Genomic DNA, 57,671 nt, shown 5'->3' on the forward strand with positions numbered 1-57,671 from the left:
CCATGGGATTGCCGGCGGGCTCGACAGCGGCCACGTCTGCATCCGTCATCTCCGAGCCATCCGACTCTGCATCATCGCCGGACTCATCCATGGGAACACGAGCCTCGGCGGCACGGTCTTCCGTCTCGGCATGGAGTGCCGCGGCGATTGACGAGTAGCTATACGAGTCACGCATCGGATACGGACAGATGCCCATGCGTACGCCCACTGCCTGGGGATACACAAGCTCAAACGAATCGGGCTTGGGGTCAGCAGGACCGGGCACAGTTGAGTGCGCAGCATTATCGGCGGCATCGGCATCGCCACGAACGAGCCTGCCCTCGGCATCCAGCGAAGCGTTAGCCTCAAACGCCTGCTCGCCAAACGTAAAGTCTGCTAGCGACATGAGCTCGTAGTCGCCCGGTTGGGAGTTGTCGAACACCAGGCGGTCGGCATCGAGCTGCGGCATGTCCAGAGCGTCGGTCGGCAAAATACGGCGCAGCACGTCGTAGGTCAGATCGGTCTCGACGTCGAAGGTCGGCGCACACAGCTTGCCACGGCTCACGCCGGCATCCATCGCCAGAATGACCAGCTCACGCGCTCGCGTCATGGCAACATAGAGCAAGCGGGCCCGCTCCTCGAGCGAAAGCTGCAGGTCGTCGTTACGCAGGCGGGCAAATGCCTCGGCGGGAGAGCCCGTCGCGCAGACGTCCTCCATGAGCTCTGGCGGCAACCACAGCGACGCACCTTTGCCCTTAAACGCATGATCAAACTGCTTTTTGACGTCATCGCCTTTCACAAAGGTCCCATCGGCAAGCTTAACGCCATCAAAACGAGCTGGCAGTGCCACGACCTGCGCTCCGCCCTCGACACGCCCCATCTGTGCCGCACCCGAGGACTTACGCACGCCAAAGCACTCGGCGACCGCCACGACCGGATATTCCAGACCCTTGGAGGCGTGCACCGTCATGATGCGTACCGCGCCGTCGCCCTCCTCGTTGAGGGCACCCGGAGCTTCCTTGCCCGCCAAGAAGCGGTCGAAGGCGAGCGCGATGGAGCGCGGAGAATTTCCGAGCTCGGCCTCTGCCTCGGCCACGGCGTCGAGCGCCTTGAGCACGTTGGCGGCGATGGCCTTGCCCTCGGGGCCGCGCTGCGCCAGGCGCACGAACCAGCCGGAGGCATTGACCGCGTCGCGCGCGATGGCGGCGAACGAATCGCGCCCCACGCGACGAAGCGCATACCGCAGCACCTCGCGGGCGCGCGTCACAAGCGGCAAGTCTTGCAAACCCGGCACGTCGAAATCGCTCATGATGCCCATGTCGATATTCCGGCGCGAGGTCTCCCCTGTCTCGCTATCGAGTTTGGTCGCCAGCGCCAGGAACTCCTGGGCGCCGAGTGCAAACATCGGCGAGGCCAGCAGTGGCATAAGACCCTGCGCCGTATCGGCCGGATTGGCGAGTGCACAAACCAGGGCGCGCACCGTCTGCACCTCGGCAGCTTGGGCAAAGACCGAGCCGCCCGCGATGACGCAGTCGAGCCCCTGGTCGCGGAAGGCCTGCGCATAGACATCGGCGTTGGTCATGCGGCCCAGCAGCAGGACCATGCTGCCCTGGGGCTGTTTTTTATCGGCAAGCGCGCGGAAACGCTCGGCAATCGCACGAGCTTTCGTCTGCGTTCGCTCCTGCGTACTGCCGCCGGCAACAAAGAGCGCCTGACGACGCGAGGCGTGCGCCACCAGCGTGTCCTTGCGGCCGTCGCTCGCCTCAAGATCCAAAAAGCCCTGCATCAGGCCGCCGTCATCGCCGTCGAAGACGCGTGCCACGTAACGCAGCACCTCGTCGTGGCTGCGGAAGTTGCGCACGAGCTTGACGAGCTCGCCGGCGGGGACATCCGGCGTGGCGACCGTCTCGGGCGCCGCCGTCGATCCCACTTTGCGCTCCTGGCGGCGGAAGACCTCGACCTCGGCGCCGCGGAAGCGATAGATCGACTGCTGTGCATCGCCCACGGTGCACAGCGCGCGCTCCCCCGCACCCGTCAGGTAACGGATCAGATCGACCTGCATCTGGTCGGTATCCTGGAACTCATCGATCATGACCATCTTAAAGCGGCCCTCGTACGCAGCACGGATGGCAGGGTAATCGCGCAACGCCTCGTAAGCCATACGCAGCAGGTCGTTATTATCGAGGGCGGACTGGGCAGCCTTCAGCGCGCGATACTCAGCCTCTACAGAGCGGGCCAGGCCCACCAGCGCATCGAGCGCCGGGCCACCGCAGGCAAGCACGATATTGATAAACGCATCGGCGGCCTCGGCCTTGAGCAGCTCGACCTGCTCCTTAGGGAATGCCTTGCTCGCGCGCGGCATGGTGCATGACATCATGAGTCGCGCCGCATCGACCATGGTCTTGCCGCTCGCCTCGAACGCGTCGATGGCATCGAGCGCCGTCTGCGCCTTCTCGGTCGCGGCCTTGCTTGCGCCCAGCGCCGCGCGATAGGCATCGGCGAGTGCCGAGGTATCGGCCTGGCCGCGCGCCATGCGCACGTCGTCCATACCGCCCGGCAACTGGCTCGACAGCTCCAGCAGGTCGCGCACCAGACCCCTGATGGTCGTACCGCCGCCAAAGGAACCGCCCTCGCCCGCCATGGGATACCAGGCATAGAGGGCCTTGAGCGATGCCGCGAGCTCGGGGGCGGCATCGGGTGCCGTCGCGCGACCCAGCACATGCTCAACAGCCTGATCCATGAGCTCGTCGGTATCGGTGAGCACCGTGAACTCGGGGTCGATGCCCAACTCCAGCGCGTGCGCGCGCAGGATACGCGAGCACATGCCGTGAATGGTCGAAATCCACGCGTCGTCGACGGCCAGCGCTTCCTCGTCCATGCCCTCGTCGATAAGCGCACGGCGCACGCGGTCGCGAATCTCGGCCGCGGCATCTTTGGTAAAGGTAATGGCGAGCACCTGGTCCAGATGCTCAACGAACGGACCGGATTCGGGCGAGAGCGCGTAGACGATGCGGCGCGTGAGGGTAAAGGTCTTGCCCGAACCGGCGCCCGCCGAGACAAACAGCGGACGGTCGAGCGTTTTGACAATCTGCAGCTGTTGCGGCATCAAAGTCGAAAGATCCATGGTCTACACGTCCCTCCTTACAAACGTTCCTTCGTGGTTATACGAGCAGCGCGCATGCGCGGCCTGAGCCGACGTCGGGTCGACGGCGGCAACGTTGCCTGCCTCGAGCTCGCGCAGGCGCTCGGCGATGCCGGCCTCAACGCGATCGAGCAGGGCGTCGAAGTCCATGCTGCCACCCTCGCCGGGGAAACCTTTCTTAAGGCCCGGGATGCGACCGTCGCCGCGCTCTTCCTCGAGCAGCTCGGCGCTCGCAGCACCGCGCAACGCCGGCTTGCCGCCCTTGGTCGAAAAGTAGAGCGCCGCGCGGGTGTCCAAATCCAGCGCCCGGCGCATGGCCTGGGCGTAGATGAGCGTTTGGGTATGTGGTGGCAACCAGCGCGGATCGTCGATGGGCGCCGTGCCCGATTCCTCGTCGCGCACCGTAGGGTCGGCGAGCTTAAACTCCTCAACGCCCGTGCGATGCTTGTAGTCGATCACCACGGCATGATTCTCGGCGTCCACGTCCACGCGATCGATGCGCCCGCCAAGCGGCCAACCGGCATACTCGACCTTGAGCTCGTTGAAGGCGAACTCCAGGTAGCGCGGGGCAAAGGGGGCAAGTGCCTCGGACTCGTAGGCAAGCACACCCTCCAGCTGCGGCAAGATCTCGGCCACCTGGCGCTCCTCCACCGCAGAGAGCGGCACCAGCGGGCCCTCCGTGCCGCGCTTGCCGGCGTGCTCGGCCAACGTCTCGCCAAAGACCTCGTGCAGCAGCTCCTGTGCACGCGGCAGATTCTCGGGCGTCACGCGCTCCATGCCCTCTTGGGACAGACGGGCATGTAGATGCTCCAACACGTCGTGGACAAAGTTGCCCTTCTCCATGTTGCCAAAGCCCGCGTCGATAGACTGGGGCTTAACGCGATACGACACGAACCAGCACAGTGGGCAGGTAGAATAGGCCTCGATTTGCGAGGCGGACGTCAGACGCGGCACGAGCGGCGCGTCCTCGCCCTCGCCATCGCGACGGCGCAGGACCAGATACGGAATGGCTTCATCGCTCAGATGCTGAGGAGCTTCGCAGGTCACGCGCTCGCGCCTAAGACCTTCGCCTGCAGCGGGATCAAAGTCGGCGATGATATCGCCCTCGCCCACGCGCGTGGGCTTGGCAGCGCCAGCGGCCTCGGCATGTGCCCGCAGCTCGGTCCATACGGCTGCCGGGTAGCACTCGCGCGCCTGGCGATCGTGTGTCACGCGGGCAAGCGCGACCGGACCGCTCGTCGCCTGCATTGCACGGCCAAAGCGCACGCGCAGCAGGGCAGCGGGCTCCAAAGACACGCCGTCGCGGCGCAGCTCGGCCGTCAACGTGGCAAGCGGGCCCTCTTCATGCGAAAGCGGGTAGCTGTCCAGGTCGACATCGGCAAACAGCACGGCATCGTAGCTGCCAGGGCGCAGAACCGACGCATCGGCAAGCGACACGAAGCGCACTTGCGCCCGTGGCGTGCGATCGACCTCGTAGGTCGCGTAATCGTAAGCGGTACTGCGCTTGTCCACCTTGGTTCGAACGCCGCCGAGAACCGGCACGGTCGCGGCCTGCGACACGTCGAGCGCGCGAGCATCGTTCATAAGGATGTCGATGGCATGGCGCAGCAAAGCCGTCTCTGCCTGGCGACGGGCCTGGCCGTCAAGGCCGCCCAGAGCGCGATCGGGCAGCGCCTCTGCAACGGCGAGCATGGCCTTGAGCACCGTCACGGGTTTGTCGCGCCACAGCGCCTGAAACACGTCCGAGGCCACGCACGGCACATTCTTAAACCAGTTATCTTCGCTGGCAGCCTTGCGGGCGCCCCTCACCTGGCCCTGCACGCTCTGCAGCAGGCTCTTGACGCCCGCAGCGGTCTTGCTGCGCGACAAGCGCATGTTCTTGTCGAAGCCGCGGGCGCTCGCGGCGTCGGCACCCGAAAGCGGACTGTAGATCCAGTCGGTAAGCTCCGGCGCGGGCCACCACTCGGTCTTTGACGCCATGCCCTCATCGGCGGCCTTCATGCGCTCGATCAGGCCGGCAAGCGCCGCAAACTGCCTGCCCGCAATGGATTGGGAAAACGCCGTGAACTCAGTTGTCTCGGCAGCGATATGACGAGCCGCCAGACGAGAGGCGAGCTCACCGAACAGCTGGGATGCCCGGGCAGAAACGGCAAGCACACGCACAGGGTCGGCAGAGGCGGCGGCGACCTCGGAACCCCGGCACGTTTTTACCAGATCATCAATTGCGTCCGCATAAGCATGAGCACGGGCATGGGGGCCAGCGACCTCAATAAAGGCAGGCTGAGCGGCGGTCCCGTAAGCGGCATCAGACGCGCCGACACCCTCCCCTAGCGGCGCGATCTCAAACAACACATCGCGGGCATCAAATGCCGCGGCAAGCTCCTCGCGCATCGCCGCCTGCTCGTGGGCAAGCAGCACGACGACCTCTCCCCCATTGTTCGCCACGGCAGTCAGCAGCTCGAGCAGACCGTGCGTAAACGACGTGATACCGCGCACGCATACGGCGCGAGTGCACGCCGGCAGGCTATCGGCCAGGGCACCGGCCATAATGTCAGCTGCCTCGCAGGACTCGACCATATCTCGACGGTCCAAACCGCTCGCATAGGCGCGCAAAAGCTCGAACACACGAGCCTCGGCATCGCTTTTTGGCTCAGGCTGGCAGTTGTCGCCACGGCATCGTTCGGCACCCGTCCCCGCAACGCCCGGCAACACGTCGCGGGCCATGCGCGCGAGCATGCGCACTGTGCCCTGGCTGCGCGAAAGCGGCTGCAGGTCGGCATCGTCGAGACGCGTGACCATGTCCGAGAACAGCATCTGGCGCTGCAGGTTGTCGACGAAACCGCGCCCGTCGCCCATAAGCTCCCAAAGCGAGCGAAGCCACGATGTAGGCGTCTTGTAGTCAATGCCCAGCGAAATCCCGGCTTCCGCCGCATCATGACGGCACAGGTCGAGCTCGGCAAACGTAGGTGCCAGCAGAACGGCACGTCCGTGGCAGTCAACAAGGTCGGCAAGCAGCGCCGACTCGGCATCACTCAAATCCGTGCCGGCATTGGTGGTATAGATTCGAACAGGCATGGTCCTCCGCTCAAACTGTTCGCAATAATCAATGCATCCATCCTACCCGCCCAAGCGGACACATTGCCACCGCAGCTCCATCTTTTGGTACAAAGCAACCTGACCCCAACGCACCAGCCGATTGCGGGCATATAAAAACCGCCCCCGGAGGAGCGGTTTTGTACAATTCGTTTTTGGCGCAGCTTATTCGCCATCCTCCAGTTTAATGAGGATCTTGCGGTAGCCACCGTACTCGCCGTTGAGCGCCTTTGAAACGCGGCTCACCGTAGTGGACGAAGCACCGGTGCGGGCCTGAACCTCAACATAAGGCTCGCCCTCGTCCAGGTAACGCGCGACCTGCAGACGCTGCGATAGATCGCAAATCTCGCGCGGCGTGCAGATATCGGTCAAAAACGCTTGGATATCTTTCTCGTCATCCAAAAGACTAAATGCGTGGACCAGCTGCTTGACATCAGGCTTGTCAAACATGTTCTCGATATTCATCGATCACCGCCAAACCCGCCAAAAGGCATCGAAGTTGATACTGACATCGGGCATCGTTCGCCCGTTCTATGCAATAGGGCAACGCCTGTGGCTTTTGCCCGTAGCAGTGTAGCACACCACCAAACTAAAGCGACAAGACTCTCTGCCAGCGGCGCGTTTTTCAGGACGAACGCCGTTTAGAAACCGAATGCGCACGTAAGCTCCACGAATATTTGAGACAATGGGCGCCCAAACACCGCGGCGCGCCCGCGCAACCATCCAGGTCGCCGCCGTAAGCCGCTTCACGCGACGCCAGCAACCCCGGCGCAAGAAAGGATTCACGCCATGCGCTTTATGCTTAACTGGCTCTTTACTTCGATCGCCATCGCGATCGCCACGTTCCTCGTCCCCGGCATCCAACCCTTCGGTTTCGCCGAGGCCTGGGTCTGTTTCGCCTTTGTGGGACTGTTCCTCAACATCGTCGACTCGCTCGTCAAGCCGTTCCTCACGGTTATCTCGCTACCGCTCACGATCATTACGCTGGGCATTTTCCAGCTTGTCGTCAACAGCTTTATGCTCGAGCTGGCCAGCTACCTGTCGGTCAATCTGCTGGGCGCTGGTATCTCCATCGCCGGCTTTGGATCGGCCTTTATGGGCAGCATCCTGGTATCCATCATGCGCAGCATTCTGGACAGCATCGCCGAGGGCTAAAACGGCCATTCCGGCCGTGCCCGTCTCAACAGCCTAAAACGAAGGCCGCCCATCGCAAAAATGGGCGGCCTTCTTATTTGTCAAGTCTCAAAGGACGAGAGAATCTACCATTTCTACCCCGTCCCCAAATGCAGGTGTGGGTTAGATGACGTAGTCGTAGCCATGGTTGGGAGCGACAAGTTGATCGAGCGTCACACCGTCGAGGTAGTCGTTGATGAGCTTGTCCAGGTTCTTCCACACGTCGAGCGTGGGGCACTCGTCCGAACGCGAACAGCCCTTGCAGTCGCCGTCCAGGCATGCGACCGGTGCTAGGCTGCCCTCGGTCAGACGCAAGATCTCGCCCACCGTGTACTGCTCGGGCGGGCGCGTGAGCACATAGCCGCCGCCCTTGCCACGCATACCCGAGAGCATGTTGGCACGTACGAGCGTAGCCAAGATGTTCTCGAGATATTTCTCGGAAATCCCCTGTCGCGCCGCGATCTCTTTGAGCGGGATGCGACCGGCCGCCTGGTGCTCGGCCAGATCGACCATAACGCGCAGGGCATATCTGCCCTTAGTAGAAACCAACATGTATAGTGCTGCCTTTCGGTCATTTTGTCCGTAGAAATTCTAGCCGAAAAATTGGTTTTGAAAATACCCATTCCCGTCAAGATGGTTAATCGACTCGTAATAATCTTCTATTTCCTATTGCGTTACTAGGCTTTAGTGTCTACTATGCTTGCCAACAGCAAAACGAACAACCTATACGGTTTGTGGGTTTCGCTGCTACACACACCGTAAAACCACACGGTATCCAGTCATTTGAACACTTTGGAGGTTCATCATGAGCAAGGTTTACACGTCCATCGATCAGCTTATCGGCCACACTCCGCTTCTGGAGCTCACTCACTTTGAGGCCGATGAGGACCTCAAGGCCCGCGTGCTCGTCAAGCTGGAATACTTCAACCCCGCCGGCTCCGTCAAAGACCGCGTCGCCAAGAACATGATCGACGAGGCCGAGAAGGCCGGCAAGCTCGTGCGCGGCGGCGACTACACCATCATCGAGCCCACGAGCGGCAACACCGGCGTCGGCATCGCCTCGGTGGCGGCTGCCCGCGGCTACAAGGTGATCATCACCATGCCCGAGACCATGTCCGTCGAGCGCCGTAAGCTTATGCAGGCATACGGCGCACAGCTCGTGCTCACCGACGGCTCCAAGGGCATGAAGGGCGCCATCGCCAAGGCCGAGGAGCTGCAGAAGGAGACCCCCAACAGCATTATCGCCGGCCAGTTTGTGAACCCCGCCAACCCCGCCATCCACAAGGCCACGACCGGCCCCGAGATCTGGGATGACACCGACGGCAAGGTCGACATCTTCGTCGCCGGCGTCGGCACCGGTGGTACCGTGACCGGCGTGGGCGAGTTCCTCAAGGAGCAGAACCCCGAGATTCAGGTTGTCGCCGTCGAGCCCGCCACTTCCCCGGTGCTCTCTAAGGGTCAGGCCGGCCCGCACAAGATCCAGGGTATCGGCGCCGGTTTTGTGCCCGACGTCCTCGACACCCAGGTCTATGACGAGATCATCCCCGTCGAGAACGACGACGCCTTTGCCACCGGCCGCGCCGTGGGCCACAAGGAGGGCGTGCTCGTGGGCATTTCGTCCGGCGCCGCCGTGTGGGCCGCACTGCAGCTGGCCAAGCGCCCCGAGAACGAGGGTAAGACCATCGTGGCGCTGCTCGCCGACACCGGCGAGCGCTACCTGTCCACGGCGCTCTTCCAGGACTAGAGCTTCTCGTTCTTAGAACGAGTCCAAGGCACGCCGGCCTCCCCTCTCTTCTGGCAGCCTGGGCTCATCCCAACAGGGTGTCCCACGAGACGTCCGAACTTGCTACAATGTCTGCGGCGCGGAACCAGCCTCCCGCGCCGCTTTTCTTTTTTGGCCACATGCCACCAAGGAGAACCTCCCCATGCACAACAAGCGCGTGCTCGTCGCCATGAGCGGCGGCGTCGATTCCAGCGTGACCGCGTATCTGCTCAAAAGTCAGGGTTACGAATGTGTCGGTGCCACCATGCGCCTCACCTGTCCCGCACCCGATCCCGTCACGGACATGAGTAAGGTCGACCGTGACATCGCCGATGCAAAGGCCGTCGCCGATCGCCTGGGGATACCTCACCATGTGCTCGACCTGCAGCAGGCCTTCGACCGCAACGTGATCGAGCGCTTCGTGACTGCCTATCAGGAGGGGCTGACGCCCAACCCGTGCATCATCTGCAACCGCCATATTAAGTTTGGCGCGTTGCTCGATGCAGCGCTCGATATGGGCTGCGACTACATCGCCACAGGTCACTACGCCAAAACGAGCCAAACGTCCGACGGCACCTGGCAGCTGTACCGTGGCGAGGACCCAAAGAAGGACCAAAGCTACTTTTTGTATTCGCTTACGCAGGAGCGCTTGGCACGCACAATCTTTCCGCTGGCAGGCCTGGACAAGGAGCACGACGTGCGCCGCATCGCCGCCGAACAGGGCTTCATCAACGCCAAGAAAGCCGAAAGCGAGGATATCTGCTTTATTCCAGACGGTGACTACGCGGGCTATATCGAGCGCCGCTGCGGACATCCCGCTGCACCGGGCGACATCGTATGGCGCGACGGCAGCGTGGTAGGGCGCCACAACGGCGCGCTGCGCTATACCATCGGCCAGCGCAAGGGCTTGGGCGTAGCGATGGCGCATCCCGTATACGTGACAGGCGTCGACGCCGTCAACAACACCGTGCGTCTGGGCGAGGCCGAGGACCTAACCGCCGCTGCCCTCACGGCCGATGAGTGGATCTGGAGCGCGCCGGACACGCGCATGGAGGCCGAGCTGGATGCCGGCGGCATTCGCGTGGGCGCCAAGTACCGCTACCGTCAGAAAGACCAGGCAGCGACCCTTACGCGCGGCGAAGACGGGCAAATGCTGCTGACTTTTGACGAGCCGCAGCGAGCCATCGCCCCCGGCCAAGCCGTTGTAGTCTACCGCGGCGACATCGTCCTCGGCGGCGGTACCGTCACGGCAGCCATCAAGTAGCCCCATCCCCTTCATAAGTTGCGGTGAAATAGGGACTGTTTAAGCGTTTAAAACCGCCAAACAGTCCCTATTTCACCGCAACGCACAAGAGCGCCCCTGCCGGCAACGTTATACCGGCTAGGACGCTCTTAACTTGCCACGCGCTATAAATGCGTCTAGCGCTGAACGTAGGCGCGAACCAGCTCGTAGGTGTTGCGCACGCCGTCGATGTGGCTGCGCTCGTAGTTGTGGCTCGCGTACACGCCGGGGCCGATCAGGCCGTGACGGATGTCGTAGCCGGCAGAAAGCGTGGCCTCAACGTCTGAGCCGTAGTGCGGATACACGTCGATGGCGTAATCGAGCTCCAGCTCGCGCGCGATGTTGGACAGCGTGGTTACCAGGTCGTAGTTGTACGGACCGCCCGAATCCTTGGCGCAGATTGAAACCATGCGCTCGGTGCAGCCCAGGTCGTCACCCACGCAGCCCATGTCCACGCTAATCATCTCGCGCGTGTCGGCCGGCACAAAGGCACCGCCGTGGCCGACCTCCTCGTACACCGTAAAGAGCAGCGATACCTTGCGCGAAAGCGTCACCTCGCCAGCGGCGACGGCACGCGCCAAGCCCAGCAGAATCGACGCGGACAGCTTGTCGTCAAGGAAGCGACTCTTGATGTAGCCGCTCTCCGTCACCGTGGTACGCGGGTCCATAGCGATGATGTCGCCGGTCTGAATACCCAGCTCGAGCACATCGTCCTTGCTGTCAACGTTCTCGTCGAGCAGGATTTCCATGTTCTTCTCGATGGTCTTGACCGGCTCATCGGCCACATGCGCCGAAGGCTCAGTATTGAGGACCACGCCCGTGTAGACATTGCCGTCACGCGTGTAGACGGTGCAGTTCTCGCCATCGGCCGTGGACCACTGGTGCCCACCGAGGGTCGTGGGGCGCAGGCGACCATTGTCCTTAATGGAGCGCACCATGGCGCCCAGGGTATCGACATGGCTCGCCAACACGAGCGGCTCGCCCTCGCCGCCAAGTTCAACCAGCACGTTGCCCTTATTGGAGCGCTCGGGGCCAAATCCCATATCGCGCAGGGTCTCCATTAGATAATCAGTAGCCGCACGGGTATAGCCGGTAGGCGAAGCAATAGAAGTCAGCGTCTTAAGCTGTCCTGCGATATAGGAGAGCGTCTCCCCTAGAGAAGCATCAATATTAGAAGTCATATGCATCCTTCCAAGTAAAACTAAGACCGAGTCCCGATTTTAACCGTTCTGCACGTGCAATGCCCCAGGAGCCGAGCCGCCTCCAGACGTCCCCGCACCGGTTTTGTGCACGTGCACGGTTTACAATCCCAATCTTGCATAAATCCTATCGGTATTTGCATAGAAATGAGACATCTTTTTGCTTCGTCTCAGGGTGCCCCACCTTGGACCGTGCAAAAAACGGAGTATTCAGCACCTTGGGCCCCAACGGCCCCATCACGAACGACAAAATGACGCGGTTACAACAGTGTTGCAGGTTGTCGCAGAGCAGAAACTCAGTAACAACCCCCTCCACTCATCGATAGCCCGCCCACAATGGCTGTCGATGGGCGCCTGCGGGCCACTCGGCCCATTCACAACGTTATGCATTTTTAAGAGCTTGCTGAATACTCCCAAAAATGCACGCTGGAAAGTGCACCACCTATCCGTAGCGGGCAGTACGCCTTGGTTTTGCCCGTCTCAGAACATTGACGCAGCACAAAAAGCCCCGCCGTGCGTAGCACGGCGGGGCCAGCGGCAAGTCAAAAGACCATACGCCTACGGGCGAAGGACCACCAAACTGGGTTAGGCAGCCGGGCAAATCTTCTTGAAGAGCTCGATGACGTCGTCGAGCGTTGCCTCGCGCGGGTTACCCGGGAAGCAGGCGTCGGCCATGGCGTCCTTGGCCAGGACCTCGATCTCGTCGGCCTTCATGGCCTCGCAGACGTGCGGAATGTTCACGTCGGCGGAAAGCTGCTTGACGGCGGCGATAGCGGCGTCGGCGGCCTCGTCGGTGCTCATACCCGTGGTGTCAACACCCATGGCGACGGCAACCTTGGCCAGGCGCTCAGCGCAAACCGGCTTGTTGAACTCCATGGCGATCGGCAGCAGCATGGCGCAAGCGACGCCGTGCGGGGTGTCGTAGTGAGCAGACAGGGTGTGAGCCATGGCGTGGTCGATGCCCAGGCCAACGTTGGAGAAGCCCATGCCGGCGACATACTGGCCAAGGGCCATGCCCTCGCGGCCGGAGCCGGGCTGACCGGACTTGGCCTCGGCGACGGAGTCACGCAGGTTCTCGCTGATCAGCTTAATAGCCTCAAAGTGGAACATGTCAGAGAGCTCCCAAGCACCCTTGGTGGTGTAGCCCTCGATGGCGTGGGTCAGAGCGTCCATACCAGTGGAAGCGGTCAGGCCGGCGGGCATGGAAGCCATCATGTCGGGGTCGACGACGGCGACCTCGGGAGCGTCGTTGGTGTCGACGCACACGAACTTGCGGACCTTCTCGGGGTCGGTGATGACGTAGTTGATGGTCACCTCAGCGGCGGTACCGGCGGTCGTCGGCACAGCGATGGTGAACACGGCGTGGTTCTTAGTGGAAGCAACGCCCTCGAGGCTGCGGACATCGGCGAACTCAGGGTTGTTGATGATGATGCCGATAGCCTTGGCGGTGTCCATGGAGGAGCCACCACCAATGGTCACGATAGCGTCAGCCTCGGCGGCCTTGAAGGCCTCGACGCCGTCCTTGACGTTCTGGATGGTGGGGTTGGGCTTAATCTCGGAGTAGAGGCTCCAAGCGATGCCGGCGGCGTCGAGCTCGTCGGTCACCTTAGCGGTAACGCCGAACTTGACCAGATCGGGGTCGGAGCAGACGAAGATCTTCTTGTAGCCACGACGCTGGAGCTCGCCGGGGATCTCCTTGATGGCGCCGGAACCATGGTAAGAAATGGTGTTGAGAACGAAACGATTAGCCATTGATAGCCTCCTATCGTGCGCGGGGCACCCGTTACGCCCCGCACTATAAGTCCCATCCTAACGCTTTTGAAACGAAAAGCACGTGAGAACGTCAAATTTGTTAAAGCGTTTCAACAGATGATGAAAAATATTGCGGCAAAGGGGCAGCCCCTTTGCCGCATTCGGTTACTTTCGACAGCCCTCTTTCCAAGCCTCGGCCGCAACCTTCCAGCGTAAGCGCAAGTCGCGCTCGCGGTCGATGAACATGATGGCAAACGCGACAAACAGCAGCAAGCTCGCCACGACGATGGCGTGCAGGCCCATGCGCTCAATACACCAGTTGCCCAACACGGCGCCAAACACAAAGGTAAAGATCACGCCAAAGTACAGCAGGCCGTTTTCCAAAAAGCCGCGCCTGTGGGTGATGATGTAATCGTCCACGTTTTGCAGCGCGTTGCGCAAGTTGCCGATGCACATGGTCGTAGCGATGCCGTGACCGTGGATCTTGCGGAAGCTCTCGACCTGCATGCCGCAGGCAAACGAGGTGAGGCAGTTGGCGAGCAGGTTGAAATTGCCGCCCGGGATAAAGCTCACGCCCAGCAAGATGACGGCTTCAAAGAACACCGTCACTTGGCGCCAGTGAATCACGCTGCCAAACCGTTCGTGTACCAGGTCGGCAAGCATAATGCCCACGGCAAACGACACCACAGGGAAGAAGTAGCGCCCCGCAAGTGCCCAATTGCCCTCCGAGATGCTCACGCCCACAAGCAGGATGTTGCCCGTCTGCGCGTTTGCGAAAACATGGTCGCGCCCAATGTACGAATACACATCCATAAAGCCGCCGGCGAGCGCCAGGATAATGCCCAGTTCGATGGACTCCGATATCTGTTTGGCACGCTGCATCGCCGTGCATCCTCCTTGTTGACGACCCTCTCGTGCGTTGGCGGAAACATAGCCGCCGTTCATACTGTAACCCATTGACAACATGGCGTGCGCGCGAGACAGGTTCTCCAACGCGCAGATACACAGTCTGGAAACAAACGGCACCCGCATCGACACGCCGATCCGCCAGCCCATGTACTCCACCAGTCTTTTTAGCCCCGTCCCAAAAAGACTGGTTACAATTACGTGCAGCATACAAACACCGGGAGGGATCGTGGCAAAAAAGCCTCAGCACGCTCAGAATAACCAGCGCAGTCAGCAGGGCAAACAGGGCCAGCAGCAAAAGCGCGGCGGCAAGGCCCAGGGCGGCCACGCCGCTCATACCCCGGCAGCGCCCGCCCGTCCCTGGCGCCCGGGCCGCGATAAGTTCCTCCCCGTCAGCCGCGCCGATATGGACGCGCGCGGTTGGGACCAGTGTGACTTCGTCTACATCTGCGGCGACGCCTACGTGGACCACCCCAGCTTTGGTATGGCCATCATCAGCCGCGTACTCGACGCGCACGGCTACAAAGTGGGCATCATCTGCCAACCCGACTGGACCGATCCCGCCAGCATCAGCGTGCTCGGTGAGCCACGCCTGGGCTTTTTGGTCAGTGCCGGCAACATGGACTCCATGGTCAACCACTATTCGGTGACCAAGCACCGCCGCCACACCGACGCCTATACCCCCGGCGGCGAGGAAGGTCACCGCCCCAACCGTGCCGTCACGGTCTACGGCAATCTCATCCGTCAGACGTTCAAGGACGCCCCCATCATCATCGGCGGCATCGAGGCAAGCCTGCGCCGCCTGGCCCACTACGACTACTGGCAGGATAAGCTCAAGCGCTCGGTGCTGCTCGACTCGGGCGCCGACATCCTCATCTACGGCATGGGCGAGCACGCGGTTGTCGAGATCGCCGACGCGCTCGACGCGGGGCTGCCCGTCGATCAGATCACCTATATCAACGGCACCGTTTACCGCACGGGTTCGCTCGACGAGGTCTACGACTACGACCTGCTGCCCAGCTGGGACGACCTTGCCGCTGACAAGCTCAACTACGCGCGCAGCTTTAACGTACAACAGCAGAATATGGACCCCATCACCGGCCATCGCCTGGTAGAGCCATATCCCAACAGCGTGTACGTGGTGCAGAACCCGCCGTCGGCAACACTCACCACCGACGAGATGGACGAGGTTGCCGAACTCCCCTACGCACGCGATTGGCATCCCGATTACGACGCAGCGGGCGGCGTGCCGGCCTTTGCCGAGATCAAGTTTTCTATTAGCTCCAACCGCGGCTGTTTTGGCGAGTGCTCGTTTTGCGCCCTCACCTTCCACCAGGGTCGCGTACTGCAGATGCGCAGCCACGATTCGATCATGCGCGAGGCCGAGCTGCTCACGCGCGATCCCGAGTTTAAGGGCTACATCAACGACGTGGGCGGACCGACGGCAAACTTTAGCCGCCCGGCCTGCGACAAGCAGCTCAAGCACGGCGTGTGCAAGAACAAGCGCTGCCTGTGGCCGAGCGTGTGCAAGAACATGGTGGTCGACGAAAGCGGCTACACGCAGCTGTTGCGCGACCTGCGCCAGCTGCCGGGCGTCAAGAAGGTCTTCGTCCGCAGCGGCATCCGTTTTGACTACACCATGGCCGATGCCTCGGACGAGTTTTTGCGCGAGCTGCTGGAGCACCATGTCTCGGGCCAGCTACGCGTGGCGCCCGAGCATGTGAGCGACGCGGTGCTGTCCGTGATGGGCAAGCCGAGCCGCGCCGTCTACGATGCGTTCTGTCGCAAATTTGAGCGCTTGAACCGCGAATACGGACTCAAACAGTACGTAGTGCCGTATCTGATCTCGAGCCATCCCGGCTCGACGATGAAGGAAGCCGTGGACCTTGCCGAGGCCGTGCGCGACATGGGCTACATGCCCGAGCAGGTGCAGGACTTCTACCCCACCCCGTCCACCATGTCGACCTGCATGTACTACACCGGCGTGGACCCACGCACCATGGAGCCGATCTATGTGGCGCGCGACCCGCACGAAAAGGCCATGCAGCGCGCGCTCATCCAGTATCGCAAGCCCGAGAACTACAAGCTCGTGCGTGAGGCGTTGGAAAAGGCCGGCCGCCGCGACCTGATCGGCTACACCAAGCATTGTCTGATTCGTCCCGTGCCCCCGCGCCCGGGCGAGACATCTGCTGACGGTGGGCATGGCACCGGCAAGAAGGGCGGCAAGCCGCACGGTGGCGCCGCCGGCAAGGGGCCCAAGGGCAGCAAGGGCCACGGCGGCATGTCGCGCGCACAGAACACCGCGGGCCGCAACCGTGCGGCCCAGGGGCGTCAGGGCGCCAACGGAGGCGGACGCCGCAACTAGGGCAGCGGTGCGCTCGCTGCGTCCATCCCACACGCGTAGTGCAGCGAGCGCATTGCCTCAACGAGGATGACACCGGCGATAGCGACCGTAATTGCCACGTCGAACGGCGTGTTCACAAACCAGAGCAACGTCATGAGATACGACCCGGCGTTAAAGGCAAAGTGCAGCAGAATCGTGTAGCGAAGCTTTCCGGTCGTCACGAGCACCCAGCCAAAAATGAGGCCGGCAGCGCCCGCATAGCAGCCCTGCACCCAATTCATGTGCATAAAACCGAAGATTGCCGCCTGCAGCACAATCGCCGCGGCGATACCCCACGTGCTTGGGGCCGCCCAGGGCACCATGGCGCCGTCCTGCGCGCTCGCACGACGCCGGCGCTTCCAAAGTAGACGGCACTGAGGATTAAACGCTCGGAGCGAAAACTCAAAAATAATGCCGCGCACCAGCAGCTCTTCACAAAATGGGGCGCCGAGCACCGTAGTCAGGACAGCGAGATAGCTGGTGTCGCCCATGCCTGTTTCCTCGACAAGCTCGCTATAGTCTGCCGCGACCTCGGGCAGCAGCGACAGCACGCCGTCGCATAGATAGCTAATGACCACCTGCATGGACAGGCCGATCACGACAACGCAGACGATGCGCTTCCATGCCGCGCCTGCTCCCCCACCGAGCGGGCGCTCGCCTTGCTGGCGCGCCATAAACGAGCGCGGCCACAGATAACGCCACCACAGCAGCGCCATCAAAAACGACGCCGTCTGAGCGGCAGCCTGGAACCATTGGATATCGAGATTGTCGATCGGATAGCCCGTCAGCGCCGACACGGCACCGAGAACAGAAAACAGAACCACGCTCAGGGCTATATCGGCAGCGACAACGCCAAAACAGGCAAGCGCCCAAACCAGCGCATTGAGCATGCCGACCTCCTCCCAACGACTAGTCATTGGGGACGTTCTTCAACGACTAGCTGTTGGGGACAGTCTTTGCCAAAGGCCCCGCTGGGCGAGATGTCGAACGGGAAGGTGCCGCAGCGATTGAACGCGGCGATAAACATGCGGATGGCGTTGGACGGCGTGGTGCCCACGAGCTGGGTTGCCGCCGCGAAGGCTGCCTTCTCCTCAGGCAAGACCTTCGCGACTACGGGGGTCATGTGTTCTGCCATGGCGCTTCCTTTTTGAAACGACGGTAGTGCGGATAGATGCGGGCCACGCGGCTGGGCGACGGGCTGTGAAGGCAACCCGATTGGCCCGCATCCGGAGTTTGTTTCTGCGGCGTTGGTATTACTTGGTAATCCTAAGTATTACCCCACAGATAGAATACCACACCCGACCCCATTGGGACGGAGGAAAACGAATCATTTTGTTGCTGAGTAAGTATTTAGAGCGTGATGATGTCCGAGATATCGAGGGCCTGAGCGTCGGCGACATCGTGCGTGGCAAGCAGGAGCATGCGGCCATCGAGCAGGTCGAGCACGACCTCGGCGCATGCGTCGCGCGCAGCGGTATCTAGACCGGTAAAGGGCTCGTCCAGAATCACCGCGTCTCCTGGGCACAGCAGGGCTCGGGCAATCTCGACGCGACGGCGCTGCCCGCCCGAGAGCTCGGCCACGCGGGCATACACATCGATCCCCGGTACCAGCAGGCGCAACAGGGCTGCGACACTCGAGGCGTCCACGCGCGCGTCGGCGCACACCAGCACGTTATCCAAAGCAGAGGCGTCCTCAACCAGACGCGCGTCCTGAAACACCATCGAGCACGGCACGCACTCCCCCGCTGTCAACGAAAGCAGCGTCGACTTGCCCATGCCCGAAGCGCCCATCACGCAGATACGCCCACCCGCAGGCACGTTGAGCACCAGACCATCCAGCGCCGGCGCCCAGGGCGCACGATCGCCCACGGCAAGCGCAAGCTCCGCTGCGGCGCCATCGCTCGCAGCCCCCGCACGCCCGCGCAGTCCATGCCCATGCGCCCGCACGGCCGCGCGCCACGCCACGGGTCCTGAAACCCGCAGCAGCCACACCAGCACGCGCTCACACGCCCACGAGGCGGCAACGACCAGCACGGTCCACGCCAGCAAATCAGCCGTCTCAATCAAAAGCTTTGCCTGATAGATGCGCTCACCCACGGTGCCCACCGCCATGCCGATCAGCTCGGCTGCCACGCCGGCCTTCCAGCTCATGCCGATCACGGCCCGGGCACACGAAAGCACAAACGGCAGCACCTCGCGCCAGGTATGGGCGCAAAACAGTCGCCAGCCGCGCACGCCATGCAGACGGAACATCTGCTCCAGCGGCTTATCCACTTGTGCCAAGCCCTCGAACAGCGAGAAATATACGCCCGGCAGCGCCATCAAAAAGACCACCGCGATGCTCACGCGCTCCGATCCCAGCCAAATGAGCAGCAGGACCACCACGCAGGCGACCGGTGTCGCCTTTACAAACGACAGCACCGGAGCCACCAGGTGCGCGAACGCCCGCGACCGTGATGAAATCCCGGCAAGCGCGCCACCACACACCGCGGCAAGCGCCAGCCCGCCCAGTATCCGCGCGCCCGAGCCCACCAAAATCGCCCAGGTACCGCCATCGCACACCAGGCGCAGCAGCGCCAAGGCAACAGCACCCGGCCCCGGCAAGATCAGCGGCTGCGCCACCAGCGCCGCCGCGAAGACCCACACGGCAAGCCAAAAGGCGGCAACGGCACCTGCTGCCGCCACCGCCTTCATACGCTCTGTCATGTGTCGAGCAAACGCACGCACGGGCTACTCCATGTAGTAGAAATCGTCAGCCGGGGGCTTGCCGCCCACGGCGCTCGCGTCCGCATCGGCCAGCACCTGCAGGTATCCACCGAGCGCCGCCTTCATATCCTTCCCCGTCTGGCACACGAGCATGCACCCGGGAATCGCCTTTTCGGCAATCGCGGCGTTATCCACGATACCCGCATCGACCACGGCCTGAGCCCAGTCCGCCGGCGCCGCGTTCACGGCCTCAACGCTCGCAGCATGGCAGCTCAGGAATTCCGCCACGGCCTCGGGATGCTCCTCGGCAAAGGCACGGCGCACCACGGTCACGCCCGTCAGCAGGCGCGAACCCGTGTCACTTGCCAGCTCATCCCACACATCGGTCAGACTTACCGGAGCCGACAGCTTGCCTTCGCTCTTTGCGATGGCAGCGGTCTTGAACGGCTCGGGCAGCACGCCCACGGCAGACGGATCGGCAAGCAACGCCGACAGCACCTCGGTGGGCTCGCTCTTAAACTCAAGCGCCACCTGGCCGGTCAGGCCCGCGCGCTCCAGCAGGTAACTCATGACGTACTCCGGCGTGGTGCCCTTGCCCGTCATGTAGACAGTATGGCCCGCCAGATCGCCAAACGAGGCCACACTCGCGTTACCCGTCACCACGTTCAGCACGCCCAGCGTGTTGATGTCGATGACCTGCACCGCGCCCTCGGTCTTGTTGTAGAGCACGCTCGCCACGTTGGCCGGCACCAAGGCAATGTCGATATCGCCCTGAATCACCTTGGGCGCGATCTCGTCGGCGGCAGTGTTGATCGCAAAGTCGAACTCATTGTCCGTCTCGCCATCGGCAGCCTGGTCCATAAACTGCACCAGGCCAATCGAGGTCGGCCCCTTGAGCGAGGCGACGTGCACCTCGACCGGCTCGGCAGCGGCACCGTCAGCGACAGACCCGGCAGCCGAGCCCGCGGCAGACCCGGCCCCGGCAGACCCGCCGCCACAGCCAGCCAGCGCGAGCGACAGGGCGCCCACGGCGAGCGCCGAGGCAAACCCCCGGCGCGACATCTCAACATCAAACACACGCATGGCTAGCACGCCCCCTCGTTGGGCATCGACCAGGCGTGATGGTCGGTATGCAGCAACTCCTCGGCCAGCGGCGAGAGCGGCTCGCCCAAGAACTCGCGGTAGCAAGCCTGGACATCGGGATTCTCGTGCGAGAAGCGAATCTCGGCGTTCGCATCCAGGCCCCAGAGTACCTGACCACGCTCGGCCGCCAGCTCGCAGCCGTCATGGATGGGCTGACCGCCGCCACCGACGCAGCCGCCCGGGCACGCCATGACCTCGACGAAGTCATAGCTCACACGGCCGTCGCGAATCGCGTCGAGCAGACGGGCGGCGTTGCCCAGCCCGTGCGCCACGGCGACGCGCACCTTGGTACCGTCGATATCGGCCACGGCCTCCTTCCAGCCCTCGAGTCCGCGCACGTCAGTGAAGAAGTCGGCATCCGGGTTCTTGCCCGTCACCAGGTAATATGCCGAGCGCACGGCGGCCTCCATCACGCCGCCCGTGGCGCCAAAGATCACACCCGCGCCCGTGCCAAAGCCCAACGGCGTATCGAGCGGCTCCTCGACCAGCGTGTCAACGCTCACGTGGCTCGCGCGGATCATACGCACCATCTCGCGCACCGTCAGCGCAACGTCCACGTCGGGCGCGCCGCCCTCGCCCATCATGCTCGGCAGCGCACACTCGGCCTTCTTGGCCGTACACGGCATCACGGACACCACAAACAGGCGCTCGGGCTCCACGCCCAGCACCTTGGCGTAGTATGTCTTGGCGATGGCGCCGAACATCTGCTGCGGCGACTTGGACGTGGACAGACTGTCGACAAACTCCGGATAGCGCGCCTTCACAAAGCGCACCCAACCCGGGCAGCAGCTCGTAAACATGGGCCAGCCGCGGCTGTCGCCTTCGCCCTTAGCGGCGGCGCCTAGGCGCTCGAGCAGCTCGGAACCCTCCTCCATAATGGTGAGGTCGGCCGAGAAATCGGTGTCGAACACGTACTCAAAGCCAACGCGGCGCAGTGCGCAGGCCAGACGCTCAACGGTGGCCTCCTCGCGAGATATGCCGAGCTCCTCGCCCCAAGCGCTACGCACGGCAGGCGCGATCTGCACCAGCACGATCTTGTCGGGATTAGCGAGCGCGTCAAACACGGTCTCGGTATCGTCGCGCTCGCGCAGTGCGCCCGTCGGGCAATGCGTAATGCACTGGCCGCACGCGACGCAATCGGTCTTGCCGATCGGCGCGCGCCCGCGGGTACCCACGGCGGTATGCGTGGCGCGGTTGGTCAGGTCCCAAATCCCTAAGCCCTGCACGCTCTCGCACACCTTGATGCAGCGCATGCATTTAATGCACTTGTCGTTTTCGCGGATGATGGGAAAATCGAAATCCCAGCCCTCGCCCGCCAAATGCCTTTGATACGGCAGATAGAAAATGCCCAGGTCGTTGGCGATGGTCTGCAGGTTGCAGTTGCCGCTGCGCACGCAGCTCGTGCACTGCGAATCGTGCTGGGACAGCAGCAGCTGCACGTTGGTGCGACGGGCCTCGCGGGCCTTGGGGCTGTTGGTGTGGACCACCATGCCGTCGAGCACGTAGTTGTTGCAGGCGGCAACCAGCTGGTCGCAACCCTCAACCTCGACCACGCACACGCGGCAACCGCCGATCTCGTTTAGATCGCGCAGGTAGCACAGGGTGGGAATCTGAATGCCGACGGACTTGGCCGCATCCAGGATCGTGGTGTGCTCGGGCACCACGACTTCGCAGTTATCGATAATGAGCCTGACCATGTTGTGCGCTCCGTTTTCGCTGTTGTCGCCGGCGGTGGTTTTGTTGAGCTCTACCATTCCAGGTTCCTCCCTCCGCGGAACGCACCAAAGCCAAAGTGGTCGCAACGCAGGCAGCGACTCGCCTCTTGGCGTGCCTCTTCCTCGGTAAGGCCCTGTTCGACCAGATTCCAATCATGAATGCGCTCGCCGGCCTCGCGCTCGCCCAGCTCGCAGCGGCCGCACTCGTGCTTGCCCTTAAACTGAACGGTCGGCAGCTCCACGTCGAGCTTGATCTTGTGGTCGAAGCCCAGATAGCGGTCGATGTTTGCCGAAGCCACGCGGCCGGCGTTGATGGCACGGATGACGGTGGCGGGACCGGTCTGGCAGTCGCCGCCGCTAAAGAGGCCATCGAAGTTGGGCACGGCGCCGTCCGAATCGGTAACGACGCGACCCCACTTACAGGCGATGCCCATGTCCTCAAACGGCTTGAAATCGATGTCCTGGCCAATGGCCACAAACACGCGCTCGCAGGGAATGACGCGCTCGGGCGTGGCTGCGGCACGCGGGGCCGGACGCCCACGGCGAGGCTCGCCGATAATCTGCGGCTGCACGCGCAGGCCACTCACGTGACCTTCCTCGCCCGTCTCGATAGCGAGCGGTGCGGTGAGCTCCAGGACCTCGCAGCCCTCGGCCTGGGCGCCGGCAATCTCGGCATCCTGGGCCGTCATGTCGCAGATGCGGCGGCGGTAGACGATGCTCACCTTTTCGGCACCGCAGCGCACAGCAGAGCGAGCCACGTCCATGGCCACGTTGCCGCCGCCGATGACGCACACGCGCTGGCCGCTCAGGTCGGGCAGCTCGTCGTCGCCGATGGCACGCAGCATCTTGACGGCCGACTCCACGCCGGGTGCCTCTTCGCCCGGAAGACCGAGCTTCTTATCGCTGTGGGCACCGATGGCCAGGTAGACGGCATCGAATTCGTCGCGAAGACGGGCGAGCTCCTCGCCGTTGACGGAGTGGTCGAGCTCAACGTCGATACCGGCGCTCAAGATCCAGTCGATCTCGGCCTGAAGACGCTCGCGCGGCAGACGATAGCTGGGGATGCCGTAGCGCAGCATGCCGCCCAAGTGGTGACGCTGCTCAAAGATGGTCGCCTTATGGCCCATCACGGCTAGGTAGTAGGCGCAGGAAAGGCCGGCCGGGCCGCCGCCGATCACAGCGACGCGCTTACCGGTGTTGTCCACTACGTGCGGCTTGTGGTCGTTGAGGTCACTGTGCTCAACGGCAAAACGCTTGAGGGCGAGGATGTTCATGGGGTCGTCGACCATGCCGCGACGGCAGTGCATCTCGCAGGGATGCTCGCACACCAGGCCGCAGACGAGCGGCAGCGGGTTGTTCTTGCGGATGACCTTGACGGCATCGGCATAGCGGCCGGCCTCGACCAGCGAAATGTAACCGGGAATGTCGACGTGCGCCGGGCAGCCCGAGACGCACGGGACGCGGGCCTCGCGGTCAAAGCCACAGGAGTGCTCGCGGATGTGGTGCTCAAAATCGTCGCGGAAGCCGCGAATGGCCGTGAGCGCCATGGCGCCGGCCTCGTAGCCGATGGCGCAATCGCTCGAAAGGTAGATGGTGCGGGCCGTGCGCTCAATCAGGTTGAGTGTGGACTCATCGGCGCGCCCTTCGAGCACATCGGCGAGCAGGTCGCTCAGCGCGCTTAGGCCCACGCGGCAGGGCGTGCACTTGCCGCAGCTCTGGGTGGAGCACAGGTTGACGAGCGCTGCCGTAAACTCCACGGGACACGGGGCGAGCGAGCTCACCGCCAGACGACGTCCGAGCGCATCGTGCAGGTCGTCCATGACGGCCTGAGCGTGGCTGCGTTCCATTACATGCAGTCGAGCCATAAGATCCCCTCTCACATGGCAGCCCGGAGGCGAGGCCGGGCGAAATTGCTACACGCACAACACTGACCTAAAAAGTTGTTAGGTCTCCACGCAGTTCGGCAGGCGGCATGAAATGTCACCCTCAGCGGTGAAATAGAACATTACCGCAGATAAATGCCATATTTGGTAAAACGCGTTACCAAATAGCAATATCCAATGTGGAAAGGAACGCCTTACTTTTTTCCTTTTGATCCGTTTTCCTCCGTCCTCTTCGGATCACATGATCCCTTGGGGACGGAGGAAAACGGATCATTTTTGGAACAAAGGAGTCAGGCCACCATGCACCAATCATGAGTTGCGGTGAAATAGGGACTGAAAAGCCGCTCAAAAGGCCAAAACAGTTCGTATTCCACCGCAACTTCAAGACGTTGGTGCAGATTAACCTGACCTCTTTGCACCAAAAAGGGCCCCGAGCATCGTCTGCTCGGGACCCAAACTCATCTCGCCTTACCGCGCGACGCGTATGTTACTTGCGCTTGCCGCCGCCGTCGCCGGGGCGACGGGAGCTGCCACCGCGCTTGCCGCCACGGCTGTTGCCGTAGCTGCCACGGTTATCGCGACCGCCGGCACGGCCGCCACGGGAGCCGGCCTGGTTGCCGCCACGACCACCACGATAGCCGCCGCGACGCTCCTCGCGGGTATCGTCGTAGTTGCGCCAGTCATCGCGACGATCGCGGCTGGCACGCGGGTCACGACGATCACGCGACTCGTTAGAACGACCAGCGCCGCCGCGGCCGCCATTGCCGCGAGCACCCTCGCGACGCTCGCCGCCGCGGCTACCGCGCTCTTCAAAGCGCTTGCCGCCACGGGACTCACCGCCACGGGCAGTACGCTCACCGCGACCCTCGCCGCCGCGACGCTCATCACGGCCGCCGTGCTCGTCATCACGACCGGAACGACGACGGTTGCCCGCACCACGCTTGCCGCCGCGCGAGCCACGGCCCTCGTCCTCGCGCTCAACACGGCGACGACCGCCGCGATCCTCGTCCTCGCGGCGACGGCGATGTGCCTCGCCCTGGAACTGCTTGGCACGGCGCTCGGCACGGTTACCGCGCGGGGTCTGCTCGACGGCACCAGCACCACCGCGCTCCTCGGCAGCCACCTCGCGGGCCACGCTCTCCACGGCCTCGTCCACGCGAGCCTGAACGCCCTCGCGCACGCGGGTCTTGCCGCCACGCTTGGGACGGCTCGGGCGCTCGCCGTCGCCGCGACGCTCGTCGCGACCACGGTTGGAACGACCGGCCACATCGCCGTAGTCATCGCCGTTGCGCTTGCCGTCGCGACGTGCCTGCTCAAGCTTCTTCTTGCTCTTGGACTTGCCGCGCTTGGTCTTCTTCTTCACCTTAAAGGCCGCAGGGTCGCGCTCGGGATCAACCGCAGGCGGGTTGGGACCCACGTGCAGGTCGCCGGCCTCGTAGATGTCGGCGGTCTTGTCCATGAGCTTCTCGATCTCGTAGAACTCGTCCACGTCCTGCTCGGTTACAAACGTGATAGCCCAGCCCAGCTCGCCGGCACGGCCCGTACGGCCAATACGGTGGATGTAGTCGGTCGGCTCGGCCGGTACGTCAAAGTTCACGACGTAGCGCACGTCGCTAATGTCGATGCCGCGGGCAAGCACGTCGGTTGCCACCAACACGTCGACGGTACCGTCGCGGAAGGCCGAAAGCGCGCGCTCGCGCTGGGCCTGGCTGCGGTTGCCGTGAATCGCGGCGGCCTTGATGCCCTTGCGCTCCAGACGACGGCAGCAGCTGTCGGCACGGTGCTTGGTGCGCATAAAGACGATCGTGCGCTCCGGGCCCTCCTTCTTGAGAAACTCGGGCAACAGGTTGTTCTTGGCCTCGATGGACACCGGGAACACAAACTGGTCAACGGTGTCGGCGGTCGACGTGGCCGGCGCGATCTCCACGCGGGCCGGGTCGCTCACCAGGTCGGTGATCTCGCCCACGGCCTCCTCGTCGAGGGTCGCCGAGAACAGCAGCGTCTGACGCTCTGCCGGGGTCTCGCGCACAATGCGGCGGACGGCGGGTAAAAAGCCCATGTCGAGCATGCGGTCAGCCTCGTCGAGCACCAGCACCTTGACCTCGTCCAGGTGGCAGGCGCCCTGCTCGATCAGATCGACCAGACGGCCCGGCGTGGCGACCAGGATGTCGCAGCCGTACTTGAGGGCAGCGGTCTGGGGCTTGTAGCTCACGCCGCCCACGACGGTCACGGCAACGTGGCCCGTGACGTCGGCGATTTTGCTTGCGACCTCGTCGATCTGCTGGGCAAGCTCGCGCGTGGGGGTGATGACGAGCATCACGGGACCACGGCCGTTGCCCTCGGGCTTTTTAGCACCGCGACGGCGGTTGCGGCCGCCACGCTCGCGCACGGGTTTGGGAGGAGCGATGTGCTCCAGATTGTTCATAGTCGGCAGCAAAAAGGCGGCCGTCTTGCCGGTGCCGGTCTGGGCGGCGGCAAGCAAGTCGCGGCCCTCGAGCACCACGGGGATCGAGCCAGCCTGGACAGGCGTCGGCGCCGTGTAGCCCAGGTTCTCGATAGCACGAAGCATCTCGTCCGAAAGTCCCAGCTCGTCAAAGGCGGGCAGACTATCGGTAGCGGACTCGACGGCCTGGGCGGCATTTGCCTCATCGGCGGCATCGAAGGCAGCCTGGGTCATGGCCTCACGGGTCTCGTCCAGGATCTCGGCGTCCGTGACGTCGGATACAGAATTACGCATATGTTGTTGTTCCTTATCTGCACGCGCAATGGGCACGGCATGCGGCCGCGCGGGCGTGCTTTGTAGTGCGCTAATACATACAAAAACGGGTGCGCACAGAGAGGACGTTGCTCAGCACGCTGGCGATCGCTTTGGCAGCCCTATCACGCGCCGTCCAGACGCAGCAGCTCTAAGCGATGGAGCAGATTCGCCGCCGGTTAGTATACCCGTGCTTCGCATGCCCCCACGTAAACCACAGATGACGAGGCGGACGAGGTGGGCCCGGCTGATTGTCTCAATCTGTAACATCTACAGGGCAAATCTTCCTCTACGTGTTACAGATCGAGACAAACGGTCGACACAGTTCACAAACGTCTCAATCTGTAACAGTTACCGAGTAAAATCGGCCCTAATTGTTATAGATCAAGACAGAGGGGGATTTCCGTCCAGTCCAAACCAAATCTCTCAGTCTTCCTGCAATTTCGAACATGTGGCCTATAATGTTGCTTTGGTTACACTATTTATTGTGCAGCCATTTAATACGTCGCCCACCGGGGCCATTAATTCCTATCGCCATATTGGCTAGGAAGCAATCAAAGGAGGTATCCGTGGCAGCAGAGACGCCTTGCTCGGTCCTCTATAACGATATTCGCTCGTTCGGCGGTCTTAAACATCTCGAGATCGCCCGAATGCTCATCAATGGAAACTCTTATCTCGGCAGCACCCTGCTCGAGAAATGTTCTTCCAACCGCTCGTATCTCACCCGTTACATCGTCCATCGCAAGCCTGACCAGTGCGCACCCTCCATCTACAGCGACTTTACCGTCACCACACTCAACCTTTCCTCGGCAATCTGCAGCAAGCTCGGCGGCGGCGAGTCCGCCTATCGGGCAATCGCCGAGCACTATCGCGGTCCGGCCGCCAACGAAATGATGTCGGCTCTCGCCAGCTACAAGCTGGACAGCCGCCTATATGCAAATGCCCTCAATCGCATCGACAACTTCGACGGCAATGCCGTGCGCGAGAAAAGCACGCTTTACCTTATGCTCTTTGTGGCAACGGGGGCGCTCGCCGATCCCGTTCAGGGCGTGGCCACCGTCGAGCGCTTTTGCGACAGCAAGACGGGCGGGCACTTTGGCACCACCGAAACTACCGTCGGACGTGGCTTTATGAGCAGCCTGGAACAGCCGCGCACCGTCGCCCCCAATCTCGGTCTGCTCAGAACCCATGCCGACAACTGCGCCGGCATGCAAATCCATCCCCTCACACACGATCCACGCGGCACCGTGATTGGTTCTTTGCCCAAAACCTCGCCCAGCATCACCGATGTAGGCGCCGACACCTCGCGCGAGCATCTTCGCATTTGGCTCGAGGGTGAGCACTGGTACGCCCAGGGCCTTGGGTCGACCAATGGCACAGTGCTCGAATCGGGCGCGGGTGACGGCGATATCGTAATCGAGCCGCCCCGCGACCAACGAGAGCCCGGCAAAGTCTATCCCCCAGTGGAAATCGAAAACAGCGACAGGCTCCATCTGGGTCTCTACACGACATTCCTTGTCATTGTGGACTAGCGCGGACGGCGATCAAAAGACGGTCGCCGTCCGTCTTTCGTCTTCTACCTTCTGCGTCGTAAACGACAATACTCAGCGGTATACGTGGGCAGTGCGGCTATCATGGTACTTTACCGATAACCGCACTGCTCACGTATACGTGCGGCAACCCATGCCAGACAAAGGAACGCCATGGATACTACCGATAGCGCCTATGGCGACAAACTCATCCGTCTTGACACGTTCGACACCGCCGTGGCGGTCGACCCCAGCGCCGAGGACGAGGCCAAGCGTCGGTTTATGACGCTTATTCTCCAGACGGCCCACCGCAACAACGGCAACATCGGGCACGTGCTGCGCGCGACCAACACGAGCGGCGAGGTCTTTGCCGTCAAGCTACTCAAGGACAACGCCGTCCTTTCCGGCCAAGCCCCCGACCGCTCCGCCGAGCAATCGGCCGCTCACCTGGCCAACACCGCCGCGCTGTTCGAGGAGTACCGTCATCTGTGTACCGTCTCGCACCTGCGCGGATTTCTGCGCGTCTATGGCTACGGTTCATGCGAGGACGACCCGCTCATCCTCATGGAGTGGGTCGAGGGCACCTCACTCAAGCAGGCGCTGCCCCTGCTTCCGCACGACGCCTCGGGCGGGCTGACCACCCAGATGGTCGCCGCCGTCGGAAACGCCGTGCTTCGTGTGCTCTTGATGACCCAAGGCCTCGTGAACCCGGTCATCCATCGCGACCTGTCGCCTGCCAATATCATGTTCCGCACCACCAGCCGAACGCTCGAGCAGCAGATTGCCGATTGCTCCTTTGACCCCTGCCTCATCGACATGGGCTCCGCGACCATGGCTCTCGGCGACGACACGATCACCCGGTGCGCCGACATCTGGCGCTTTGCCACGCCCGCATACGCCGCGCCCGAGATGCTCACGCAGGATATCGAAGGCATCGCGGCCCTTCGCCGTTCGCCGGCAATCGACGTCTATGCGCTTTCGAGCATTCTGTACCAGCTCTACAGCGGTCGCAAACCGTTTGACTTTGAGTCGACGGACGCCGCTGCAACCGGCTCGTTCTATCTCGTAAAGACCAAGACCAAGCCGGCACCGCTCGAGCCGCGCTGCGAGGGCGATGAAGCGCTCGTCCAAATCATCATGAAGGGTCTCTCAGTCGAGCAGTGCGATCGTCCCACCGAGCAGCAGATGCTCGAGGTGCTCTCGGCATACCTCACCGATGCCGAATCCGAGGGCCGCGAAGGCACAGGAGACGAGGCCGCGATTGATATCGATTCTGGCACGCACCTTAAGGTCGACGTCGCCGGCGAGCGCGCACGAGAGATCCTGAATCAGGCCCGCCACGATGCCATGACCCGCCGCCGCTTTATTATCGGCGGCGCTATCGCAGCCGTTGCGGGGCTCAGCGTTATCGGGGCGGCAACCCATGGCTTTGGCATCCCCGACTACCTTGACGGCATCCGCGGTTCACTTGACGACTACACCTGGGATCAGCTGCAGGAGATTTCGCTCAAGATTAAGGCCGCCGAGACCCGTAGCGAGGCACGCGAGATTGCCAAGCGCTATCATCTGCTCAATGCCGATGGGCATATCCCCTATCCGTGTACCAAGCGTGTCACGCTCACCAACGGGCTGCAGGTTGGCGCGCAGCTTGTGGGCATCCGCCACGATGAGCTTCTGGACGGGACGGGCAAGGCCGGACTGACGTTTATGTTCGATGCGGGTATTGCCGAGCGCAACGCTGCGGCTGAACCGCCGAGCGCCGGCTGGGCAGATTGCGAGCTGCGGGAATGGCTCAACGGCGACGGCCTTAAGCTGCTGCCCAACGAGTTGCGCGCACTCATTAAAGGGGTCAAGAAGGTCTCGAACAATGTGGGCGCCGCCAACAGCGCATCGTGCCTGAGCGAGTTGCCCGCAACCCTTTGGCTGCCCGCCATGGTCGAGCTGTGCGGTACGCAACCGCCCGATTCGTTTACCGAGGGCTATCACTACCTGGCAGACATCTACAACGGCGAGGGCAAGGAGTATCAGCTCTTCCGCGAGCTCAAGGTGAGCCCGTATTCCACGAACGAGACGATGGTCCGCCAGTGGAAGGGCAAGGACACCTGTTGGTGGGAGCGCACGGTGAGCCCCGACACATCGGAGAGCGAAGGCACGCTCTATATGAACCGCGTGGGGCACGACGGCGACGTCTTTACGTACGCAACGCCTGCGGAAAAGCCAAACAAGCTAACCTGTGTGATCCCCGGGTTCTGTATCTAGGCGGCGGGCGTCTTGCCGTGACGGGACCCCTCCTCGGCAATTGTCTCGATCTGTAACAGTTACTCGACAAAAACGGGTCTAGTTGTTACAGATTGAGACATTAGACCGGCTACGGTCCGCCGACCTGGCTATCACCTCGACCAATACTAGAATGTCATACATTTCAATCTCCACTGTACACCCCCAGGGGGTATGGGTGTATAGTATCAGCAGGTTAACAATTCCAACACCGAACCACAGAAAGGAGAAGCCATGGCTCAAGATAAGTTTGACGTGGGCGGCATGACGTGCGCCGCGTGCCAAGCGCACGTGGACCGCGCCGTGAGCAAGCTCGACGGCGTCGAGAGCGTCGCGGTCAACCTGCTCGCCGGTTCCATGATGGTCGACTATGACCCCGCGCAGGTCTCCCCCGACGATATCTGCACCGCCGTCGACCGTGCCGGCTACTCGGCCTCGCCCGTCGATGCGGGCACCGGTGCCGCCGGCTCAAACGGCAGCACGCAAGCCAGGTCCGGCGCCGCCCACATGGAGTCGCCAACCAAAAAGCTGGAGGCCGCCGCCTCTGCCATGCGCACCCGCCTCATCATCTCGATCGTATTCCTCATCCCACTGTTCTACATAGGCATGGGGCACATGCTTGGTTGGCCGCTGCCTAGTGTCTTCACCGACCATACCCACAGCATGACACTCGCCCTCACCGAGCTCGTCCTGCTCATCCCCATCGTCTATGTCAACGACGCGTACTTTATAAACGGGTTTAAATCGCTCGCGCACGGCGCGCCCACCATGGACGCCCTTATTGCCGTGGGTGCCACCGCCTCCATCGCCTGGTCGCTCTACGCCATGTTCATCATGGCCGACCAGCTGGCCACAGGTCAGGTGCACGAGGCAATGATGACGGGCATGGACAACCTGTATTTTGAGAGCGCCGGCACCATCCTGTCGCTCGTCACCGTAGGCAAATACCTCGAGACGCGCAGCAAGTCCAAGACCGGCGGCGCCATCGAGGCGCTCATCGACCTAGCACCCAAGAACGCGACCGTCGTGGCAGAGGACGGCACCGAGACCACTGTGGACGTCGACGCCATCCTACCCGGTCAGGTGCTGCGCGTGCGCCCCGGCGAGTCCATCCCCGTTGACGGCGTGGTGCTCGAGGGCAGCTCGGCCGTGGACGAAAGTGCGCTGACCGGCGAATCCATTCCCGTGGAGAAGACCGCCGGCGACACTGTCAACGCGGCCACGGTCAACCGCACGGGCTCGTTTACCTTCCGCGCCACGCGCGTGGGCGCCGACACGTCGCTCGCCAAGATTATCCAGCTCGTCGAGGATGCCAACGCCACCAAGGCGCCCATCGCCCGCCTGGCCGACAAGGTCGCCGGCGTGTTTGTGCCCGTGGTATTCGTGATCTCGGCCGTGACCTTTGTGGTGTGGATGGCACTGACCAGCGACGTGAATGAGGCGCTCACCTCCGCCGTCGCTGTGCTGGTGATCAGCTGCCCGTGCGCGCTGGGCCTGGCCACGCCCGTCGCCATTATGGTCGGCACCGGCAAGGGCGCCGAGATGGGCATTCTGTTTAAGAGCGCCGAGGCGCTGGAGAACCTGCGCAGCGTGGGCACCGTGGTGCTCGATAAGACGGGCACCGTCACCCGCGGTAAGCCTGCCGTGACCGATATCGTGGTAGCCACGCGCGCCGACGGCTCGCCCGCCATGAGCGAAAAGGCGCTGCTCAAGCTGGCCGCCGCGTTGGAGCGCTCGAGCGAGCACCCGCTGGCCGAGGCGATTATGGCCGAGTGCGAGACACGCGGGATCGTCGCACGCATGGTCGAGGACTTTGCCGCCGTGCCCGGTCGCGGCGTTACGGCGCGCGAGGGGCAAAACGCCATTGCAGCCGGCAACGTACGCCTGATGAACGAGTTGGGCGTTACCGTGCCCGCGGGTCTTGCCGAGCAATTTGCCGCCGAGGGCAAGACGCCGCTGTTCTTTGCCAAGAACGGCGAGCTTGCCGGCACCGTTGCCGTGGCTGACGAGGTCAAGGAGACGAGCGCCGGGGCCATCGCCGCACTGCGCTCGCTTGGCGTCGACGTGCGCATGCTCACCGGCGACAACCGCGTCACCGCCGAAGCGATCGCCCGCCGCGTGGGGCTGAGCAGCGAACAGGTCATCGCCGACGTTCTCCCCGCCGACAAGGAACGCCACGTGCGCGAGCTGCAGGATGCGGGCAGCAAGGTCGCCATGGTGGGCGACGGCATCAACGACTCCCCCGCCCTGGCGCGCGCCGACGTGGGCCTTGCGATCGGCACCGGCGCCGACATCGCCAAGGAGGGCGCCGACGTGGTACTCATGCGCAGCGACCTCATGGACGTCGCCCGCGCCATCGAGCTTTCGCGCGCCACGATTCGCAACATCAAGCAGGACCTGTTCTGGGCGCTGTTCTACAACGGCATCGGCATTCCACTCGCCGCGGGCGTGTTCTTCCCCCTCACGGGTTGGCAACTCTCGCCGATGTTTGGCGCCGCGGCCATGAGCCTGTCGAGCGTGTGCGTCGTAAGCAATGCGCTGCGCTTAAAATCCTTTAAGCCAAAAGTGGCAAAATAAGCCCACCATTAAGTCCATTTAGAACGGGTTTTCCAGGTGCCCGAGATTGACCTGAAAGAGGAGCGACGCGTACTTTGGTACGCGAGCGACGGCTTGAAGGTCAAGGTCGGGTGCCTGGGAAAGCCGACATAACAGAGAGGAATACCCATGCGTTACACAATCAAGACTTCCGGCCTCATGTGCGGTCACTGCGACGCCACCGTCGAGACGGCACTGCTCAACGTTGCCGGCGTGACCGATGCCGATGCCGATCACGAGACTCAGACCGTACAGGTGGAGTGCGCCGACACCGTGACCGCTGAGCAGCTCGCTGCCGCCGTCGAGGGCGCCGGCGAGAAGTTCCACGCCCTATCCGTGACCGCCGCGTAGCAGACGCCGCCTACTGAATCCTCAGAAGTTGCGGTGAAATACGGACTGTTGTGCCGCCCTAGGCCTTTAAACGGTCCGTATTTCACCGCAACTGACGGGGATATCCGAAAGATCGACCAGAAACGAGGACCCGCCATGATGGCAGACCACAAATCGGTGACCCGCATGCTCAAGACGGCACGCGGCCAGATCGACGGCATCTTGCGGATGGTCGAGGAGGACCGCTACTGCGTCGATATTTCCACGCAGCTCATGGCAACGCAGGCGCTCATTGCGCGCATCAACGCCGACGTGCTCAAGGCGCATATCGAGGGCTGCGTAACTTCGGCAATCGAATCGGGCGACGAAGACCTCAAAGCCGCCAAGCTCGCCGAAATCGAACGCGTCGTCGACAAGCTCTCCAAGTAATAGGGGCATTGGGGACAGACTTCTTTGCACCGTCTTGGTATTCCGGGGACAGGTATGTTTGCACCACATTGGTGCAGATTAACCTGTCCCCCTTGCTCTAAATCGGGTATAAAGGCGTGCAGCATATCGAACGAAAGGCAATTTGCATGAATGACTTTATGAAGGGTCGCAATGGCGCCGATGAACTCACCATCGTGATGGGTTTTGCCGGCATCGTCATCGCGATGATCGGATCGATAGCCCGCATCCAGTGGCTCAGCTGGATTGCCATCGCCGTAATCGTGATTGGCGTGCTGCGCGGCCTGTCCAAAAATATCGACGCACGTCGCAAGGAGAACGAGGCCTTTGTCGCCGCGACTGCAAACGTACCCGGCTTGGGCAAGTTTGTAGCCAGCTTGGGCGGCGGAGCTGCAGCGGCCAACGCCTCGCGCGCAGCCGGTACTAGCAAGGAAGACTTTGAACGTGCCAAGCGCACGGCCAAAAAGATGTGGAAGGGTCGCAAGACCACGGCATACCTCAAGTGTCCCAACTGCGGCCAGATGCTCTCCGTCCCCAAGGGCAAAGGCAAGATCCGCGTCACCTGCCCCAAGTGCCACGCCAAGATGGAAACCCGCTCCTAGCGCCCGCACGCGGGACAAATAAATCAGGTTTGTTTGTCCCAAATCTTAAGTATTTGTTCGATAAAAAAGCCGAGGCCTCGTGTTGAGACCTCGGCTTTTTGTATGCGGTAACAGAGTTGTCCCTTTGTCACACCTATGCCACGCCGTCGCGGGCGAGCTCCTCGGCCAGTGCCTCGGACGGCATGGCCATAATCGTGTCGAGCTCGGCGTCCACCTCGGGAATACGCTTCACCTTGAGTTTGCGCACCAGATCACCACGGCACATCACGTACGCCGGCTCACGCAGTGCGCACAGGTCATCGAGCGGGTTCTTGCGCGTCACCAGGATATCGGCGGCCTTGCCGCACTCGATTGTGCCGGTCTCGCCGCCCAGCCCCAGCAGCTCGGCATTGACCTGCGTGGCCGTATGCAGCGCGAAGGCGTTACTCACACCCACGTACTTGGCAAAATAGGCCACCTCACGCCACATGTCGTACTGCGTCACGAACGGGCAGCTCGAGTCCGTGCCAAGGCCCACCTTAACGCCAGCTTCCAGTGCGGCACGGGCGCTCTCGATGATGCCCGAGCACACGATGTCGCCGTTCTTCTTTTGTGTATCGGTCGAATGGGTCTTTTCCGGGTCGAGCAATACAAACGGCAGCGCCGGGCTGATCGTGCAGGTAACGCTGGGCGCACGCCCCTCGAGCTGCGTGCCCGCGGCGCCACGGTACAGCTCCAGAATCTCGGACGTCAACGGAGCGCCGTGCTCAATCGTGTCAACGCCGGCCTCAAGCGCAACCTTCACACCCTCGGTACTCTCGACATGGGCCATGACCGGAAGGCCCATATCGTGCGCCGCCTTGCACGCCGCCGCGGCAACCTCCACCGGCATACGCAGCACGCCCGGCTCGCCCACCTCGGTCGCATCGAACACACCGCCCGTTACGAACAGCTTAATGACGTCGGCACCGCGCGCATACAGGTCGCGCACCTGTTCGGCTGCCTCGGCGGGACTGTTTGCCACCTGGGCGAACAAGCCCGCACCATGGCCGCCCGGCACCGTGACGCCCGTTCCCGGCGCCACCAGGCGAGGACCTTGATACTTGCCGGCGTCGATGGCATTACGAACGGCGATGTCGGCAAACAGTGGGTCGCCCGCGCCGCGCACCGTGGTCACGCCGCTTGCCAGTTGTTGTTGGGCGCTGCCCTTAAGAATATGGCGCACGATGGCGCGCCCCACGGGATTATCGAGCTTCTTCATCAGCGCGCCCGCATCGCCCGCCGAAACCGGCTTGCCCGAACCGCACAGATGCACATGCATATTGATGAGACCGGGCATGAGATACGCACCTGCCAGGTCGATGACCTCGGCACCTGCAGGTGCCTGCGCCACAGCACTCGGCCCCATCCACGTGATGACGCCGCGCTCAACAGTCACGGCCATATCGGGTTGCGGCTCCATATGCTCCGAACCATCCAGGACGGTCGCATTGATAAACAACGTGGAACGATCGGTAGATGCCATATCGAGCTCCTCCCTCACGATTAACATGAACATTTGTTCATTATCACCTAGTCCCGCTGGATTGCTGCAGACGCATCGGTTAACGGAGGGAAGAGGGGATGTGGGGGACGGAATACGTTGCAGCCCCATCCCAGCAACATCAGGGGAATGTCTCGATCTGTAACAGTTACGGGCTCAAACAGCCGCCAAGCGTTACAGATCGAGACAAATAGACACGCGACGGCGCTGCGACAGCCCATCCCCTACTCCCACTCCTGCTCGTAGATGTTGAGCGACTTCACGTACCGCCCCTGGGCGCCCATAATGTCGCGGACCAGGCGCAAAAAGAAGCTGATGCACGAGGTGTCAAAGCCGTCCTGCAGATCCTCGGGATGCACCGCACCCGGCCCATCGACCGCCGTGTCACTCAGGCGCGCGATGTCATACAGATAGAGCTGCCCCGCCGTCAGCCAGACATCGTCGACGCAGGCGAGGCGCACCGCAATCGCACCGTCGCTCCAATGCTCCTTTTGCACGATATGCGGGTCGTAGACATCAAAGCGACGGTCGGCACGCGTATCCTTCAGCGCAACCATGCCGTTCGCAGGATCCTTGTCCAAAATGCCAAAGCGCGAGAAATACTGCGTGTCGCGTACCTGCTCGAGCCGCTTGAGCGAGGCAGGCGAAAGCGATGCCGGCGGTTCGTCAACATACAGCTCGAGCAGCGTCTTGCCATGGCGATAGGGGCGCTCGAAGAGCAGCCAATCGGTAAATGCCATGTTGTAGGCCATGATTTCGTTTTGCGAAGGCTCGGTGCAATAGCTGAGCCACGGGTCGACAATGATCTCGAACTGTTCGCGTGCCGGCTCCAAAAACTGGAACTTCCGCAGCATCCAAAAATGGGCCATGTCGGCAATATCGTTGCCGACGGCTTCGGCCAGCTGCGCTCGGTCTAAAACGTGGTCAGTCACGGCATCCTCCTCAAACTGATGAACCTCAATTTGAGCTTACGAGGAGGGCGGGCAGCCACGACCAGCGCGGGCAAAATAGGCCTCCGGCTGCAAACCAGATGCTGACCAAACACTTGACGGGATGCTTGACCGAAAATGCGCACCGCAACAAAACAGCATGTAAACATAGACGGCCAACCCGCCCTTTTGAGCCAGATACCCGCAGCCACCACAGAAACAACAGGTGACCACAGCCTAAGAAGTCGACAAATGAACACCCGTACGTCGACAAACGAGCAAATCGCTCGCAAAGAGTGTCCCCAACGACTAGACAAAAAATGACTAGTCATTGGGGACGTTCTTAAATGACTACTTTACAGCTCCAGCGCGTCGGCGACTTCGGCGGCGCAGGCCAGGGAGTCCGCCATGGCGCTCACCACGAGCGAGCTGCCGTTGCGAGCGTCACCGGCAACATACACCGGCGCGGCATCCGCGGCGACGCCCTCGCCACGCGCCGCAAGATGCGAGCCCTCGGCGGCCATCACAGGCAGCGGACGACCAGCGGTGGCAACGGGCACGCCAACGGCGTCGAACACACTGTGCTCCGGGCCCGTGAAGCCGCAGGCGATGAGCACCAGCTGCGCCGGTACCTCGTGCTCGGAGCCCGCGATGCGCTCGGGCTTTCCCGCCGACCAGTCCAGATCGACCACGCGCAGACCCGCAGCCGCACCCTTCTTGTCCAGCAGCACCTCGAGCGTATCCACGCCCCAGGCACGCATCTCGCCACCCATCGCAGCGATAGCCTCCTGCTGGCCGTAGTCGGTCTTCTTAACGTTGGGCCACTGCGGCCAGGGGTTGCTCGCCGCGCGCACATCAGGCGCCGCCGGCAAGAACTCAAACTGGCGCACGCTGCGCGCACCCTGACGTACCGCGGTGCCCACGCAGTCGTTACCGGTATCGCCGCCGCCAATGACCACGACGTCCAGGCCGCGTGCATCGATGACAGGCTCGCCGCCATCGAGCACCGAGACGGTCGAGGCCGTCAGGTAGTCCACGGCATACACCACGCCGGGCGCGTCAATATTCTCAGCAGCCAGTCCACGCGGGGCGCGAGCACCGGCAGCCACCACGACAGCGTCAAAGCCATTGAGCTTGGCCGCCACCGCAGGGTTCGTAACGTCAGCACCCAGCTCAAACACAATGCCCAGCTCGCGCATGAGTGCCACGCGACGCTCGACCACAGACTTCTCGAGCTTCATGTTGGGAATGCCGTACATGAGCAAACCACCCGGACGGTCATCACGCTCAAACACCGTCACGCGCGCGCCGCGACGCGCAAGTTCCCATGCAGTCACCAGGCCAGCCGGGCCAGAGCCAATCACAGCGACCGTGGGCGCATCCTCCCCTGCCGGCTCAAAGCGGCGCGGACCGCCATTTGCCCACTCATGGTCGCTGATCGCACGCTCGTTGTCATGGATCGTCGTGGGTTGGCCATCGACCGAACCCAGGTTGCACGCGGCCTCGCACAACGCCGGGCACACGCGACTCGTAAACTCGGGCATGGGCGAGGTGAGCGACAGGCGCTCGGCAGCCTCATCCCAGTGGCCGCGGTACACCAGCTCATTCCACTCGGGAATCAGGTTGTGCAGCGGGCAGCCGCTCGGGTGTGCCTTGCCAAAGCTCGCGCCCATCTGACAAAACGCCACACCGCACATCATGCAGCGGCTCGCCTGGGCACGGCGCGCATCGTCGTCGAGCTCCACGTACAGCGGATCGAAATCGCGGCTGCGCTCCTCCACGGGGCGCAGCTCGTGGGTCACGCGATCGATATCAAGAAAAGCACCGGGCTTACCCATGGCACTTACGCCTCCTTCTTGGTCGAAGCAACAGAGCTGGCGGCGGCGGGTACAGCGCCAGCGACACCACCCGCCACATCAAAGCGAGCGACATCGGCGGCGTCGGCGCGACCGGTCACAATGTCAAACGCCAGCTCCTCGGCCTGCGCATGCGTCTTGCCGACGGCCTCGGCGGCGGCGACAATCGCCAGCACGCGCTCGTACTCGGTCGGAATGACCTTCACAAAGTGCTTGCTCATCGAGTCGAAGCTGTAGAGCAGCTTGATGCCGCGCGGGCTCTGCGTCGCGTCCACGTGCTCTTGGATGAGTGCACGAATCTGCGCCAACTCGTCGACCGTCGGGGCCTTGAGCTCCACGCTCTCGTGGTTCACGCGGGCATCGAGCGTGCCGTACTGGTCAAAGACATAGGCCACGCCACCCGTCATACCGGCGGCGAAGTTCTGCCCGACCTCGCCCAGGATGAGCGCCAGACCGCCCGTCATGTACTCGCAGCCATGGTTGCCGCAGCCCTCGACCACCACGGTGGCGCCGGAGTTGCGCACGGCAAAACGCTGGCCGGCAAGACCGTTAATGAAGCCGCGGCCGCTCGTGGCACCAAAGAACGCAACGTTGCCCACGATGATGTTCTCGTCGAACTTGTAGGTCGCATGCGGGTTGGGGCGCACCGACACCTCGCCGCCCGAAAGGCCCTTGCCAAAGTAGTCGTTGGCGTCGCCGCACACGTTGAGCGTAATGCCGCGTGGCAGGAAGGCGCCAAAGCTCTGACCGGCCGAACCATCGCAATCGATGGTGATGGAGCCGGCGGGCAGGCCCTCGGGATGCGCCTTGGTCACCGCGTTGCCCAAGATGGTGCCCACGCAGCGGTTGACGTTGGCGATATCGGCGCGGAAGCGAATCGGACGCAGGTGCGCACGGGCATCGGCCGTATAGGGCACAAACAACGTGGAGTCGAGCGTCTTGTCGAGCTCGCTGTCCGCGGCCATCTGTGGCAGGAAGTGGCGACCGTCGGCGCCCGGAATATGGGCACCGAACTCGCAGGTCGCGCTCGCCAGCACGGGCGACAGATCGAGCAGGTTTGCTTTGCGGTTGCCCGGGACCTCGATCTGGCGCAAGCACTCAGGATGACCGACCATCTCGTCGATGGTGCGGAAGCCCAGGCTCGCCATGACCTCACGCAGCTGCTCGGCAACAAAGAGCATAAAGTGCTCAACGTGCTCGGGCTTGCCGCGGAAGCCGCGACGCAAGCGACAGTTTTGCGTGGCAATGCCGGCCGGGCAGGTATCCTGCTGGCAGTCGCGCTGCATGAGGCAGCCCATGGAGATGAGCGGCATGGTCGCAAAGCCAAACTCCTCGGCACCCAGCAGGCAGGCGACGGCGACGTCGGTGCCGTCCATGAGCTTGCCATCGGCCTCGAGCACCACGCGTGAGCGCAAACCGTTTTGCAGCAGCGTCTGCTGGGCCTCGGCAAGGCCAAGCTCCAGCGGCAGACCCGCGTGCCAGATAGAGTCGCGCGCAGCGGCACCCGAGCCGCCATTGTGGCCGCTGATCAAGATCTTGTCGGCAGCGCCCTTGGCCACGCCGGTGGCGATGGTGCCGACGCCGGCCTCGCTGACCAGCTTGACCGACACGCGCGCGCCGGGGTTGGCGTTCTTAAGATCGAAGATAAGCTCTGCCAAGTCCTCGATGGAGTAGATGTCGTGGTGCGGCGGAGGCGAAATCAGGCCGATGCCGGGCGTGGACTGACGGACCTCGGCAATCCAGGGGTAGACCTTCTTGCCGGGCAGGTGACCGCCCTCACCGGGCTTGGCGCCCTGGGCCATCTTGATCTGAATCTCGAAGGCGCTGCACAGGTAGCGGCTCGTCACGCCAAAGCGCGCGCTTGCCACCTGCTTGATGGCGGAGTTCTTGGAGTCACCGTTAGCCAGCGGGGTCTCGCGACGCGGGTCCTCGCCGCCCTCGCCCGAGTTGGAACGGCCGTGCAGGCGGTTCATGGCGATGGCCATGCACTCGTGTGCTTCCTTGCTGATGGAGCCGTACGACATGGCGCCGGTGTTAAAGCGGCGGACGATGTTGAGCGCGGGCTCCACCTCGTCGAGCGAAACCGGCGTGCGACCGTTGACATTAAAGTCCAGCAGGTCACGCAGGCGCACGGCACGGCCGGTGCGGTGCAGGCGGGCGCTGTACTCCTTAAAGGTGTCGTAGCTGTCCTCGCGGCAGGCGGTCTGCAGCAGGTAGACGGTCTGCGGGTCGATAAGGTGATCCTCGCCGCCGAGCGGGCGCCACTTGGTCAGACCTAGCGTGGGCAGCTGATCGGGAGCCGGGCTCTTAAGGATAGCGAGCGCGGCGTCGTAGCGCTCATTCTGCTCGCGCTCGACGTCCTCGACACCCATACCGCCCACACGGCTCACCGTGCCGGCGAAGTACGCGTTGACGAACTCCGGAGTGAAGCCCACGGCCTCGAAGATCTGTGCCGAATGGTAGCTCTGCACCGTGGAGATGCCCATCTTGGACATGATGGAGACGATGCCGGCGGTCGCAGCCTTGTTGTAGTTGGCGATGCCCTGCTCAGCTGTCACGTCCAGATCGCCGTGCGCCGCCAAGTCGCGAATGCACGCATGCGCGTTGTACGGATAGATGCCGCTCGCGGAGTAGCCCACCAGCGCCGCAAAGTCGTGCGGGGACACGGCGTCGCCACACTCCACCACGATGTCGGCAAAGGTACGCACGCCGGCGCGGATCAGGTGGTTGTGCACGCAGCCCACGGCGAGCAGCGACGGCACGGGCACCTCACCCGCAGCGGCGCGATCGCTCAACACCACGATGTTCACGCCGTCGCGGACCGCAGCCTCAACATCCTTTGCAAGCTGCTTGAGCGCAGCCTGCAGCGCGCCCTCGCCGGCGTCGCGGCGGTACACGGCACGGAAACGGCGGGTCTTAAAGCCCACGCGGTCGATGGCGCAGATACGCTCGAACTCCTCCTCGCTCAGCAGCGGACGCTCCAAGCGCACCAGCTGGCAGGCCGTGCGGGAATCCTCGAGCAGGTTGCCGTGGTTGCCCAGGTAGAGCGTGGTCGAGGTGACCATATGCTCGCGCAGGGCATCGATCGGCGGGTTCGTGACCTGGGCGAACAGCTGATAGAAGTAGTCGAAGAACGAGCGCGTCTTCTTGGACAGGCAGGCCAGCGGCGCATCGATACCCATCGAGGCGAGCGGCGCCTTGCCCTGCTGGGCCATGGGACGCACGACTTCGTCAACATCATCCCAGTGATACCCGAGCTTGGCCATGCGCACGGCGGCGGGCACCTCGGTATCCTCGGCGGGCGTGGGCGCGACGGGCTTGTCGAGCGCGTCGACGGTCAGCGTCTCCTCGGCGATCCAGTCGCGATAGGGCTTTTCCTTGGCGTAACGGGCGCGCAGCTCGTCGTTGTAGATGACGCGGCCGCGGGCAAAATCGACCTCGAGCATCTGGCCCGGTCCCAGACAGCCGCTCGTCAGGATGTTCTCGGGGCTCACCTCGATGGTGCCCACCTCGCTTGCCAGCATAAAGCGACCGTCGCGCGTCACATAGTAGCGGGCGGGACGCAGGCCGTTACGGTCGAGGGCGGCACCCAGCGTGCGACCGTCGGTAAAGGCGATGGCCGCCGGGCCATCCCACGGCTCCATGAGCATGGACTGGTAAGCGTCGTAGGCGCGGCGCTCCTCACTCAGGCTGTCGTTGTGGTCCCACGGCTCGGGCAACAGCATGGACGCGGCACGCGTAAGCGGGCGACCGTTCATGACCAAAAACTCAAGCACGTTGTCCAGAATCGCGGAATCGGAGCCCTCGCGGTTGATGATGGGCATCACGCGCTCAAGATCGTGCTGCAGCACGGGGCTGTACAGGTTGGGTTCGCGGGCGCGGATCCAGTTGACGTTGCCCTTGAGGGTGTTGATCTCGCCGTTGTGGATGATAAAGCGGTTGGGGTGCGCGCGCTCCCAGCTGGGTGTAGTGTTGGTGGAGTAGCGCGAGTGGACGAGCGCCACGGCCGTTTTGACGGCGGCGTCGTTGAGATCGATGAAGAAGCGGCGCATCTGCGTGGCGACCAGCATGCCCTTGTACACGATGGTGCGCGAGCTCATGGAGCACACATAGAAGATCTTGTCGCGCAGGGCAAACTCGGCGTCGGCCTTCTTTTCGATGGTGCGGCGGCACACGTACAGGCGGCGCTCGAAGGCGTCGCCGGCGGGCGTGTCGTCCGGACGGCCCAGGAAGGCCTGCAGGATAGTGGGCATGCAGGCGCGGGCCGTCTCGCCCAGGTCGTGCGGGTCGACCGGCACCTCGCGCCAAAAGAGCAGCGGCACGCCGGCCTCGGCGCAACCCTCCTCAAACACGCGGCGGGCATCCTCTACGCCCTTGTTGTCCTGCGGGAAGAACAGCATGGCCACGCCATAGTCGCCCTCTGCCGGCAGAATCTGGCCGCACTTTTGAGCCTCTTTACGGAAAAAGTGATGCGGAACCTGGAACAGGATGCCGGCGCCGTCGCCGGTGTTCTTCTCGAGTCCCGTACCGCCGCGGTGCTCCAAGTTGACCAGAATGGACAGCGCGTCGTCCAGAATCTGGTGATGGCGCTCGCCGTTGATATCGGCAAGCGCGCCGATGCCACATGCATCGTGGTCGAATTCGGGGCGATAAAGGCCCTGCTGCTGAGCGGAATCTGCCTGCATCGCGATCCTCCCCTAGATATTTAGACAGTCAGTTGAATAGGCATACTAGGAGCATCGCCGACCCGTTGTGTTTCCCACCCGTTTCGAAACAATCGCGTAACGCACGCCCTACGAGTGGACACCGCCGACCTCAAGGACGGCAACAAGGGCCCAAGTTCGACCTGTAAACTCACCGCTTCAAACATCTCAATCTGTAACAGGAGGAGCCGATTTTGGCGCTTAGATGTTACAGATTGAGATTTTCTGCAGGACAGTTTTGGTTTATCTCAATCTGTAACACGAAGGGCCGGTTTTTGCAGCTAACTGTTACAGATCGAGATTTTCCATAGGACCATTTCTTCCTGTCTTGATCTGTAACACCTAGACCCAATTTCCATCCCTAGTCGTTACAGATCAAGACATTTCGGCAACTCCCTTTCACCATCCTATTCAAATACAACAATTTTGTTAGTCACGGTTAACTTTTTGGCCTAAAACGGGTATCCTTTGCGGCGTCAAGCAAACGGCACGCAGGAGCGCACCATGCTCAACCATCTCAAACAACACTTTGGCTCCCGGCGCACCGGTGGTCACGGAGGCCTAGACATTGCGCGGCATGTCGGCCCCGGGCTGCTCGTGACCGTCGGCTTTATCGACCCGGGCAACTGGGCCTCCAATATGGCCGCGGGCTCGCAGTTTGGCTACGCGCTGCTGTGGATCGTCACGCTGTCCACAATTATGCTCATTGTGCTGCAGCACAACGCGGCACACCTGGGTATCGCCACGGGCGCCTGTCTTGCCGAGGCCACGACACGCTACCTCCCCCGCATCGTGGGACGCGCGGTACTCGCCAGCGCCTATCTCGCGGCCATCGCCACCGCCATGGCCGAAGTCCTGGGTGGCGCGATTGCCCTTCAAATGCTCTTTGGGCTGCCCGTGCGCGCGGGCTGCGTCATCGTGGCGGCAGTATCGATGGCGATGCTCATGACGAGCTCCTACAAGCGCGCCGAGCGATGGATCATCGCCTTCGTAGGCGTGGTAGGACTCTCGTTTTTGGCTGAGCTTACGCTGGTCAAGGTCGACTGGCCGCAGGCCGCCGCAAGCTGGATCACACCCAGTATGCCCACCGGCTCGGCCGCGATTATCGTAAGTGTCCTAGGCGCGGTCGTTATGCCTCACAACCTCTTCCTGCACTCCGAGGTCATCCAATCCATGCACTTCGAAGGCCAAGGCGAGCAGGTTATCGAAGAACGTCTACGCTATGAGCTCTTCGACACGCTCTTTTCGATGGGCGTGGGCTGGGCAATCAACTCGGCCATGGTCATCCTGGCCGCAACGACCTTCTTTGCGCACGGCATTGTCGTAGACGACCTCGCCGTCGCAGCGGCCTCGCTCTCCCCCATTCTGGGCCCGGCAAGCTCGGCCATCTTTGCGGTGGCACTGCTGTTTGCGGGTATATCGAGTAGTGTGACGGCGGGCATGGCGGCGGGCACCATCACCGCAGGCATGTTCGACGAGGAATACGACATCCACGACCGACATTCCTCGATCGGGGTGGCGGCTTGTTTCGTCGGCGCAGTGGCGGCGTGCTTGGTCGTCCCGAATCCTTTTGAGGGTCTCATCTGGAGTCAGGCGCTGCTGTCGCTTCAGCTGCCGATTACGGTCTTTGTGCTCATACGGCTCACCAGCTCACGCCGCGTCATGGGCAAATACGTCAACTCGCGCCCGCTCAACGCGCTGCTCGTAGGGATCGGTGCCATCGTGACGATTCTCGACATCGTGCTGCTAACGGGAATGTAATTGGGATGGCGTGACTGTCCAGATATAACGTCTCAATCTGTAACACGTGAGACCGTTTTAAACCGTCAGATAAATCAAAAGGGTCCCGGCCGAGAATTCGACCGGGACCCTTGGACAGAGCTATATGTTGTTGCAAGTCGTGTGTCTACGAGCTACTCCTCGACAAGCTCAAACTCATCGGGGCCGACGCCGCAGACCGGGCACACGTAGTCCTCGGGCAGCTCGGGCGTGTCGACCTCAACCTCGTAACCGCAAACGGTGCACACAAACTTATACGTCTTCTTCTCCTCAGCCATGATGTTCTCCTCTCGAACGTGACTGCTGGTGTACTTACTTATTAGTATATATTCTCAATAATATAATGCAAGTATTTTTAGAACATTTCTAGCCTTGATACGACGAGGCTTTGGGCGGCGTCTTGCCCTTTAGCACCTTGTGATAGTAGTCGTACGTCAGCGGCGTCTCGTCGCTCAGGCGCTCGGCATCCTCGACCTCGCCAATAAACAGCAGATGCGTGCCCACATCCACAGTGTCGATCAAACGGCAGCTAAACAGGGCCGCCGCGTGCTCGGGCACATAGGGCATGCCCAGAGCCGTCTCGCGGGTCTCGTATTTGGCAAACTTGTCATAATCGCTGCTGGTGCGGAACCCAAAGTTACCGATGTAGAGCATGTCGGCGGTCTGATCGATCACGGTCAGCGCGAACGCTTTGGCCGATGCGATGACGCCCGAGGTGACATTGTCCTTGTTCACGGCAACCGAAATACGCGGCGGCATGGACGTCACCTGCACCGCAGTGTTGATGACGCAGCCGGCGCGCAACCCGTCTGCCGCAGCGCTCACCACGTACAGACCGCTCGGCATGGTAAAGAACGCAGTTTTGTCCATAACGATCACTCCCCTAGCTCGAGTTGGAACCTCATGAATGTATGTACCCACAAAAAAGGCGGCACCCATAACGGACGCCGCCTTTGAGACATATGTGTCAGAACAGTAAGAAAGATGAGACGCCCGCAGTTGCGGTGAAATAGGGACTGAATAGCCCCTCAAATAGGCAAAACAGTCCGTATTCCACCGCAACTTATACAGAGTGCCTAGCGGTTGCGTTCCTTAAGGGCGCGGTCGATCTCGCGTTGGACATCACGCTTGGCCATGTCCTCGCGCTTGTCGTAGAGCTTCTTGCCGCGACCCAGACCCAGCAGCAGCTTTACGCGGCCGTCGGTATTAAAGTAGAGTTCCAACGGAACCAGCGCATAACCACGGTTGCGAAGTTTGCCGTCAAGAAAGTCGATCTCCTTGCGGTGCAGCAGCAGACGGCGCCGACGGTCGGGATCGCGATTCCACACGCCACCATGGCTATAAGGGTGGATATGCAGGCCGACGAGCCAGCACTCCCCGCCGCGGATCAGCGCGAAGGTATCGGTGATCTGGCAGGCGCGCTCGCGAATCGACTTGACCTCGGTGCCACTCAGTTCAATACCGCACTCAAATGTCTCATCGATAAAGTACTCGTGATGTGCCGAGCGATTCTTGGAAATGAGTTTGCGCTCGCGCTTACTGGGCATCGCCGGCCTCCTTGGCGCCGTCGGCGTTTGAGCCCGCAGTCTCGCGCTTTGCCTTGCGCTCGGCATTGAGCTCGGCATCGCTCTCGCGCACCAGTTTGATAATCGCCGCGCAGGCCTCCTCGCCCACCAAGTCGCGAGCACGTACCGTCAGGCGCGTCGCCTCCTGCTTGTCGCCGTCGCTTGCAGCATCGGTCGCGCACATAATCAGGCAGATGGCAATCTCGGCCGAAGGCGAGGTCGGCACGCCTTGCAGGGCCAATTCACCCATCACGTGGTCGTCGCTCTCATCAGCGGCATCCGGATAGGTGGTATGGATCTTGTTGAGCAGGCGCGTCGTATGCGCATCGTTGGGCGCCAGGCGCAGCGCCAGACGCGCGCAGCCCACGGCAGCCGAAACGTTCTCGGTCTCGGGCTCCAAGAAGTACTGACCTAGATTGGCGTAAGCGCGGGCGGCGCACTTGCCATCGCTTGCACGCTCCAGCACCGAGAACGAGAGCGATGCCCATTCCTGCTTGTCCTCGAGTGCACGGAACAGCTCGGCCAAATCCAAGCGATAGTTGCAGTTCATGGGGTCCCAACGCACAGCCTGCATCAGGGCATTACGAGCGCTTACATAATCCTGCTGGCGAATGTAGGCAAACGCCATGTCAGAGTACAGGCGGTCAAACGGCACCTCGACCTGCACGAGCTCGCGCGGATCCTTCTCCACGCGGCGATAGGCCAAGCGCTCAAACTTGCTATCGAAGCTAAAGTATTGACGCTTCTCCTCCGTCTTGCACTCAGCATCAATATACTCCTCGGCGAGCTCCACCAGACGCTCCAGCAGCGGCGTCGCCGTAGCCAGGTCGCCCTGCGCCAGATAGTTCTCGGCATACGTGATGTCTTGCAAGCTGATGGGCAGATCCATGGCTACTCCTCGATCTGAGCGAAACACGGCAGGCGCCGTATATACGGTCAATACACAAAACCCGGGTCTCTTACGAGGCCCGGGCGTTCAATTTTGGTAGCCCGTACCAGATTCGAACTGGTGATCTCCGCCTTGAGAGGGCGGCGTCCTAAACCGCTAGACGAACGGGCCATATGTAGCAAATGCAATGGCTGGGATGGAGGGAGTCGAACCCCCATTGACGGAACCAGAATCCGCTGTCCTGCCATTAGACGACATCCCAATGACTGCATCGCTGCGCTCGGCTGTGCCTTTGCGCAAGAAAGAAATATACGGGAAGTCTCGCCGTGACGCAAGCCCCAATTTTGACTTTTTTGAAATTCAGTCAAATTGGCCTAATTTAGTCCAACCCGTGAAGGACCTGTGAAGCCAACCGCTGTACACGAAGGGCAAAACGCCGTGAGCGGTAGCCGTCAACCGTTGGCAGATTCTACCGTGAAAACGATAGCACCAGGCAACACAATCGAAGTATCAATGATCGCGTAGATATCGAGGCACCATGGACGAAGAGCTTGATTACCTATGGGAGACCCTGGGCCTCGAGATCACTGCCGACCTTTGGCCCGAACGGGACAAAATTCACCCCACGTTACGCCCCGCCATTACTGTGGTGCAGGCAAAATACCGCCATGCATCCTTTTTGATCATGCGGATGTCATGGCACGCGGGACTCCCCGACCTTAAGCGAATCCAGGCAAGCCTCGTCGAGTTGTCCGGTATGCCGACCGTCATATCCGAGGCGCACCTGGAGCAGCGCCAGCGCGAGCGACTGCAACAGCAGCGGATTCCCTTTATCTGCCCCGGCGTTCAGGCATATCTGCCCTTTATGGACGAGGAGTACTGGAGCGGCAAGCCCAACAAACACGTAAAGGTCTACGATCCGCACGAATGGGCACAGCTGGCGGACTGACTGGGGCAGGCCCGCCGGCGGAAAGTGCGTCCCAGATTTCAAGCTCAAACTGGTCCCTACTTTCCCGTCGAGCCCTCAACCGGAAACCGTGTCCCGCAATCGAAGCTCAGAATGGGACGTGCTTTCCGCAACCGGCCACTTTGGGAAAGTGCATCCCATTCTGGAAGCGAATTCCGGGTCGCACTTTCCGCAGCCGCTACAGCAACGCCTCGGCCCAAGCCGCTTCCCTAAAGCCGGGAATCGCAAAGTCGTCGCCCACCAGCAGCGGACGCTTGACCAGCATGCCGTCGGTCGCCAGCAGCTCGTAGCACTCCCGATCCGTCATGCCCGCATCCAGACGCGCCTTCAGGCCCAGCTCTCGATATTTCATGCCCGACGAATTAAAGAAGCGCCGCACCGGCAGCCCCGAACGAGCAATCCAGGTCGCAAGCTCATCAGCCGTGGGATTGTCCAAAACGATATCGCGATCGATATACTCTACCCCATGTTCGTCCAGCCATGCCTTGGCCTTCTTACAGGTCGAGCACTTGGGATATTCAACAAGCAGTACGGTCATGGGAATCCTCCGAATATAGATCGGCCAACGCGAGCACACGCCACACGAGGCGCCTTCGTATGATGGGCCAATTGTAGCCCACGGGTCACACGCTAAACGAACCGTACCCCGAATCCGCGTTTGATGAACGGCAGTAGCTCCATTGCCTCGGGCGTGATATGGCCCGCAACGTTCATGCGCTCGTCACCGGGAAGATCGACCCGCGCAATCTCAAGCTCGCCTTCGTAGCGCCCATATCCGCTATTACTCACAGCGATCGACCCCGCCTTTCGAAACAGGCCGGCACCGGCATCCATCGGCACGGAATCCGGCTTAAGCGTCGTACGCGACTCCTGAGACCTAAAGATGAGGGTGCTCGAATCGGGTCGGTCGTGATGAATCTGCCCACGCACATAGGCATAACCGGGCTCAAGCTCGCATTGCAGATCCACGTATCCGGCGGAAACTTGAGCAAACTGCGTCCAGCCCGCATCGGAAAGATCGGGGTCACCGACCAACACAATGTCGCAATCGGCGCCATGTGCAAGCTCAAGCATATTGAGGGCAACCTTTGACGCGCGACCGCGCTGCGCCTCGACCGTCGGCAGTCCCTCGAATACCGGCCCGCGAACGTTAGCATCACCCGGCACAAAAGCCATGATTTCGAATCCAAGCGCCGCAAGACGAAGATTCACCCGAGCAATGTCCTCCAGAGCTAAACCGGTATAAGGCTTGGGGTAAAAATTGTGGCAGGCGGCAAAACGAGTCACATCGGCACCGGCCTCACGCCACGATGCGATTCCATCAGAACTCACCGTCGATGCATTGACCACAATGCGAAATACACCGGACAGCTCCGCGACCCGCTGGGCGCTAAAGCCATAGTCCAAACGAAGGTATTCCAACCCCAGATCGCGCAGGTCCTCGATGCGCTCAAGCCCGAGCAAATCGCACGTGCGCGGCCCCACATCGGCGATGAGCGCAATGCCGCGGGCGGAAAGCAGCGACAGCACATGACGGACCTTATCGGCATACGCCGCTCCCCCATCCTCGGGAATATGCAGTGAGGTAAACGCATAGCGCGCACCCGTCGCGGCACCGTGCTCAATCGTCCGCTCAATATCCTGCAGAGGGCTGGAAAGATAAATCGAAATACCCGTTTTCACGTTTCAACGCTCCTTTAAAAAAGGCCGGCGGAGCAGTTAGCCCCGCCGGCACAACCATAGCATCAAGAAATCTGTCGCGCGCCGCGAGCCCTGAGCAACACGGCTCGCGATATCAAACTATTCGCCAAAGAACTCGTTGATCTTCTGCTCGTCGACGCCAAAGAACCACGTCAGGACAAAGCCGGCGGCATAGGCAAGCAGCATAGCGGCAACGTAGCCGAGCTGCTGGCCAGGAACGACGATCAGCAGGCCAAACAGACCGGAAACGCCCTGAGAAACCGTGCCGATGTGAAGCAGCGCCGCGAGCGCGCCGCCAAATCCGGCACCCAGGCAGGCCGTCACAAACGGACGAACGAGCGGCAGCGTAACAGCATACATCAGAGGCTCGCCCACACCCAGGATTCCAACGGGAATGGACTCTGCGACGTACTTCTTGAGCTTGGCGTTCTTGGTCTTAAAGTACAGCGCCAAACCGGCACCGACCTGGCCGCCGCCAGCCATCATAAGGATGGGAAGCAGGTAATTGATACCCTTGGTAGCGCCGTCGGGATCGTTGAGCATAGCGTGGATCGGCGTGAGCGCCTGATGCAGGCCGACGGAAACCAGCGGCAAGAAGCCTGCCGACAGGATATAGCCGCCCAGGACGCCCAGCTTCTCGAAGATAAAGGTCAAAACGCTAAAGATGGCAGTCGTCAGCCATGCGCCAACCGGCTGGATGACGAGCATCAGAGCAAAGGCGCCGATGATGAGCACCAGCAGCGGGGACAAGAACGTGTCGAGTGCGTTGGGCATAACCTTGCGAATCTGACGCTCCATCCAGGCAAAAAATGCGCCAGCGATAAGAGCCGCGATCATGCCGCCCGCTGCAGGGTTGTACTGCGCACTGGTGAGCGGCAGCAGAATGGCAGTGGCAGGATCGGCCGCGCCAGGCGCAAGCAGGGGCATGGCGCTGTTGGCGATACACATCATGCCGGCGATGCCGCCCAGCGCAGCGGAGCCACCAAACTCACGTGCCGCGTTATAGCCCACCAAGATGGGCAGATAGGCAAACAGGGCCCAGCCCATGGAACGAATGCCCTGGTACCACCACTCGCCTGCAAGCGCGCCTGCCGTCGAGACGTTAATGACGTTGCAGATACCGTTGATGAGGCCAGCCGCAATGATGCCGGGAAGCAGGGCGACGAAGACATTGGAAATCTTCTTGAGGAAGGCCTGAACCGGCTTGGACTCGTACTTGGCCTTCTGCGCGGCCTTGTTTGTGGCCGCAGCGTCAACCACGCTCTCGTCAGCAACGCCTTTCGCAAGGCCGGTGAGCTTGGAGAACTCCTCGAGCACCTTATTCACCTTGCCCGGACCCAGCACGATCTGCATCGTGTCGTCCGCGACCAGGCCCATCACGCCGTCGAGTGCCTTAATGCCCTCCGTGTCGACGTTGCCCGCGTCTTTGACGGTCACGCGCAGGCGCGTCATGCACGCCGCGTTTGCGAGCACGTTGTCTTTACCGCCCAAAAGGTCCAGCAGCTTTTGAGCCAGCTCTTTGTTCGTCATAACTCCTCCTTGTATTGGGCATCTCGTCTGGATGTCATATCAGCTCACGCCGCACACCTATTGGGCATCGGCATTGCTCTTCTCATGGCCACTCACCGCAGCACGGACATGGCCTCGCGCTCGATCAAGAGCTACCGCAGCCTGCTCGGCATCGCAGTCCAGCAGTACCGAGACAATAGCGGTTTTTACGTGGCCGCCGGCATCTGCAAGCGCCTGAATAGCGCGCTCGCGCGTGCAGCCGGTCGCCTCCATCACGATGTTCTGGCCGCGCACCACCAACTTCTCGTTCGTCTGCTGCACATCGACCATCAGGTTTTGGTATACCTTGCCGATCTTGACCATGGCACCGGTCGAAATCATGTTGAGAATGAGCTTTTGAACCGTTCCCGCCTTGAGCCTCGTTGAGCCGGTCAGCACCTCGGGACCGGGCACGGGTTCAATGGCAAGATCTGCGCTCTCCCCGATCTTCGACCCTTGGTTGCAGGCAATTGCAATGGTCTTGCACCCAGTTGCCTTGGCGTACATAAGGCCGCCCACCACATAGGGTGTACGACCGCTTGCCGCCAGGCCAACGACAAGATCCTTGTCCGAGAGTCCACGCTCCCGCAGGTCGCTCGCGCCAAGCTCCTCGCTGTCTTCGGCACCTTCGACAGCCTTGATAAACGCCGTCTCGCCTCCGGCAATGAGCCCGACAATCAGATCGGGTGACACGCCAAACGTGGGCGGACACTCCGAAGCGTCGAGTACGCCCAGACGACCGCTGGTGCCTGCGCCCATGTAAAAGACGCGCCCGCCGCGCTCGAGTGCCTCAGCAGCCCAGTCGATTGCTGTGGCAACCTGGGGCAGCACTTTTGTGACCGACTGGACGGCACGAAGATCCTCATCGTTCATCGTCGTGACGATCTGCAGCGATGTCATCGTATCGAGGTCCATTGACCTTTGATTACGCTGTTCGGTCGTGAATTTTGTTAAATCGAGCATTTCTTTCACCTCATCTTTCCTGTTTCTCGATGTAGTTTTGCTTAATGACATGCGTCGCCCGTTCGTAGTCGCTGGCAACGTAAGCAGCGTACAGGGCATCGACAACCATAAGCTGGGCCATACGCGAAGCCATGGCACCGCTGCGGACCAAGGGTTCACTCGCAGCGACGCCGAGCACGGCATCGGCCATGGTGGCAAGCTTGGATGATCCATCTACTTTGGTCACGGCCACAACGGGACAGTTGTGACGTTGAGCCTCGGCGGTGCAGTCCAGCACCTCTTGCGTCAAGCCCGAGTAGCTAAAGGCGATTGCCATATCGCCCTCATGCATGTTCTTGGCACACAAGAGCTGATCATGCCAGTCGTCGTACAGATGGCACTCTTTGTCGACACGCATGAGCTTTTGCGCCAGATCGTGCGCGACCAAACGAGAGGCACCGATACCGAACAGATTGACCGCGCGTGCCCGCTTAAGATGGGCCGCGCATCGCTCCAAGACGGTGTAATCGAGCGTTCGCGCCGTCGCTTCGATCGTGCGCACGTTGCTTTTCATCACCTTCCCCACAATGCGTTCGACGCTGTCATCCATGGAGATGTCCTCGAGGGCAACGTCTTTCTTGTCACCCAAGATCGCCAGCTCGGCAATCAGTTCGCGCTGGAACTCCTTGTAGCCCGCAAAACCCAAGCGCTTGCAAAAGCGCAAAATGCTCGAGGGCGAGGAGAATGTGGCATCGGCAAGACCGCGGACGGACAGCCCAACCACCTCGTGCGGATGAGCGCTTACATATGCGATGACATTGCGTTCCGCCGGGCTCGCGCTGAGCTCACGCTCGCGAAGCCGTAAAAGCAATCCGTTTGCCATCTCAAACACCTCCGTTGAAAAGAATTAAAGACCAACGAACGATTCGTACCGGATACAAACAGCTTTTACGGTACATTGTGCCGAATCGTGGCGCACAAAGGGCGAACGTTCTACCGCTCGCCCCTCAAATCCGACCGCTCGGAAATACACGCGACACAAAATAATTCAACAAGGTCGCATTATCGGAAACGGTTTTGTTACCGGCTAGCGCCTCGCATGGGCGCCGATCGGCCGAGTCGCATGGCGCACCAACGTCGCTGCCAGCAATACCAACAGCATGGCGGTGATATAGCCCGCAGCATCGAATCCTAAATCGATAACGTCGAAATGCCTGCCGGGAACAAAGATCTTATGTACCTGATCGCCAACGGAGCAGGCGGCGCAAAAGAGCAATACGGGCACGCAACGGGAGCATACGCTCCACGGACGCCTGGAAAAGCAAACCACGACCACCGAGGCGAACAATCCGACGAAGAAAAACTCTACGGTATGGGCAACGCGACGGACGTTCGCGCCCACCCACATGCGAATGGAAGCAAGTCGGCCAGACCGGACATTCGAGGCAGCCGAATCGGTGCCCCCGGTCATTCCGTTCTCCGTCTGGGCTTCACCCGTGGCATCGGCAGCCTGAACGCCCGTAGCCTGACCCTCCACCACACGCGCGGTGGACTCGCTCAGCAACGACGTCTCCACCGCATTTTGCTCCGTCAGCACCCAGATGCCCGCCAGCGTTACAGCGAACAGAACGATCGCGGTCCATCCGATTATTTGTTTTACGCGCGCCAAGGGCCAACCTCCTTTTTTTGAATATCAGCGAGTGTAGCCCCAAATGACATCGTCACCGTATCAAAATTTGAATCGCAACAGGAAGCGACAAAGCGACTCAAACCCCTACCCCGCCTCGCGCATCCAGCGATCGAACGTCCCCACGCACACGCCCAGGCACTTTGCTGCCTGGCTGCGGGTAATATCGCCTGCCTCATAGCTATCGCGCACCAACTCAAACTGAGGAGGGCACGGCTTGCGAGGTCGACCGAAACGGACCCCTCGCGCCCGCGCCGCCGCAATTCCCTCCGCCTGGCGCCGATGGATATTCTCGCGCTCCACCTGCGCCACGTAGCTCAGCAGTTGCAGCACAATATCGGCAATCAGGGTGTTGGTCACATCCGGCGCGCCGCTGGCCCTGACGCGCGTGTCAAGCAATGGCATGTCCAACACCACAATGGCAACCCCGAGCTCCTTGGTAATGCGCCGCCATTCTTCAAGAATCTCGGAGTAATTACGACCAAGTCGGTCGATAGAAAGAACCACCAGCACGTCCCCGTCTCCCAGGACGTGCAGCAGCTCGCGATAACGCGGTCGATCGAAGTCCTTGCCGCTCGCATGGTCGGCATAAATATTCGCCGAGCCCACGCCATAGGCGCCCAGCGCATCCAGCTGCCGATTAAGGTTCTGATCGCGCGAACTCACCCGCGCATAACCGTACACCGTCGCCATCTCATCCCCGCTTTCTTGTATACCTGCCAAAAAGGGACAGGTTTATTTTGGTAGGTTTTACCTCTCAAATAGCAGGTAAGCGGGCGGCCGAGCAGACGGCAAGGTAGCCACGATTCAAATGCGGAGGGCGGTCCCGAAAGACCGCCCTCCGCTCTCCCGCCACGAGTCGGGATTTGGCTAATGGATAAGCTTAAAGTCCAAGTGCCCACGCGTGGTATTGACGCGCGAGACCTCGATAATCACGCGCTGGCCCAGTTCATAGTGAGTCCCCGTGTCGGCGCCCGTCAGCGTAAGCGCGTCCTCGTCGAACTCGAACCACTCGTTGCCCAGGCTCTTGATCGAAACCAAGCCTTCGACCTGCGTTAAATCCAAGCGCACAAAGAGGCCCATGCTGCTAACCCAAGAGACGGTTCCGGCATAGCGCTCGCCCAGACGGTCCTCATAGTACTGGGCAATCTTGATCTTTTGCGTCGCATGGCTGGCGGCATCTGCCGCGCGCTCGGCATCGCTGCATGCGCGGCAGATCTGCGGCAGAATGCGCGGCAGCGACTCGCGCCCCTTGCCGATCAGCCGCGGCGTACGGACCAAGGCGTCCTTGCCGCCGAGCTGCTCATAGGCCAACTGCAGTTTGAGCACGCGGTGCACCACCAGATCGGGATAGCGACGGATGGGACTCGTAAAGTGACAGTAGCACGGCGCGGCGAGCGCAAAGTGGCCCTCGTTGCGCGGCTTGTACAGCGCACGCTGCATGCTGCGCAGAAGCAGTGTATTGACGAGCGGTGCGTTTGCCGTACCGGCAGCAGCATCAACTGCAGCCTGCAGCTCATCGGGACTTCCCAGGGCAATACCGGCCGCACGGCGATCATCGATGATGCCCAGCTGCGCCAACGCCACGGCGGCACCGTGCAGGCTATCGGGACTGGGATCATCGTGCACGCGATAGCAAGCCTCAATGTCGCGGTCGGCCAGCCACTCGGCCACGCACTCGTTGGCGAGCAGCATGGCCTCCTCGATTAGCGACGTGGCGCACGAGCGCTCGCGGGCCACGATCTGCACGGGCACACCGTCCTCGTCCAAGAGCGCGCGGATCTCGGCCGTATCAAAGTCGACCGAACCGCGCGCGCGACGAATGCGGCGGCGGAGCTCCGCAAGCTCGTTGGCGGCAACCAAAAAATCACCCAGGTCGACGTTATAGCCGCGGGCTGCTTCTTCGCATGCAAGCCCACGCTCAAGCGCCTCCTCGCGCGAGGCCTCGGCAGCCGCAACATCCTCGGCGGCACCCTCCAGCACCCCATACTCCACCGCGCCGGCACGCACCAGCAGCGCCTCGGCGCCGTCATAGTCCATACGCACACGCGAGCGAATCACGCTGGGGTACGGATCGTAATGCCGCACGCGACCCTGCGCATCGAGCTCGATATCGACGGTAAACGCAAGACGGTCCTCGTCAGGGCGAAGCGAGCACAGGTCACAGGACAGGCGTTCGGGCAGCATGGGAAGCACGCGATCGGCCAGATACACCGATGTCGTACGATGGCGAGCCTCAAGATCGATATGCCCGTCCCAAGCCACATAGTGTGAAACGTCGGCGATATGCACGCCCAGCTTGTAGCCACCCTCGGGCGTGCGCTCCAGCGAAATGGCATCGTCAAAGTCGCGCGCGTCGACCGGGTCGATCGTGATGACAAAGCGGTCACGCAGATCGCGGCGGAGCGGGTCCTTAAGCGCCGCAGACACATCGAGCGAAAGCCCCTCGGCCTCGTCCAGCGCGGCCTCGGGATAGCTATCGGTATAGCCGTAACGCGCCATCACATATTGAACGCCCAAATCGGGCGCGTCATCTCCGCCAATGCGGCGTTCGATCGTCACGGTGCCCGATTCCAGGCGCGTCGGGTAGGTCAAAATGCGCGCGACAACGGCATCACCCGGGTGGACGCCTAGACGATCCGCCGAGGTATCCTCGGGCAGAATGAAGAAGTCGGCCTTCAGGCGCGAATCGAGCGGCTCGATCACACCGAGCGGACCAGCGGTCTGGTACGTACCCACCACGCTTATGGCTGCGCGCTCAACCACACCTTCGATCACGGCGCGCCGCTCACCGTGCGGGCTGTTCTTTATGCTCACGGCAACGGTATCGCCATCCATGATCTCGCGCTTACCGCGGCCCATGACCTTGTAGTCGCCGTTTTCGGTTACAACGTAGGCGCTATGCTCATGGAGCTGCACGCGCCCGGTCA

Annotated in this window: 42 protein-coding genes and 2 tRNA genes (2 of these 44 cut by a window edge); 12 read left to right on the forward strand and 32 right to left on the reverse strand. The window is 61.9% G+C overall.

Features of this window, described 5'->3' with window-relative positions; genetic code table 11:
• The 3 genes from AAA069_RS01835 to AAA069_RS01845 all read right to left on the reverse strand — a co-directional run.
• Positions 1-3,103: the 5' portion of a UvrD-helicase domain-containing protein gene (locus AAA069_RS01835; protein WP_349127411.1), read on the reverse strand. 524 nt of this gene lie to the left of the window's left edge; 3,103 of the gene's 3,627 nt are visible here — the first part of the coding sequence; the start codon lies at positions 3,101-3,103; its stop codon lies beyond the left edge, outside the window.
• A gap of 3 nt (positions 3,104-3,106) precedes the next feature.
• Positions 3,107-6,196, reverse strand: a complete 3,090-nt coding sequence (locus tag AAA069_RS01840; protein WP_349127412.1) for a PD-(D/E)XK nuclease family protein — start codon at positions 6,194-6,196, stop codon at positions 3,107-3,109.
• Positions 6,197-6,379: 183 nt separating this feature from the next.
• Positions 6,380-6,679, reverse strand: coding sequence for a YerC/YecD family TrpR-related protein (locus AAA069_RS01845; protein ID WP_022094855.1), 300 nt, complete (start codon positions 6,677-6,679; stop codon positions 6,380-6,382).
• Between the two features lie 324 nt (positions 6,680-7,003).
• On the opposite strand from AAA069_RS01845, the gene AAA069_RS01850 reads away from it, so the two are divergent.
• Positions 7,004-7,369: a phage holin family protein gene (locus tag AAA069_RS01850; RefSeq protein ID WP_138112940.1), complete on the forward strand. Its 366-nt coding sequence runs from the start codon at positions 7,004-7,006 to the stop codon at positions 7,367-7,369.
• 141 nt (positions 7,370-7,510) lie between these two features.
• Here the strand turns inward: AAA069_RS01850 and AAA069_RS01855 are convergent, their stop codons facing one another.
• On the reverse strand, positions 7,511-7,939 hold the full coding sequence (locus AAA069_RS01855) for an Rrf2 family transcriptional regulator (protein ID WP_022094857.1): 429 nt from the start codon (positions 7,937-7,939) through the stop codon (positions 7,511-7,513).
• A 253-nt stretch (positions 7,940-8,192) separates the two neighbouring features.
• Here AAA069_RS01855 and cysK point away from each other — a divergent pair, with 253 nt between their 5' ends.
• A complete protein-coding gene (gene cysK, locus AAA069_RS01860) occupies positions 8,193-9,131 on the forward strand; it encodes a cysteine synthase A (RefSeq protein WP_089572177.1) in 939 nt (312 codons plus the stop codon).
• A gap of 58 nt (positions 9,132-9,189) precedes the next feature.
• Entirely contained in the window at positions 9,190-10,413 is a 1,224-nt protein-coding gene (mnmA, locus tag AAA069_RS01865; protein ID WP_349127486.1) for a tRNA 2-thiouridine(34) synthase MnmA, read from the forward strand.
• 155 nt (positions 10,414-10,568) lie between these two features.
• Here mnmA and AAA069_RS01870 read toward each other — a convergent pair whose 3' ends face one another.
• From AAA069_RS01870 to AAA069_RS01880, 3 genes are all read right to left on the reverse strand, one after another.
• Positions 10,569-11,612 carry a M42 family metallopeptidase gene (locus tag AAA069_RS01870; protein ID WP_226790537.1) on the reverse strand — a complete coding sequence of 348 codons (1,044 nt, stop codon included), beginning with the start codon at positions 11,610-11,612 and terminating at the stop codon, positions 10,569-10,571.
• A 603-nt stretch (positions 11,613-12,215) separates the two neighbouring features.
• Positions 12,216-13,382 (reverse strand): lactaldehyde reductase, encoded by a 1,167-nt coding sequence (gene fucO / locus AAA069_RS01875; RefSeq protein WP_349127413.1) that lies wholly within the window; start codon positions 13,380-13,382, stop codon positions 12,216-12,218.
• A gap of 165 nt (positions 13,383-13,547) precedes the next feature.
• Positions 13,548-14,264, reverse strand: coding sequence for a YoaK family protein (locus AAA069_RS01880; RefSeq protein WP_055310199.1), 717 nt, complete (start codon positions 14,262-14,264; stop codon positions 13,548-13,550).
• A gap of 253 nt (positions 14,265-14,517) precedes the next feature.
• Between AAA069_RS01880 and AAA069_RS01885 the strand changes: the two genes are divergently transcribed.
• Positions 14,518-16,653: a YgiQ family radical SAM protein gene (locus AAA069_RS01885; RefSeq protein ID WP_349127414.1), complete on the forward strand. Its 2,136-nt coding sequence runs from the start codon at positions 14,518-14,520 to the stop codon at positions 16,651-16,653.
• Here AAA069_RS01885 and AAA069_RS01890 read toward each other — a convergent pair.
• From AAA069_RS01890 to AAA069_RS01920, 7 genes are all read right to left on the reverse strand, one after another.
• A complete protein-coding gene (locus AAA069_RS01890; RefSeq protein ID WP_349127415.1) occupies positions 16,650-17,588 on the reverse strand; it encodes a type II CAAX endopeptidase family protein in 939 nt (312 codons plus the stop codon). The two genes, AAA069_RS01885 and AAA069_RS01890, sit on opposite strands and share 4 nt — an antisense overlap.
• Positions 17,585-17,806 (reverse strand): type II toxin-antitoxin system RelB/DinJ family antitoxin, encoded by a 222-nt coding sequence (locus AAA069_RS01895; RefSeq protein WP_138112954.1) that lies wholly within the window; start codon positions 17,804-17,806, stop codon positions 17,585-17,587. Before AAA069_RS01895 ends, AAA069_RS01890 begins: the two co-directional genes overlap by 4 nt.
• A gap of 215 nt (positions 17,807-18,021) precedes the next feature.
• Positions 18,022-19,398: an ATP-binding cassette domain-containing protein gene (locus AAA069_RS01900; RefSeq protein WP_349127416.1), complete on the reverse strand. Its 1,377-nt coding sequence runs from the start codon at positions 19,396-19,398 to the stop codon at positions 18,022-18,024.
• Positions 19,399-19,401: 3 nt separating this feature from the next.
• On the reverse strand, positions 19,402-20,460 hold the full coding sequence (locus tag AAA069_RS01905; RefSeq protein WP_349127417.1) for an ABC transporter substrate-binding protein: 1,059 nt from the start codon (positions 20,458-20,460) through the stop codon (positions 19,402-19,404).
• A 2-nt stretch (positions 20,461-20,462) separates the two neighbouring features.
• Entirely contained in the window at positions 20,463-22,217 is a 1,755-nt protein-coding gene (locus AAA069_RS01910; protein WP_349127487.1) for a [FeFe] hydrogenase, group A, read from the reverse strand.
• A 50-nt stretch (positions 22,218-22,267) separates the two neighbouring features.
• Positions 22,268-24,100, reverse strand: coding sequence for an NAD(P)-binding protein (locus tag AAA069_RS01915; protein WP_349127418.1), 1,833 nt, complete (start codon positions 24,098-24,100; stop codon positions 22,268-22,270).
• Positions 24,101-24,605: 505 nt separating this feature from the next.
• The gene (locus AAA069_RS01920) at positions 24,606-26,855 is read right to left on the reverse strand and encodes a DEAD/DEAH box helicase (protein WP_349127419.1); all 2,250 of its coding nucleotides are present in this window, start codon (positions 26,853-26,855) and stop codon (positions 24,606-24,608) included.
• A 587-nt stretch (positions 26,856-27,442) separates the two neighbouring features.
• On the opposite strand from AAA069_RS01920, the gene AAA069_RS01925 reads away from it, so the two are divergent.
• The 6 genes from AAA069_RS01925 (at position 27,443) to AAA069_RS01950 (ending at position 34,653) form a co-directional block, all read left to right on the forward strand.
• On the forward strand, positions 27,443-28,405 hold the full coding sequence (locus AAA069_RS01925) for an FHA domain-containing protein (protein ID WP_349115015.1): 963 nt from the start codon (positions 27,443-27,445) through the stop codon (positions 28,403-28,405).
• A gap of 171 nt (positions 28,406-28,576) precedes the next feature.
• Positions 28,577-30,661 (forward strand): DUF6273 domain-containing protein, encoded by a 2,085-nt coding sequence (locus tag AAA069_RS01930; protein WP_349127420.1) that lies wholly within the window; start codon positions 28,577-28,579, stop codon positions 30,659-30,661.
• 252 nt (positions 30,662-30,913) lie between these two features.
• A complete protein-coding gene (locus AAA069_RS01935) occupies positions 30,914-33,256 on the forward strand; it encodes a heavy metal translocating P-type ATPase (protein ID WP_349127421.1) in 2,343 nt (780 codons plus the stop codon).
• Between the two features lie 147 nt (positions 33,257-33,403).
• Complete coding sequence (locus tag AAA069_RS01940; RefSeq protein ID WP_006235338.1) at positions 33,404-33,625, forward strand: heavy-metal-associated domain-containing protein; 222 nt, start codon at positions 33,404-33,406, stop codon at positions 33,623-33,625.
• Between the two features lie 135 nt (positions 33,626-33,760).
• Complete coding sequence (locus AAA069_RS01945) at positions 33,761-34,033, forward strand: metal-sensing transcriptional repressor (RefSeq protein ID WP_006235337.1); 273 nt, start codon at positions 33,761-33,763, stop codon at positions 34,031-34,033.
• 146 nt (positions 34,034-34,179) lie between these two features.
• Positions 34,180-34,653 (forward strand): hypothetical protein, encoded by a 474-nt coding sequence (locus AAA069_RS01950; protein WP_117734398.1) that lies wholly within the window; start codon positions 34,180-34,182, stop codon positions 34,651-34,653.
• A 133-nt stretch (positions 34,654-34,786) separates the two neighbouring features.
• Here AAA069_RS01950 and AAA069_RS01955 read toward each other — a convergent pair whose 3' ends face one another.
• The 4 genes from AAA069_RS01955 to gltB form a co-directional block, all read right to left on the reverse strand.
• Positions 34,787-36,157 (reverse strand): amidohydrolase family protein, encoded by a 1,371-nt coding sequence (locus AAA069_RS01955; protein ID WP_349127422.1) that lies wholly within the window; start codon positions 36,155-36,157, stop codon positions 34,787-34,789.
• Between the two features lie 242 nt (positions 36,158-36,399).
• The gene (locus AAA069_RS01960) at positions 36,400-37,107 is read right to left on the reverse strand and encodes a hypothetical protein (protein WP_349127423.1); all 708 of its coding nucleotides are present in this window, start codon (positions 37,105-37,107) and stop codon (positions 36,400-36,402) included.
• A gap of 353 nt (positions 37,108-37,460) precedes the next feature.
• A complete protein-coding gene (locus tag AAA069_RS01965) occupies positions 37,461-38,942 on the reverse strand; it encodes a glutamate synthase subunit beta (RefSeq protein ID WP_349127424.1) in 1,482 nt (493 codons plus the stop codon).
• Positions 38,943-38,947: 5 nt separating this feature from the next.
• Positions 38,948-43,645: a glutamate synthase large subunit gene (gene gltB, locus AAA069_RS01970; RefSeq protein WP_349127425.1), complete on the reverse strand. Its 4,698-nt coding sequence runs from the start codon at positions 43,643-43,645 to the stop codon at positions 38,948-38,950.
• A gap of 522 nt (positions 43,646-44,167) precedes the next feature.
• Between gltB and AAA069_RS01975 the strand changes: the two genes are divergently transcribed.
• Entirely contained in the window at positions 44,168-45,424 is a 1,257-nt protein-coding gene (locus tag AAA069_RS01975) for an Nramp family divalent metal transporter (RefSeq protein ID WP_349127426.1), read from the forward strand.
• Positions 45,425-45,576: 152 nt separating this feature from the next.
• On the opposite strand, the gene AAA069_RS01980 is transcribed toward AAA069_RS01975, so the two are convergent.
• From AAA069_RS01980 to AAA069_RS02005, 6 genes are all read right to left on the reverse strand, one after another.
• The gene (locus AAA069_RS01980) at positions 45,577-45,720 is read right to left on the reverse strand and encodes a rubredoxin-like domain-containing protein (RefSeq protein WP_006235327.1); all 144 of its coding nucleotides are present in this window, start codon (positions 45,718-45,720) and stop codon (positions 45,577-45,579) included.
• Positions 45,721-45,808: 88 nt separating this feature from the next.
• On the reverse strand, positions 45,809-46,312 hold the full coding sequence (locus AAA069_RS01985) for a flavin reductase family protein (protein WP_117746556.1): 504 nt from the start codon (positions 46,310-46,312) through the stop codon (positions 45,809-45,811).
• Positions 46,313-46,518: 206 nt separating this feature from the next.
• A complete protein-coding gene (gene smpB, locus AAA069_RS01990) occupies positions 46,519-46,989 on the reverse strand; it encodes an SsrA-binding protein SmpB (protein WP_006235325.1) in 471 nt (156 codons plus the stop codon).
• The gene (locus tag AAA069_RS01995) at positions 46,979-47,896 is read right to left on the reverse strand and encodes a hypothetical protein (RefSeq protein ID WP_035137397.1); all 918 of its coding nucleotides are present in this window, start codon (positions 47,894-47,896) and stop codon (positions 46,979-46,981) included. The genes smpB and AAA069_RS01995 overlap by 11 nt, the downstream gene beginning before the upstream one ends.
• A 94-nt stretch (positions 47,897-47,990) precedes the next feature.
• Positions 47,991-48,067 (reverse strand) — tRNA-Glu (locus AAA069_RS02000).
• A 17-nt stretch (positions 48,068-48,084) separates the two neighbouring features.
• Positions 48,085-48,158: transfer RNA gene (locus tag AAA069_RS02005), tRNA-Gln, on the reverse strand.
• 276 nt (positions 48,159-48,434) lie between these two features.
• Between AAA069_RS02005 and AAA069_RS02010 the strand changes: the two genes are divergently transcribed.
• Positions 48,435-48,845 carry a hypothetical protein gene (locus tag AAA069_RS02010; RefSeq protein WP_349091272.1) on the forward strand — a complete coding sequence of 137 codons (411 nt, stop codon included), beginning with the start codon at positions 48,435-48,437 and terminating at the stop codon, positions 48,843-48,845.
• A gap of 196 nt (positions 48,846-49,041) precedes the next feature.
• On the opposite strand, the gene AAA069_RS02015 is transcribed toward AAA069_RS02010, so the two are convergent.
• The 8 genes from AAA069_RS02015 to AAA069_RS02050 form a co-directional block, all read right to left on the reverse strand.
• Positions 49,042-49,401 (reverse strand): arsenate reductase family protein, encoded by a 360-nt coding sequence (locus AAA069_RS02015; protein ID WP_349091271.1) that lies wholly within the window; start codon positions 49,399-49,401, stop codon positions 49,042-49,044.
• A 92-nt stretch (positions 49,402-49,493) separates the two neighbouring features.
• On the reverse strand, positions 49,494-50,546 hold the full coding sequence (locus AAA069_RS02020) for a MupG family TIM beta-alpha barrel fold protein (protein WP_217108026.1): 1,053 nt from the start codon (positions 50,544-50,546) through the stop codon (positions 49,494-49,496).
• A gap of 117 nt (positions 50,547-50,663) precedes the next feature.
• Positions 50,664-52,094, reverse strand: a complete 1,431-nt coding sequence (locus AAA069_RS02025) for a PTS transporter subunit EIIC (protein WP_217108027.1) — start codon at positions 52,092-52,094, stop codon at positions 50,664-50,666.
• Between the two features lie 57 nt (positions 52,095-52,151).
• Complete coding sequence (gene murQ, locus AAA069_RS02030) at positions 52,152-53,075, reverse strand: N-acetylmuramic acid 6-phosphate etherase (RefSeq protein WP_217108028.1); 924 nt, start codon at positions 53,073-53,075, stop codon at positions 52,152-52,154.
• Between the two features lie 10 nt (positions 53,076-53,085).
• Entirely contained in the window at positions 53,086-53,937 is an 852-nt protein-coding gene (locus tag AAA069_RS02035; RefSeq protein ID WP_217108029.1) for a MurR/RpiR family transcriptional regulator, read from the reverse strand.
• Between the two features lie 204 nt (positions 53,938-54,141).
• On the reverse strand, positions 54,142-54,723 hold the full coding sequence (locus tag AAA069_RS02040) for a VanZ family protein (RefSeq protein WP_217108030.1): 582 nt from the start codon (positions 54,721-54,723) through the stop codon (positions 54,142-54,144).
• A 105-nt stretch (positions 54,724-54,828) separates the two neighbouring features.
• Positions 54,829-55,434 (reverse strand): recombinase family protein, encoded by a 606-nt coding sequence (locus AAA069_RS02045; protein ID WP_035137411.1) that lies wholly within the window; start codon positions 55,432-55,434, stop codon positions 54,829-54,831.
• Between the two features lie 177 nt (positions 55,435-55,611).
• Positions 55,612-57,671, reverse strand: partial view of an RNB domain-containing ribonuclease gene (locus tag AAA069_RS02050; RefSeq protein WP_349127427.1) — the 3' portion only. 76 nt of this gene lie beyond the right edge of the window; only the last 2,060 of its 2,136 coding nucleotides appear in the window; its start codon lies beyond the right edge, outside the window — the gene reads right to left on this strand; its stop codon occupies positions 55,612-55,614.

Source organism: Collinsella sp. CLA-SR-H006 (assembly GCF_040097075.1).
Lineage (GTDB): Bacteria > Actinomycetota > Coriobacteriia > Coriobacteriales > Coriobacteriaceae > Collinsella.

Excerpts from the sequence above, each read along its gene's own strand:
- AAA069_RS01840 (WP_349127412.1), bottom strand. The coding sequence starts at position 6,196 with ATGCCTGTTCGAATCTATACCACCAATGCCGGCACGGATTTGAGTGAT.
- AAA069_RS01845 (WP_022094855.1), bottom strand. The coding sequence starts at position 6,679 with ATGAATATCGAGAACATGTTTGACAAGCCTGATGTCAAGCAGCTGGTC.
- AAA069_RS01850 (WP_138112940.1), top strand. The coding sequence starts at position 7,004 with ATGCGCTTTATGCTTAACTGGCTCTTTACTTCGATCGCCATCGCGATC.
- AAA069_RS01855 (WP_022094857.1), bottom strand. The coding sequence starts at position 7,939 with ATGTTGGTTTCTACTAAGGGCAGATATGCCCTGCGCGTTATGGTCGAT.
- cysK (WP_089572177.1), top strand. The coding sequence starts at position 8,193 with ATGAGCAAGGTTTACACGTCCATCGATCAGCTTATCGGCCACACTCCG.
- AAA069_RS01870 (WP_226790537.1), bottom strand. The coding sequence starts at position 11,612 with ATGACTTCTAATATTGATGCTTCTCTAGGGGAGACGCTCTCCTATATC.
- fucO (WP_349127413.1), bottom strand. The coding sequence starts at position 13,382 with ATGGCTAATCGTTTCGTTCTCAACACCATTTCTTACCATGGTTCCGGC.
- AAA069_RS01880 (WP_055310199.1), bottom strand. The coding sequence starts at position 14,264 with ATGCAGCGTGCCAAACAGATATCGGAGTCCATCGAACTGGGCATTATC.
- AAA069_RS01890 (WP_349127415.1), bottom strand. The coding sequence starts at position 17,588 with ATGACTAGTCGTTGGGAGGAGGTCGGCATGCTCAATGCGCTGGTTTGG.
- AAA069_RS01895 (WP_138112954.1), bottom strand. The coding sequence starts at position 17,806 with ATGGCAGAACACATGACCCCCGTAGTCGCGAAGGTCTTGCCTGAGGAG.
- AAA069_RS01905 (WP_349127417.1), bottom strand. The coding sequence starts at position 20,460 with ATGCGTGTGTTTGATGTTGAGATGTCGCGCCGGGGGTTTGCCTCGGCG.
- AAA069_RS01910 (WP_349127487.1), bottom strand. The coding sequence starts at position 22,217 with ATGGTCAGGCTCATTATCGATAACTGCGAAGTCGTGGTGCCCGAGCAC.
- AAA069_RS01915 (WP_349127418.1), bottom strand. The coding sequence starts at position 24,100 with ATGGCTCGACTGCATGTAATGGAACGCAGCCACGCTCAGGCCGTCATG.
- AAA069_RS01920 (WP_349127419.1), bottom strand. The coding sequence starts at position 26,855 with ATGCGTAATTCTGTATCCGACGTCACGGACGCCGAGATCCTGGACGAG.
- AAA069_RS01930 (WP_349127420.1), top strand. The coding sequence starts at position 28,577 with ATGGATACTACCGATAGCGCCTATGGCGACAAACTCATCCGTCTTGAC.
- AAA069_RS01935 (WP_349127421.1), top strand. The coding sequence starts at position 30,914 with ATGGCTCAAGATAAGTTTGACGTGGGCGGCATGACGTGCGCCGCGTGC.
- AAA069_RS01940 (WP_006235338.1), top strand. The coding sequence starts at position 33,404 with ATGCGTTACACAATCAAGACTTCCGGCCTCATGTGCGGTCACTGCGAC.
- AAA069_RS01945 (WP_006235337.1), top strand. The coding sequence starts at position 33,761 with ATGATGGCAGACCACAAATCGGTGACCCGCATGCTCAAGACGGCACGC.
- AAA069_RS01950 (WP_117734398.1), top strand. The coding sequence starts at position 34,180 with ATGAATGACTTTATGAAGGGTCGCAATGGCGCCGATGAACTCACCATC.
- AAA069_RS01955 (WP_349127422.1), bottom strand. The coding sequence starts at position 36,157 with ATGGCATCTACCGATCGTTCCACGTTGTTTATCAATGCGACCGTCCTG.
- AAA069_RS01965 (WP_349127424.1), bottom strand. The coding sequence starts at position 38,942 with ATGGGTAAGCCCGGTGCTTTTCTTGATATCGATCGCGTGACCCACGAG.
- gltB (WP_349127425.1), bottom strand. The coding sequence starts at position 43,645 with ATGCAGGCAGATTCCGCTCAGCAGCAGGGCCTTTATCGCCCCGAATTC.
- AAA069_RS01975 (WP_349127426.1), top strand. The coding sequence starts at position 44,168 with ATGCTCAACCATCTCAAACAACACTTTGGCTCCCGGCGCACCGGTGGT.
- AAA069_RS01980 (WP_006235327.1), bottom strand. The coding sequence starts at position 45,720 with ATGGCTGAGGAGAAGAAGACGTATAAGTTTGTGTGCACCGTTTGCGGT.
- AAA069_RS01985 (WP_117746556.1), bottom strand. The coding sequence starts at position 46,312 with ATGGACAAAACTGCGTTCTTTACCATGCCGAGCGGTCTGTACGTGGTG.
- smpB (WP_006235325.1), bottom strand. The coding sequence starts at position 46,989 with ATGCCCAGTAAGCGCGAGCGCAAACTCATTTCCAAGAATCGCTCGGCA.
- AAA069_RS01995 (WP_035137397.1), bottom strand. The coding sequence starts at position 47,896 with ATGGATCTGCCCATCAGCTTGCAAGACATCACGTATGCCGAGAACTAT.
- AAA069_RS02010 (WP_349091272.1), top strand. The coding sequence starts at position 48,435 with ATGGACGAAGAGCTTGATTACCTATGGGAGACCCTGGGCCTCGAGATC.
- AAA069_RS02015 (WP_349091271.1), bottom strand. The coding sequence starts at position 49,401 with ATGACCGTACTGCTTGTTGAATATCCCAAGTGCTCGACCTGTAAGAAG.
- AAA069_RS02025 (WP_217108027.1), bottom strand. The coding sequence starts at position 52,094 with ATGACGAACAAAGAGCTGGCTCAAAAGCTGCTGGACCTTTTGGGCGGT.
- murQ (WP_217108028.1), bottom strand. The coding sequence starts at position 53,075 with ATGCTCGATTTAACAAAATTCACGACCGAACAGCGTAATCAAAGGTCA.
- AAA069_RS02035 (WP_217108029.1), bottom strand. The coding sequence starts at position 53,937 with ATGGCAAACGGATTGCTTTTACGGCTTCGCGAGCGTGAGCTCAGCGCG.
- AAA069_RS02045 (WP_035137411.1), bottom strand. The coding sequence starts at position 55,434 with ATGGCGACGGTGTACGGTTATGCGCGGGTGAGTTCGCGCGATCAGAAC.